Here is a 57,671-nt window from a genome sequence, read left to right on the forward strand (position 1 = left end):
TGCAAAGTATATTTATAACTATTTAATATGACAAAATATACTCAAGTATATATAATTATGCATCTTATATTTATTTCTTTATAGCTAAATACCTATTTAAATAATATAACAATTTTTTTTATTTTTCAATTTTTTTAAATTGAAATATTTATTTTATCATACATTTATATATAATATCATATAAATATTTTTAATATATAAATTAAGCAGGCAGTTAAATGAAAATCAATTTAGATAATTATGCATTAATATCATTAGAACAATTAAAAGCTTATAAAGAATTGATATCAAAAGACAGAATAGAAATTATCTCAAAAAATAAAAACGGTATTATAAATGTAATACCTTACAATAAAATAGATTATTTATTTGAAAACGAATTAAATATATTATTCGAAAAATCAGATTATTATATATATAAATCTTATTTGAAAATGATAGAGTTTTTTATAGATCCTGAAGAAATAAATAATAAGGATTATTTTTATTCTATCTTTACAAACTGCAAAGATGCAGATGAAGATATAGCATCCGAACAGGAAAAGATACTTGAAGAGATATTATCTATGCCGTATGCAGACAGAATAGAAAATATAAAAAGCCTGATATCCGAATTAGAAACTGAAGAAAATAAGGATAAGTTTACTTTAAAAAGCGCAAAAATTATAGGTGAAATATTAATAAAACTAGGACTTATGCATAGAATAAATGTTATAGGCAATATATCTGAAAATACTGAAAACGGATATGATGAAATAAAAAAATATAATATAAATTATGAAGAATTAATGAAAAGTGTTGCAGAAAGCGCTTTCATATTATTAAATAAGCGTTATGAAAAAGAAAATATGTTTAATGATACTATAGGATTTACAGGATGCAATATAATAGATCATAGCAACAGACTATTCATAAATACTATAGAATTTATGATATTCTACAATAAAAATATTAATATGGGAATCTTATCAAAAATAAGAGCCAAATGGAAAAATAAATATATGCCTTACTATACAAAAGTATCCAGAAAAAACAAATTTTTAAAAGATGTATCAAAACTGGATAATATATTTAAATTAGGCATAAGACAATTTGATTATATTGAAATAGTGAATATGTCAATTGCGGCATTACTGCATGATATTACTCTTACGGAAATTATAAATTATCTGCCTTTAAAAAATAAAAATAATAAAATATACTCCCATTCCATTAAATCATACAACTATTTAAAATATTCTATATCAAATAATCAGGATATTAATTTAGCTGTAGGACTTCATCATGAATATTACGGATACGGGCATGGAGTCGGCATTACTTTATGTGACGCTATCAGAGCCAAAAGACCTAATTTTGAATATCAGTATTTAATAAGTTTCGATTCCAAAGATATAATTAGCTGTACATCTTCCGTATATTATCCTGTAAAAATTTTAGAAATATTAGATTTATATGATTTTTTGAAATATAAGCATGATATCTGCTTTAATAAAATTGATACGAATACTGAAATAATAGATTATATGTATGATAATTTTCTCAAAGATGAGGTAAAGATAGATTATATAATATTTTCCATTTTTAGGAATTATCTGTCTGAAATAAAAGCGTCTTAATTATAAAAAATACAATCATCTTAAAATCATAATATTGACTTTAGATCTGAACCAATCCATTCTATTATCAATACTTTCAGTAGAATACTGCTTAAGCTTAAATACGGCAGATAAAATAATTATAAATCTTTTGTCCTTATAAGTTAAGCTTGAATATTCGTCTTTATTTAATTCTAAAATACTTCAGTCTCTTTTATCAAATAGTTTTACAGACTCAACAAAATTCAATAAAGATATTCCGAAAGATTCTAATTTATCATATAAAGCAGCTCCCATTCTTGTATTAACCAAAGCTGCAAATTCGAAACCAGATAAATTTCTAATTCTGCCCTCATGAGAAAGTCTCTCCAAAACAGCGGAGCTATTAGATTTTAAGATACCGTCTTCTAAAAATTCAAAAAACTCAAATTCGCCTTCTAATGATATTATTATTCCATTATATCCGCTACCAGAAATTATAACTTTGCTTGTACTCCCATAACAAAATAATCTATTGCATTCTTACTATAAGAAATCGGCAAGCTCCAAAAAATCATGTATTTTTTACAGCAATATATAAATCAATATTTCCGCTTACATTAAATCTGCTGAATTCACTAAAAGTATAATTTATATAATATTCCATATTTCTTTCATTAAGAAATATTTCAACTATTTTGTAATTGTCTGGCATATTCATTACTAATCCTTACTATATTGCCCGCTCCTAAGGTAAGTATTATATCTCCTTCTTTTTTTATTTTATCAAGCAAAGGCAATACTTCTTCTATATTTTTTATATATCGTACGCTGTTATTTTGTTTTCTTACAATATCACATATAATCTTACCGCTTATACCCGCTATGGGAGTTTCGCCTGCGGCATAAATATCAGTTATAATAACTTCATCAGAATCATTAAAAGCATATTCAAAATTATTTAAAAGCAATTCGGTTCTGCTGTATCTATGAGGCTGAAATACGGATATTATTCTTCTGTTTTTATAGGCATTTCTTACAGACGATAATGTAGCCTTTATTTCCGTAGGGTGATGAGCATAATCGTCAAATAGTATTATTTCTTTATCATAGAGTTTATTGAGTCTTCTGCCTACTCCCTCAAAAGTTTTAAGTCCTTCTTTTATTGTATTAATATCTATGCCTAAACGAATGCAGACTCCTATAGATGCTAATGAATTAAGCACATTATGCATTCCTATAAGAGGAACTGAAAACTCTCCCAAGCATTCTTTATTATGATAAGCTATAAAATATGTAATAAGCTCTTCGGTTCTTACAGAATCTATATCCGCATACAAATCATATTCTTTATTAAAACCGTAAGAATAATATTTTTTATTAAAGCTTTTAGATAAATCCCTTACAACATCATCTTCAAAGCATAAAAATGAACAGCCGTAAAAAGGAACTTTATTAATAAACTCTAAAAAAGCAACTCTTAAAGCCTCAACATTTCCGTAATAATCTAAATGATCATTATCAATATTTGTAACTATATTAATAACGGGGGAAAGTCTTAAAAAACTTCCGTCGCTTTCGTCTGCTTCGCATACCATATACTCGCTTTTCAGATCATTGCAGGAAGCATTGCTTTTTAAATTAAAATGATTTCCGCCTATAATACAAATGGGATTAAGATTGGCATACATCATTATCTGACTGATAAGAGATGTAGTTGTAGTTTTTCCATGAGAACCTGATACCGCTATGCCGTATCTTAACCGCATAATTTCAGCAAGCATTTCTCCTCTTGATATAACGGTTATCTTTTTTTTTCTTGCCTCAATAATCTCTTCATTAGTCATACTGATAGCTGACGAAGTTACAACAGCGGAGACATCATTTTCAATATTTCCTGCATTATGTCCGTAATAAACCTTTATTCCTGAAGATTCCAAAGATTCCGTTTTCGCAGTTTTAACTAAATCGCTGCCTGTAATAATAAAGCCTATTGCATTTAAAACACTGGCTATGGCACTCATTCCTATACCGCCTATTCCTATAAAATGTATTTTCTCTTTTATTTTCGCAAACATTATTTTCCCCGATTATTTAGTATTTAATACAGCAATTGATATTTTATTTATTATTTTTTTCCAGAGTTTTAATTATATCATCAACTATTGAGGATACGGATCTGAAGCTTAAATTCTTTTTAATATTTTCTCTCATAGTTTTTAATCTCTCGCTATTATTTAAATTATTAATAACAATATTTTCTAATTTTTCCTTATCCAAATCTGATTCTTCTATTAAATAAGCCATATCCTTATTAAGCAAATCCAAAGCATTAAAATACTGATGATTATCTGCAGCATAAGGAAACGGTATTAATAAAGAAGGAGCATTCACCACCAATATTTCGCTTATAGAACTGCTTCCCGCTCTTGATATTACAAAATCTGCTGCATGAAGCAAATTTGCCATATCTTTATAATAGCTATGAACAAAAACATTCTCAAGCTTAGCATTATTAACTTTAGATATTATATCCGAAGCCCATTTAGGACCTGCAAGCCATACTATATGCAGATTATTTACATGATTTTTTATATCTTTTATGCATTCGAAGAACAGCTCATTTAATTTTAATGCCCCCTGAGAGCCTCCCATAACAACTAAAAGCTTATCCTCTTCTTTTAATTTCATAACTGTTCTGGCGCTTTCTCTATGAACAATAAAAAAATCATTTCTGACAGGATTTCCAAAAACTTTTCCATCAGGCATAAACTCTAATGTTTTTGAAAAAGTCAGATACGCTCTTTCAGCATCTTTATAAAATATTCTATTAACTTTACCTGGTATGGAATTCTGCTCGCATAAAAATATTGGTATATTTTTTAATTTGGCGGTATAAAGCATTGGAAATGATACAAATCCTCCCATACCTATTATGCATCTGGGCTTATGCTTATTTATTATGCTTCCTGATTTAATTAAAGCGGGTATAAACTTTAATATAAATATTATTTTTTTTAGAAAATTTCCGGGAGAATTAATATTAATAGTATTAAAATCATAAGATTCCGGTATAAGAGGATAATCTCTTTGCGCCACTACAAGTCTGGGCTTATGTCCAAATTTTTTCAGATAATCATATATGGAAATAGCGGGAGTAATATGTCCTGCGGTACCGCCTCCGCATAAAATTATATTCATTGTTCTATCCTTTGAGTTATTTTTAATAAAACAGCCATCATTATCATATTTACCACCAATGCATTTCTCCCATAGCTGATAATAGGAAGGGTCATTCCAGTAGTCGGAAGTATAAGAGTTGCAACCATTATATTTAAATAAGCCTGTACGCTTATGAACATAGTAAAAGCAAATGAGAGGTTTTTTAAAAACAAATCATCAGTACGCAAAGATATTATAAATCCCCTAATAGTAAAAGATAAAAACAGCATAAGTATTATTAAATTGCCTATTAATCCGTATCTCTGAGATATTGATGCATATATAAAATCAGTTAAGGCTGCGGGTAAATGCGTGCTTACATCTCTTATATCCTCGTCTGGAATTCCTGTAATGCCTCCGTAATTAAATGATAATTTAGCTCTTCTAATCTGATAAATTTCCTCTTCAGGCTGATTCTGAGGAGATAAATAAGATAAAACTCGGCTTTTCATATAAGGAGTATTAAAAATAAATATAAAAAATAGTACGGCAAGAAAAATTCCTGAAATAAATATGGATCTTAATGGTATGCCTCCGTAAAAGAATATAGAAAAACCAACTATGGAAAATAAAAGCGCCGTGCCTGAATCAGGTTCTATTAAAATAAGTCCCGAAACTAATATTAATATTAATAGAGGAGGAAATAATCCTTTTTTTATATCTATTAATTTCTCCCCCTTTTTACTAAGCACACTTGCAAAATATATACTGCATGTTATTTTAGCTATCTCCGAAGGCTGTATGGTAATTCCGAAAGGAAGAAGAAGCCATCTTTTGGCATAACTTCCTGAAACTGTTATTCCGAAAAAATAAACCCATACAAGCAGTATCAGTGTAAAAAGAAGTATAATAGGAACCATCTTATCTAAAAAAGAAAAGAAGTCTGGAATAATAAGTATGAAAACAGTTAATATAAGCATAAATGATAATAATTTTAAATGATTAGAAAAATATGAAGTATTAGGCTCATGTATTGTCTGAGCTCCGTATATAGAAACCAGCCCAGCCACAAGAAGCGCCACATATATAATCAATAAATATTTATCAGGAAATAATTTTCTATTTAACATATTAATATAAATACTCTTCTTTTATAATATCTTATAAGCTAATGACATTTTTAATTCTATAAATGTTGTATTATTATAATAAGGAAGACCGACATGCAATCCTGCCGACGCCCCAATATTAAAAATTAAAGTTTCTTTTAAAAATTTAAAATTAAGTATAGAAGCTATGCCGAATTTATGAGATAAATGTTTTGAATTAATTAAATATGTAAGTCCGTAATATCCGCCTATATAAAATAAGCTAATCCTGCCTAAAAGAAAAAAATCATTAACTAATTCAAACTCGCTTTTTTCATGCAGTATTGAAGTTCTGGGATCATAGTAGTATTTTTTATCTCCGACATTCACATAAGACATATTAAGATTATTTATTAAAATAAAATTGTTAAACTTAAATATAAAATAAGGAGAAATATTTATTATATAACCGAAAGAATTTCCCTTTTTCATAGCATACAAATCATCAAAAGAATAGCCGACATCTTTGCTGTTAAACCCCGCATATCCGAAATTCATAATATTAAACATAAAATCGGCATACCCGCTTAACCTTATTCCGAAAAATGATAACGGCTTTATATCGGCAAATAAGCCTATCATATCCGATGATAATGAAAAGTTATTTTCTATGCCGAAATCAGCTTTCGTTTCTTTAAATAAAAAATCTGCGGAGTTTTTATAAAGATATAATCTGTAATATAGTCTTGTTTCAAAATTAAATTTTATATGATTAAATCCTCCCAAAGCGGCTTGCTCTATAAAAAGTTCATTGCTGTAAATACCATTATTTGTATCAACCGATAACCGCCTTTCATATATATCCATATTAAAAATAGTATTTATATCTGCAAAAACAATTTTTGAACATATAAATAATAATACTATAAAAATTTTCATTTTTTTCATTTAAATCTCAAATACATATATATACTTATGAAACTTTTTAATATGATACTTCATAAAATAAAAAAATCAAGATAAAAAATACCATTTTAAATAGATTGAAAAAAAATGTATATATGTTAATATTATCATAGAGTATATTATCAAGGTATATTTCATAATGTATAACAATATTATCAAGTCGATAATGGATAACAGAATAGGAGTTATAAAAAAAGACTCCACTTTATTAGAGCTTGCACTCTTTGCATCTAAATCTTCTAATAAAATATTGGCTGTTATTAACAATTCTGATAAAATAGTAGGTATCATTAATTATGATGAGCTTTTAGTAAATATCTTAAAAAATATAACTAAAAAAGATTCAAAAAATATACTTGATAAAGAAGTATCGCATTTTATGAATAAAAAACTCATAATAGCACATCCTGAAGATGATATAACATCAGCATTTGATACTATGAAAGAAAATAAAATAGATTATTTAATAGTAATAAATAATAATAATTATCCTATAGGAATTGTCAATATATACGACCTATTTGAAAATATAGTAAAAATAAGGGTAAGAAATATGAGTCTTGCCATTAATGATATAAAAAAAAAATCATCTATAGAAAAAGATAAAATAATAAAAAAATTGATGAAAGAAATTGACAGCCTTCATGCTCAGTCCACTATAGATACTCTCACAGGATTATTTAATGTCAGATATTTTAATAAAATAATAGAAAAAGAAGTTGAAAGAGCCAAGAGATACAAATACAGCATATCTATAATATTTATGGATATTGATCATTTTAAAGATATTAATGACATATACGGACATGACTGCGGAAATGTTGTGCTCAATGAAATAGGAAAACTTTTAAATAATAGTTCTGAAAATATTAATATGCTTAGAAAGAGCGATATTGCAATCCGTTACGGAGGTGAAGAGTTTATTGTTATATGTCCAAACACAAAAAAAGAGCAGGCTTATATAGTGGCTGAAAGAATAAGAAAAACCATAGAAAAAAAGAGATTTACTTACAGTTCAACTATCATAAATGTAACTGTAAGTATAGGCATAGCAGAACATAAAGGAACCTCTAAAAAACCTATAGCATATACCATTAAAAATGCGGACTCTGCAATGTATAAAGCCAAGCATCTTGGAAGAAATAAGGTAATAATTAATTAAGATATTTTAAGCCGTTAAGGGTATAAAGTATCACCCTGATAAAAGTCAACAGGGTGATACGGAGGTTTATGAAAAATTGTATTAATTTAACAATACTCCTAAATTATATATAAAATTATATAAAAGTCAATATTTTTTTAATATTATTATGAAATACTTGAGATAATATCATTAATTTCTGAAAATAAATGCGAGCCGTTTTTTAATTCATCTTTAACCTTATCTCTGGCATGTATTACTGAAGCATGATCTCTGTTAAAATCCAATCCTATTTCAGTAACAGATTTTTTAGAATATTCGCATGCCAAATATATTGCAACATGACGGGCTTTTGATATAAACTTAGTTCTATCCCTGCTTTCAAATAATGATGCTTCTATGCCGTAATAATCTGCAACTATTTTCTTTATTTCTCTTATAGTGGCATTTTTTAATCTAGGCTTATTTGTGAAATAGTCTTTAAATATTTCCAATTTTTCGCATTGCTCTATATCGGGAGTTATTTTCATTAAATCCCGTACGGATAAATAAGCCCTTATAGCGCCTTCTATCTTTCTTACATCGGTAGTTATATTCTCTGCCATATATTTCATAACTTCCTTGTCTATATCTGTATGCAAATCGGATAATTTTCTTTCTATTATGGCAAGCCTTGTTTCATACTGAGGCGGCTCTATTGAAAGTATAAGACTCTTTTCAAATCTGTTTTTTAATCTGGATTCAATATTTCTTAATTCTTTAGGAGGCTTATCGCTTACAAATACCATCTGTTTTGAAGAATTATCCAAAGCCTGAAATATCTCAAATAATTCTTTAGATGTCTCCTGAGCACTTTCCAGAAGCTGCAAATCATCTAATAAAAGCATATCTAAAGACTTATATTTTCTTTTAAAAATATCAGGTTTTTTATTTCTAAGTCCCAACACATACTCATCTCTGAATCCGCTTCCGTCTATATAAAGAACTTTGGCATTATTATTATTTTCAATATATGTATTGCCTATAGCCTGAAGTAAATGCGTCTTGCCTATTCCCACACTTCCGTATATATAAAGAGGATTATATTCTTTTCCGGGATTGGAAGACACATATTTTGCAGCCTCAAATACATATCTGTTATTATTACCCTGTATAAAGTTGTCAAATCTGAAATATTTATTTAAATTAGTTTTATTATTCGCAGATTCTTTTTTCGAAGCATCGGATATATTTTTATCTGAAATTATTTCTTTTTTTTCTTCAATTTCTTCAAAATATAAATGTTCGCTTACAAGCATAGAATCGACTTTTACATCTATGCATATATTTCTGCCCAATTTATCTTCAAAAAAATCTTTTATTCTTTTCAGAAAATCTTTTTTTATATGAGTAGCAGCAAAATCTCCCGAACATACTATACTGGCTCTGTCTTCCTCATCGCTTATTAATATGCTTCCTTTAAGGAGGGCAACGGCTGCAAACTCATTTTCTTCGTTTATAATATCTAAAAATTCATTCCAATATTTTTTTATATCTTCCATTTCACTATCTTTAATTAACTATTATTATATTTAAGCTATTCTATAATCGGTATTTTTATATTTAAGTTAAATTACTGTTAAAGTTATCATAATTATAAAAATTATTAATTTGAAGAAACCTTAAAAACAAACATGATAAGAAGAACCAATATTAATATTATTATAATTCCAAATATAAATATGCCCCATTTAATATATTTAACAATTTTATATACTGCGGTATTTTCATCAAAAAAAGTATTCTGAATGCCATGCAAAGCAGATATAATTAAAAGCAATATATCCTCGCCCAAGCCTGCCGCAGGTATTGCATCAGGAACTGCATCTATAGGAGAAATTGTATACAATAAAGCCAATACAAAAGGAATCCAAGAGACTATTGAATTTTTTTTCATACTTTTTTTATTATTAGCTATTTCAGGTTCTCTTTTATTACTATCAAAATCGTTCATAATAAACTCCGTAATTAAAAACTTCAAGTTATTTTAGAGTTTAACGCATTAATTAATATAATACAAGCTTATAAATTATTATTTGATTTCTTTATTATTGCTACCCTTAGCCATTAAATAAATAATTTTATTTAATGGCATGCAGTCGCTTTATTATTTTTTATTGCTGCTAATAAAAATTGTTCGCTTAAAGGTTATATCATTCTTTGAATTCCAGAAGTTTACAATTTTTATAATTTAAGCTTAATAACATTTAAAAATTATTATTTTTACATCTTGAGATTATATTATTATATTTAGAATCTTTAAACTCTATATGCGGTTTAGAACTCAGCATATGAATTGCCGTTATAAGAGAATAACTAATCCATGCTTTTTTTTCTGAAGGTTTTGACGACAATTCATTTTTTTTAAGAAGTTCATTCAAAGACTGAGCTATATCATCAATATGCTCTTCAAAGAAATCTTCGCATTCATCGCAGGTATCCATAGTGGCTTTGCCTTGTATTTCTTCTATTTTTTCTCCGCACCAAACACATTTTACAGACATTTATATACTCCATAAATAGTTTTTTATAATTAATATATAAGATTATATATTAATTAATTTTTTATAATCTTAAAATTAAACCTCATCATTTATTATAGTCATATGAACATGATCTTCCCATTTGCCGTTAATTTTTAAATATTTTTTTGCAAGCCCCTCATATTCAAATCCCAGTCTTTTAGCCAACCCTAATGAAGGCTTATTATGAGGCATAATATTGGCTTCTATTCTATGAAGTCTGAGTTCTTTAAATACTATTATTAATGCGGCATTCAAAGCCTCAGTCATATATCCTTTATGCTGCTGCGCCTCATCTAATTTATAGCCTACCGAAGCTGACAAAAAAGTACCTTTACAGATATTAACAAAACTAATCATTCCTATGATACTTTTTTTATCCTCTATCTTGAAAATCCAGAATTTAAGCATTCTTCCGTCTTTTATTTCTTCAATCTCATTTTTAATAATATTCTTATGTGTGCTTACCTTATAAAAAATATCTGGTCTCAGAGGATCAAAATCTTTAAAAAAATCCTTATTTCTGAAATAAAAATCGGTTATTTCGGAGGCTATATTTATATTAGGCTGAACTAAAAAAAGTCTGTCAGTTTTATAAGTCTTTTTAAGCATATAAGTTTCCGTCCCGTCAAACTATAATTTCAGAGTTCAAAATATTTAATCCCTCATGCCTAAGCAAATATTCTTTTCTGCATAATCCTCCTGCATAACCCGTTAATTTTTTATTTAAGCCTACAACCCTATGGCAAGGTATAATAATAGATATTTTATTTCTTCCCTCAGCTGTACCTACGGCTCTTGCTATGCTTCCTTTTTTATTTGAAATATTTTCAGCTATATCGGAATAAGTAAGAGTTTTTCCAAAAGGTATTTTAGAAGTTTCAATCCAAACATTATACTGAAAATCGGTTGCATATACAGCCAAAGGTATTGTAAATACTTTCAATTTTTTTGAAAAATAATTATCCAATTCTTTTTTTGCTTTTTTTATTAAAAGAGGCTCCTCATTTTTCATAATAATTTGATTGTCATTTAAATGAAATGCTAATGAAGTTATATATTTATAATCCTTATCTGCAGTTATTATTAAATCATTAATGGGGCTTTTATAAATATAGGCTTTATTATAATATTCTTTTTTTTCAAGCCTGATAATCTTCATAATCTAACCTTCTTAAGATTAATAAGAGGACAAGAAGCATATAAACTTTCAATAACATTATGATTAACGGCTGCAGATGCATACTCAAGAACATTTACGCTTACTAAATATTCCGCATCAATGGAAGCCACATATTCCGCCGTATCTTTAGCCGTAGAAAATATGCAGTTATCAAGAGAAACTCCGACAAAATCAAGTATCAGAGTTTCTTTATTTTCTCTTGCAGCATCAATAAACTCTTTATGCATATAGGAAAAGCCTGAATTGCCTTCATCGTCGGCATCAACTCCTTTTTGTACATATATGTAATCTCTTTTTTTTCTAAGACCGTTAACTATGGCAGAGCCGTAAGTTCTTGCAACACAATGTCTAGGCAGCAAAGTAATAATTTCCTCATCTCCAGTATCCTGATCCATAACTTTTATTTTTGAAAAATTTTTTTTATCATGAGTTGAAGCAAAAGATATATGATTAGACGGATGCCAATCCTGAGTTGCAATTATGGCATCATATTCTCCGTTCTTTATAAGATCATTTATTATAGATACAAGTTTGGAAGCTCCTTTTACCGCCATAGGACCGCCTTCCATATAATCATTTTGCATATCTACTATAGTTAATATCTTTATTCTGCTCATAACTTAAATCCGTAAACATTAATATTATGAAATCTTTTTAAGTCCTATACTTTCCTGTATGGTAATAAGCGCCTTTATTGTTTCTTTTATAAGATAGTCTATATCAACATGCAGCATATCGGCACCTTTATTTATGATAGTTCTATCAACTTTAGCTGCAAAAGCCTTATCTTTTAATTTTTTCTTAACAGATTTTACTTCCATGTCATCTAGGCTCTTTGAAGGTCTTACTAAGGCGCATGCTGTAATAAACCCTGCAAGCTCATCAACCGCATATAAAGTTTTTTCCATATTGCTTAAAGGCTCAATATCGGTACATATTCCATAGCCATGACTTTGAACGGCTCTTATAAAACTGCTAGGGAGTCCTTCTTTTTCTAATATTTCTTTAACTTTAATGCAATGCTCATCGGGATATTTTTCATAATCTATATCATGCAGAAATCCTACCATACCCCATTCATCTTCATCTTCTCCGTTTTTTTCAGCAAAATATCTCATAACAGCTTCCACCGATAATGCATGCTTAAATAATGAATGTTCTTTATTATATTTTTTAAATAGTTCAACAGCTTTATCTCTTTCTATACTAGCCATTTAAAAACCTCCAAGCATTGTTATAAGTATATATTATATTTTTCTATTTTTCAATATTTTTTATTATTATATATTTATAAATATCATAAAAAAGTTATAATAAAAACATATATAAAAACGATGATTATAAAAATATAACTTTATACGGAAAAAATATGAAAAAAATCATAATACTAACATTATTCATAAATATTATTACTCTATACTCAGCAGCAGAAAACGAAAATAAAATGATTAATGCTGTAAAAACAGGAGATATCAGAACTATACAAAATCTATTATCTCAAAATATAAATCCTAATATTAAAGATGAAAGAGGATACTATCTTATACATATAGCCGCTGAAAATAATCAGGCTTCTTCTATCAATGTACTAAAAAACTCGCCGTATACGGATTTAAATATATTATTGGAAGATAATGCAGAAATACAAAAAGATAATAAATATATAAATGCTTCATACTGCTCCGCTATGGATATTGCTGCTATTAATAATAATTATGAAAGCGTAAAATTACTGATGGATTTAGGAGCATGTATTAATTTTAAAATAAAAGAAAAACCAAGAAGCGAGTTTATAGCATCTCAATATGCAAACTCAAAAATACTTGAGCTTTATCTGAATAAAAACATATATCTTCTTATGAACAGCGAAGATGTTATATCATTAATAAAATATGCGGCTATAGGAAATAATAAAGAAAATATAAATTATTTGGTAAAAAATCTTGGAATAGATGTTGATACAAAAGATACTAATACAATGCTTCATTATGCGGTTGGAAACGGATCCGTTGAAGCGGCATACGAACTTATAAAATTAGGAGCCGATATTAATAATACAAATGCCGATTTCAAAACATCTTTGCATTATGCAGTAGAAAATAATTCTGATAAATTAATTGAAAGTGTCAATTTACTTTTATCTAAAAATGCCGATCCTAATATAAAAGATAAAGAAGGAAATACTGCATTGCATTTAGCCGTAATAAATTCAGGCAAATCAAGAAATGAATATATAGAAGTTATAAATCATATAATAAAATATAATGCCGATGTAAATACATTAAATAATAAAAATCAATCAGCTTTGAATATATCGGTTATTAATAATGATAATGAAATATCTGATATTTTAATAAATGCAAAATCAGAATTAAATAATATTCATAACGGATATGCCCCTATTCATACAGCTGTCAAAAATAATAATTTATCTTTAGCATCAAATCTGTTAAAAAATGGGGCTTATGTTAATATAAAAGATAAAAACGGATATACGCCGTTATATACGGCAGTAGAAAACGGCAATTTAGAGATATGCAGAATACTTATAAGAAGCAATGCATTAATAGATATTGATACAGTAAATTTGGCAAAAAAAACAAACAATAAAGAAATAAAAAAATTATTGGGACTTGAAACTCTGGATTAATAATTACAGTATTTAAGTTTTATTATAAATTATTTTTTTAATTTATATAAGCAAAAAGCCTGATTTATATCAGGCTTAATACTTCAATTAAAAAATATTCAATTATCTTTTAGCCATTTCATACTGCTTAGGAAACGGAATATCTATTCCTAAAGTCCTAGAAGCCTGTAATGCCCAATAAGGATTTCTTAATAGTTCTCTTCCGATATAAACTGCATCGGCGGCTCCGTTTCTAACTATCATATTAGCCATTTTAGGATCCGTTAAAAGCCCTCCTCCTATGCATGGAACCTTCATATATTGTTTTAATTCTCTGCAGAAAGGTATTTGATATCCTTCATAAGGAATAATTTTACCGTCGGCAGTAACAGCGCCTGTGCTGACATTAATAGAATCAAATAATCCCTCTTCTTCCAACGGTTTTAACATAAATACAAAATCTTTTACTGTGTTTCCGCCTTCTTTCCAATCATAAGATGATATTCTTATTTGTATAGGATAATCTTTTCCTAAAGCTTTTTTTCCTTGTCTCAAAATCTCTTCTAAAATTTTAGCTCTGTTTTTTCCGTATTCATCTGTTCTTTTATTTGATAAAGGAGATAAGAATGTTGAAATTAAATAGCCATGAGCGGCATGCACTTCTACCATATCAAAACCAGCTTTTTTGGCTCTTACAAAAGCTTTTACAAATGCATCAATAACTTTATCAATATCATCTTTAGTCATTTCAACAGGAGTTCTGTATTTGTCATTAAATGCTTCAGCTGTAGGTGCATAAATTTTATCAGTCTTTAAAGATTCGCATTTTCTGCCGCCATGATTAATCTGTATTCCTGCAGAGGCTCCGTTATCTTTAATAATTTTTGCTAATTTAGATAAGCCGTCAATATATTTATCGTCCCATATACCTAAATCATTGTCTGTAATGGAACTTACATAAGGAAGCACACCTGTAGCCTCAACAATAATTAATCCCGTTCCTCCTATGGCTCTTGCAGCATAATGCTGCAGGTACCAGTCATTAACAAATCCGTCTTCAGCGCTGTACATACACATCGGCGGCATTACCACACGGTTTTTTATTTCAATACTTCCTATTTTTAAAGGCGAAAAAAGATTGCTTTTTTCCTGCTTCATAAAATAACTCCTAAATATCTTATATAATAATATAGCAATATATTATATACCAATTTTAAATAATTTCAATTTCACATAAATTATATATACTATATAATTTATGCAAGCAGCATAATTATATTATTATCTGTCATCGTATTGCAGATTATTAAAATTAGTCTGAGTCTCATAAATATAATTTGTATCAAAACTATTGTGATAAAAATCAGTATGCATATTATTATTTGTATTATTTCTTATAATACTTTCTATGCTGCCTATAGATTCATCAATATTTCCTATGTACATTAAATCGGAAGCTGTTTTTCCGTCATAATTTCTTATAGTATAATCAGCACCTTTTAAAAGTAAAAATCTGTATGTACTGCCGTTATTATTTTTTGCAGCTTCATGCAAAGGAGTATCTCCGTTAATATTCTGAATATTTATATTAATAGGAGTTCTGCTTATAAGAGCTATTAAAGAATTAGTGTTTCCTATAGCCGCCGCTTTATGCAAAGGGGTATTTCCATATATATCTACAACTCTGTATGAATTGCTTCCGTAATTTAAAATAGTATTAACGGTTTCTGCATTTCCGTATTTTGCCGCATACATTAAAGCATTATCTCCTATAGCATCTTTTTTATATATATCTGCTCTGTATTTTAAAAGAGTATTTATAATATTGGTATTTCCTTCAAATATTGCATACTGCAAAGGGCTTGCATTGTATATATATGCATTTCCTGCGAACTCTATTTCCCTATCCCTTAAATCAGCATAAACTTCATTTGATTTTATATAAGAAGTTTCTATATTGATTATATTTGTATTATTCATTCTATAGCTTAAAAGCTCATAAACCATGTCTTCTTTATTAAGAGATATGGCATATATAAGCGGAGTAGCTGCCTCATCAAAAGGAGCATTCATATTAAAATTAGAATACATAATTATATTTCTTAAGGCATTGGTATCGCTGTTATAAATAGCCCTTAAAATAGACATATTTTCATCATAAGAATTTATATTATTATTTTCTGCATTATCAGTATTACTGTCTGAATTATCCGAATCAATATTGGATAAAACATATTCGGGGCTAATTCCGTAATTATCCGCTATATCTTTATCAGCGCCAAGTTTAATAAGCAGATTATAGGCATCGTTTTTTTGATGATATGCCGCATGATATAATGCTGTGCATCCGTCAGAATCTCTGTTATTAATATCCATATCAACATTTTTAATAAGAAAATTAATAGTATTCAAATTATTGAAAATAGCAGCATAATGAAGTCCGTTGATATTATTAGCGTATATTTTATCATAAACCAAATCTCTGTCTTTTACAAGAAGCATTCTTATAATATTTCCGTTTCCAAAAGCACAGGCATATAAAAATGCTCCTACTCCGTCATTATCTTCGGCTTTAATATCAGCGTTCTTATCAATAAGCTGCCTAACTATTTTAGCATTGCCTTTAAATATTGCATACATTAAAGGAGTAGCTCCTCCTATATTAATATTATCAATAACATCGGATACGCTGTTTTCAGGATAACATACATAAAAATTGTCAGGAAGCTTATACTCTATATTAACATCGCTGTACTCAAGCAATACTTTTACAGCTCTTTCATTGCCGCATTCAACGGCATATAAAAGCGGCGTAAATCCTATTTCATTTACGGCATTTAAATCCATTTTATATCTTAAAAGATTTTTTAAATGAGATTCATATTTATTTTCTTTTATAGCGTCAAATAATTCCTGCTCCTTTGAAGTAAGAGCAAATATATTAATACTGAAATTAATAATCAATATACTTACAAATAATATTTTTTTCATCATAAAAACATTTTCTCAGGTACAACAGCAGCATTATATAATAATATTTCATTTATAACAATATTTTATTTCAAAATATCCGAAGGTTTTAATCCCTCATTGCTTTTTATATCATTATCAGCTCCAAGTCTTAAAAGCAAATTATATGCCTCTTTTTTATCATTGGCTGCGGCATAATAAAGAGCAGTCCAGCCGTCATTATCCTGAGCATTTATATCTGCTTTTAACTGACTTACCAAATATTTAATATTTTCTATATTATCATAAACCACAGCCATATGAAGAGGCGTAGCATTATTTTTAGTTTTTGTATTTAAAAGACTTTCATTTTTAGATAAAATACTTCTCAGCATAGAACTGTTTCCAAAAGCGGATGCATATAAAAAAGTGCTCCAGCCCTCTTCATCAACAGCATTAACATCTGCACCCTTTTTTATAAGCATATCTACTATTTTACTGTTTCCTCCGCTTTTAAATATCGCATAAATAAGAGGCGTAGCTTTTCCTATATAAACCGCATCGGAAGAGTCATCTCCCAAATGAGTAAAATATCCGTCAGGCAATGTCTGCTCCAAATCTATACTATTGTTTGCAAGCAAAACATTAATAGAATTTATGCTGCTGTTTTTTATAGCTAAATGCAAAGCGCTTAATCCGTATCCGTCCTTAGCATTAATATCCGCCCCCCTATTAATAAGAGATCTGATGCTTCTGTAATCATCTTCCGTTACGGCTTTAAATAGTTTTGCATCAATATAGTTAATTTCATTATCTTCTTTTTCAATTTTCTGCGTCAATACGGTTTCAGGAAGAATATTATTATTGTCTCCTATATTTTTATCGGCTCCCAATATTAAAAGCAAATCATAAGCCTCTATGCTTTTTGAATTAGCGGCATGATAAAGGGCAGTCCAGCCGTCTATATCTCTGGCATTAATATCTATATTTGAATTCGTAAATAAATAATTTATAATTTCCGTATTATTATAACAGCCTGCTATATGAAGAGGCGTAACATTAAACTCTGTTTTACTTTCAATTAAAGCTCTGTCTTTCTCGGCAAGCAGAGACATAGTACATAAATCGGAAAAGGCTGCTGCATACATTGCGCTATTCCAAGTTTTAAAATCTTGGCTTGCGAGACTTGCTCCATTTTCTATTAAAATCTTTGTAATATCTCTTGTATTTTTATATATGGAATAAAGCAAAGGAGTAGCCCCTCCTAAATTATTAGAATAATCATTGGGAAGCTTTGTATTAATATCAAAATCTCCTCTCATTATAAGTTCTTTTATATATTCTGCATCATTATTATCTATAGCTTCATAAAAACTATAATCATATCCGTAAACAGATAAATAAAATAAAACAATTACAGCAAAAACTTTCTTCATAAATAAACGACTCTCAATTATTATAATCTATTATAAACTATAATAAACAATTTACAATAAAGTAAAAAACAGCAGAATATATAATTATTTTGCAGCGCTGTCGCGTAAATCATTAATGGTACTGTTAAGATCATATTCTTTTTTAGGCAATCCGACTGTAGGAAAGTCTGTAAGAGTAAACTCAATCCAAAACTCCTTATTCCAATAAATACCTTTAACGGAACCTGAAGTTATATCCGAAGGAAGCGTAGAAGGTCTTACCGCAAAAGTAGCCTGAATCTGCCAGCCGTCTAATTCATGCCAAACGCTTGCCTCTATAGAATCTAACTTAAATAAACTTTCTATTCTTTTTTCAGCATCAGAAAAATTAAATGAATTAATAATATCCCAAAAAGGATTAACCCAAAATTCATTTTCTTTTTCAGAGTAAGATTTTATATATCTATAGGTCTTTTCATTTGCACTGGTAGTTGATATTCTGAATTTCCATTGATCTAAAACCTGAAGTTCTATTCCGAAAGTGAATGCCGCTCTGTTATATCTATAGTTAATGAAATCATGCGTAAAAGAAAAACCAAAGTACAAATTAAAATCATTAATTATGCCGTCAAAAAACGGTTTTTTATTATTTTTTATTAAAATCCAATCCGTAATTTTTCCTAATGGTATAGGAAAATGAAAATATGAGTTTATGCGGTTAATAGTTAAATTTGTTCCCAATAAATTTCTTGATATGTCATAGGATATATAAGAGTGATTATATAAAAGTCTTACCGAAGCACCAGCTTCTGTGGTAAGCATTTTATTAGTTGAAAATTCACTGCGGTATGATTTAGTTTCCGCATTATATACAGGAATAAAATCGTAGCCTGTTGTTATGAATGTCTCCATATTAATATTTAAATCAGGCAGATAAAATAAACTGTATCCAGTTCCTCCCATAGAAAATCTAGTAGTAAAATTATGATTATTGAACTCTCCGAACTGGCTCCCTAAATAATCCGTATCAATATACTTTTCTTTAAATCTGTAGCTCAGATTATAAACCGTATTCCATCTGATAGTAGGTTCAAAATATTTAGTAAAATTATATGGAAGAATACTGTAAGGCAGAAACATAGAAAAACTCATTCCCGTACCTAAACCTAAATATGTATTATCTTTATCATAAATTAAATCCTCAGCAGTAGGAGATATGCTGTTCTGATATGAATATTCAATATTAACATTAGGCACAAATCTTAAAAATTCATTTGTAAAACTTCTTGATAAATCGCCGTATAAGTTCAGATAATCTCTTTCCGCAAGCTTATCGTTTAACTGAGTATTAAGCATAGGATTATCATAAAAGGCTATTCCTTCAGAAGTTTTATAATTTATAGTATGATTATAATCGGCTTTTAAATTATAGTTGATATTAACATTCGGAAAATAATACGATGTTTCATCTCCAAGCACAGAACTGTAGCTAGCTTCAATGGAGGGAAGAACAAGTTTATTAGGCTTAGGCATATAGTAGTTAAAATTAGTATTATTATCCACAGATATATTTCTCACCGCTTCCAAATTCCACTGCGCCCCTGCTTTTAAATTAACACCATATATATTATTATTAATATATATAGAGTTTTCAATATAACTTTCAGGATATGAATCTCCTATATCGCTTAAATTTCCTGTAATTGATGTAAAAAAAGTGAGTATGTCAAAACGCCCTCTCTGATTATAATAATCGGATCTGAAATATAAATCGCTATTTAAATTAAGCCTTCCTGTAATATAGCTACTGATATTCTCACTGCTGTATAATTGAATTGTATGATCATATTGAAACTTATATCTGGGTACAAACTTTCCGCCTTTGCCCGAACCGAAATAGTTAACATATCTTGTACCGTATCCTATACTTGAGGCAATATAAGAATCAAAAAGATAATACTGTCTTCCCAAAGCAAACATAGCATCTAATGCTAAATTCTGATACTGACTCGTATATCTGATTTCATCGCCTATCAAAAAACCAAGTTTTTGATAAGCATCAAATCTTATTTTATGCTGAACGCCGTATATATCAAATATTTTATAATTTTGTATATAAACGCCTTCTCTTAATGAAGTGCCGAAAGCCGATATAATACCTGTTCCGAAGTTGTTTTGCACAAATAATGGAAAATAAAATATTGGCTGTCTTCCCACCCTATATATGCTATTGAAAATCATCATTTTTTTGCTGTCCCAAAGATAGGCTCTGCTTGTAAGAAAATCATGGGCTATAGGTGTAAGCCTTGAAAAACTTACGCTGCTGTTTTCAGCAAAAAAATCCTGATCATTAAATTTTATTATGCGCCCTTCAACCGTAAAGCTCATAAATTTAGTACCGCCTCCAAATAGGATTCCTTTCTTATTCTCCCTATTAAACATGAACCATTCGCCGTTAAGAGTGCTTTCTCCTGCTTTTACTATTAAATTTCCTGAGGCAAAAACTTCTCCCGTTTTCAGACTATAAACAACTCTATCGGCTATTAATGTATTATTATATATTTTCATAGTAACATTTCCGTAAAGAGATATAAGCTCCTCCTGAGCATCTTCTATCTCATATCTTTCTGCAAAATCCGCTCCTATAAGCTCCACCTGTGCGCCGCCTCTGTTTATAGTTGTTCTTGCTATCTCTCTTATTTTATCATTATCCGATACAACTTCCTGCTTTATATTAACTTGTCTTTCAATAATTCTTGCCCTTAAAGAAGATTCTGTATCATAAGGATAAATTTCTATATTATTGACTCTTGCATACTCCCTGAGAATATGATAAGGAGTAAAATTTACTAAATTGATAAATGAAATTGGGTTTCTTCTGGCATCAAATCTGTTTATCTGCATTATAGCGCTTTCACCAGCGGAATTATCTGCATTTGTTTCCTGCGCATACAGACATACATTAAACATTAATGTAGATAAAAGCAAAATTAAGATCCGCATTACTTCCTCTAAAACTCAATCATAACTTTTTTAAGAAAATTTAATTTTAAAGAAATTGCGTTTTCCTACTTTTAAAATACCTTCTTTAGAAACAGGATAATTTATATCGCTTATTTTTTCATCATTAAGAGAAACACTTCCCTGAGAAACAAGTCTTTTTAAATTTGATTTGCTTTCAGAGGATATGCAAGCGCATAATATATTTAAAATATTATCATCTCTATTAACTGCCACCTCTTCAATATTATCAGGAATACCTTTTGAGCTGAATATTCTTTTGAACTCCTCCTGCGCATTATCAGCCTCTTTTTCGCCATGATATATTTTTACAATCTCTTTCGCCAATATTTCTTTTATATTTCTAGGATTCTCTCCGTTTTCCATAGACTTTACATAATTTTTAATATCTTCTATAGGTATGTCGGTAAGAAGCTCCATGTATTTAGATATTAAAGTATCAGGTATGCTCATAGCCTTGCCGTACATATCTTTAGCACTGTCATATATACCGATATAATTTCCAAGAGATTTACTCATTTTTTCAGCGCCGTCTAAACCTTCCAGCAAAGGAACAGTTATAACAGCTTGAGGAGATAAACCGTACTCTTTCATTAAAGTTCTTCCTACAAGCAAATTAAATTTCTGATCATTTCCTCCAAGCTCAACATCGCATTCTAAAGCAACGGAATCATAGCCCTGCGCCAAAGGATACATAAATTCCATCATGCTTATAGGCTGACCGTTTTTATATCTCTTAGAAAAATCATCTCTCTCTATCATCTGAGCTACAGTATACCTTGAAGTTAATCCCAACACATCAGCAAAACTCATTTTTTCAAGCCATTTTGAGTTAAACTCCACTATGGTTTTTTCACAATCCAAAATTTTAAAAACCTGCTGCTTATAAGTTTCAGCATTTTTTAAAACATCTTCTAAAGTTAATCTTGGTCTGGTCTTTGTTTTTCCTGAAGGATCTCCTATTCTGCCCGTAAAATCTCCTATAAGAAATACAACTTTATGACCTAATAATTGAAAATGCCTCATCTTTCTTAAAAGAACTGTGTGACCTAAATGTATATCTGGTGCCGTAGGGTCAAATCCTGCCTTTACAGTTAATCGTTTTCCGTTTCTTAATTTTTCTTTTATCTCTTCCAATCCTATAACTTCGCTTATACCACGAGTAATTAATTCTATAGATTCTTCCACACTGTATTGTTTATTTTCCATAATGATTAACCCTTTTGCTTTAAATAAAGCATATTATAATGCGATTAAATAATAATTTAAATTTCAATTAAAGTCAAATATAGATTTTTATTATAATTTTTTGTTTTGCATTTAAAAAATAAAAAAGTATGCAGTATCTGCGGCTTTTAAGCAAATTTTATAATAAGAATATATTGACTTTATTTAATTATATAATATATTTTTTGTAGAAAAAATTACAATGAGTATAAAATATGAGTGTTTTCAGTAAAAAATCTGATAATGCAAAACCATAGATAAAAACAATTAATATAATAACCATTTGATGGAACGGTTTAGGAAGCAGTTTGATGCTTGCACAAAACATAAAAAATTATGCGGTAAAGCAGGAATTGAAAAAGTTAATGTTGAAGCTAAATATTTAAGCAAAGCAGACTGATGCCGATTTTGCTTTATTAGGTATAATAATAGGTAAAATCGAAAGTAATGCAGGAGAAATAGGAAGTTATATTATAGCAGACGTATTAGCTGTAATTTTAATAATACCTAATTTTATAAAAACTCAAAGCGATGTAATAAATAATAATTAATTATATAGGAGAAATAAAACATGAAATTTGAAGAATTAGCTAGTCAAATAAAAATATTTGCTGACGGGGCTGATATAGAAACAATGAGAAAACAATACATAAATCCTTTTATAAAAGGATTTACATCTAACCCTTCTATAATGAAAAGAGACGGAGTAAAAAGCTATAAAGAATTTTCTCAAACACTTTTATCATTTATAAAAGACAAATCAATTTCTTTTGAAATATTCTCGGATAATATAGAGGACATGGAAAAAGAAGCTTTAGAAATAGCGGGCTGGGGAAAAAATGTATGCGTAAAAATACCGATTACAAATTCTAAAGGAGAATATACATCGGATCTTATTAAAAAATTATCTGAAAAAAATGTTAATATAAATGTAACGGCAATATTCACTATAGAACAGGTAAAAAAAGTAATTGATAATTTTTCTGAAGATACTCAAAATATTATATCTATATTTGCAGGAAGAATAGCCGATGCAGGAGTTGATCCTATGCCTATAATGAAAGAAGCTGTAGAATTGTCTAAAAAATATAATAATATAGAAATTTTATGGGCTTCTCCTAGAGAAGTATATAATGCTTTTCAAGCCAGAGACTGCAATGTGCATATTATTACATGTTCTTCCGATATGATAGAGAAATTATTTAAAATCGGCGCCAAATTAGAAGATATATCATTAGATACTGTAAAAATATTTGTGCAGGCAACTAAAGATTTAGGTTTTTCAGTATATGAATAAAATAGTTAAATAAAAAAGCATAGACATATAATTATTCTATGCTTTTATTTTTAAATAGCTTATATAAATAAATTAATTTAAAAACTTTTAATTTATATATACTTTATCATCATTTCTTTTGCAAAATTATTCAAACTAACATGTCTGTATTTAGCTGCAAGTACTAAATCTTCTATTCTTAACGCTTACTTTTTATTTATGCAGTAAATACATGGCCCTACAGAAAATATCATACCCTTCCGTACTCATGAACATTCATACCTATGCAATGATCCGTTATATAAGAAAATATTCTCTGTATTCATAAATTAATCCTTTTATAAAATACAATCAATATTATATTTTTATATTGTTTCCTATTTCGCATATAAATACGGCTGCAATCATACAAGCTCCGCCTATAATAAAATTTACTGTAATAGGATCTTTCATAAAAATAACTCCTCCCAATGCTCCAAAAAAAGATTCCAAGCTTAATATAATACCTGCCTTATTAAGATTTACATATTTCTGAGACACTGTCTGAAGCAGATAAGCCAGAGCTGTAGCTAATAAAGTTAAATAAATAAAAGAATATAAAGCTTCACTTGATATATTAGTATCAAAAGGAGTTGAAGTTACAGCTCCCAAGCAAATAGATATGATCCCCGCTTCAATGAGCTGCAATGCCGCCATTATAATGCCATCAACATATTCAAGCATTTTATCTATAAGCATTATATGTACAGCAAATACAAAAGCACAGAGCAATGCAAAAAAATCTCCTGCTTTTATGCTTTCAATTCCTTCAAAAGAACTCAATAAATACAGCCCTAAAAAGGCAATTAAAGCTGATATAAATGCAGAAATATTAGGAATCTTTTTATATAATCCCCAAGCAAGAAAAGGTATAAATATAATATAAGAGCCAGTAAAAAATGCTACTTTGGAAGCGGTGATAAATTTAGAACTCATAGTCTGTAAGAAAAAACCAAGAAATAATGCCGCACCTACAGGGATTGATAATATTATATCTTTCTTAGTTATATTCTTCATTCTCTTAAAAAATATAACAGCTATAAAAATGCCTCCTGCTAAATTTCTAAATCCCACAAGATAAAAAGGTTCTATTTCTTTAACAACAACCTTAACTGCCACAAAACTATAGCCCCAAATTAATACCGTTAAAAATATTCCTATAGTACCTAATTTTTCTTTATTAATCATAGTCATAAAACCTAAAATTATATTATCAGCGGAAAATAATATAATATTTAAATAAAAATGTCAAAATAGATTTAATTATGCAGCTGTTTTTAAGATTTTAATTTATTATTAAATAAATCGGAAATACTGCCGAATCCGTTTTCTTTTGCCGTATTATATTCTTTCTCAAGCAAATTTTTATCTAAACCGTTTATTTCATAATATTTTATCAGCTGTTCGCATATTTCAAAATATCCCTTTGAATATGAAATATATAAAGCGCTATGACCATTTAAATTCTTTTCTTTTACGGAAGCATTATTTTCTAATAAATATCTTACTATTTCATCTCTTCCGTTATCTGCAGCTATCATCAATGCCGTTTCTCCGGATTTGCTTTTATTATCTACAATATTAGGATAAAGCCCTAAAATATATTTAACAATATCAATATATCCTTTAGCGCATGCAAACATAAAAGAATTCCAGCCGTTAATATCAGTTATTTCTATATCCGCACCTTTTTCTATAAGATATTTAACAGATTTTAAATTGTCATAGATAACAGCCCACATTAAAAGAGTAATAAAACCGTCTGGACTATCCAATGACATTCCGTTAATTAAAAGAAACTCTGCTACATCTATATTTCCTGCAATAACTGCATGAACTAAAGCATTTCTATCCATACTGTCAAACGCTTTAGTATCTGCATTATTATCAAGCAGTGTTTTAACTATCTCAATATTTCCTATATAACATGCATACATTAAAGGAGTAACATCATTATCGTCAGATTTGTTAATGTCGGCTTTATATTTAATAAGTAAATTTATAATCTCTTTATTTTCTATCTCTATGGCGGAAATCAAAGCTGATTTTCCATTATCTGCAACACCGTCTGCAGAAACCTTATTCATTAAAAAATAATTAACTATACTTGTATGACCTACTGAAGCAGCAGCAGCCAATGCTTTAGGAGCTTTTTCTCTGGAATTATCAAAGAAATATCTGACAATATCTAAATGACCGTTATAAGCTGCAGATATAAAAGCCGTTGAAAAAACATTATGCCTGCTTGCTCCCAACTTAGAATGTATATAATGAACCAAAGATAAATTACCGCTTATAGCTGCTATTGTAAGCGAATATTTAGGTATCTCTATATTGTCATTTGTATTAAGTATATATTCAACTATATCAATATTGCCGCTTGATATGGCATAGGCTAATACAGTCTCATCATATATATCGTAATCATCAAGATTGGCATTATTATCCACTAAAAATTTCACCGCTTCAAAATTGGATTTCTGACATGAATACATTAAAGGAGTAATATTTATATCTGTCTTAGCATTAACATCAGCTCCATTCTCTACAAGAATCTTTATAATATCAAAATAATCTTCAGAACATGCATAATGAAGAGGTGTTTCATTATTGCAGTTTACGGCATTAATATCCGCTCCGTTTTCTATTAGTATTTGTACTATATCAGTATGACCATTTGCACAGGCATTCATAAGAGGAGTTATGCGCAATTGATCCGATTTATTTGCATCGGCGCCTGCTTTTAAAAGCAGTTTTACTATATCATTATGCCCCGATTTAGAAGCATGTGTTAATGGAGTAAGACCAAGTATATTACTTAAATTTACATCTATATCTTTATTTTTTAATAATATTTCCAAAGCCAGTATATTGTTATTCGCAGAAGCTTCATGCAGCTCAATTTCAATTTCTCTCATAATCAATAATCCTCATATAAATAATTTAATATAAAAGAATAAATAGTCAAATATATTTTTGCATATTTAATAATTTCAGGCTATGCAGTTTATAATAATTTAACAATATTTAAAAAAAATATAAATAATAAAAATATTATTTAAATAAAATTATTTATAGTAATTACTGAAGTATTATAAAAGCTATTGTAGCTATAGAGCAATATAAAGCGGTGCCTACTATATCGCATACAGATGTAAGCATAGGAGCACCGCTAATAGCAGGATCTATATTAAATTTAGTTAAAATAAAAGGAAGACAAAGACCTATAATACTTCCTATAAATACTATGCTGAACATAGATACTGCAACTATAGCAGCTATATCAAATCCTCCGCGTATTACACCCAATATATAAACTCCAGCAGCCATACTCAATCCTAATATAAAGGATACGCAAACCTCTTTTGAAAGCATATAAAACCAATCTTTTAATGCTACATCTCCTATAGCAAATGATCTTATAACCAAAGTGGCTGACTGACTTCCCGCATTGCCTCCGCTTCCTATAAGCAAAGGCAAAAATACTACTAATACTATATTTTTCTGAAGCGTATTTTGAAATATGCTTATAACTCCGCCTGAAAATATATTAATAAATACAAGTATCAAAAGCCATAGTATTCTCTGCTTATAAAGCGTTAATATAGGCGTAATTTTTAAATTATCATCAAACTGAATACCGCTTGAAGTTATGCCTGCCATTTTATGAAAATCATCTGTATACTCTTCTTCTGCAATATCAAGTATATCATCAACTGTAACAATACCAATCATGCAATGTCTGTCATCTACAACTGCAAGAGAATGCAGATTATATTTTTTTATAACTTCTATAGCGTTTTCCTGCTCTTCATAAACAGATATATAAGGACAATTATTTGTTAGACTCGATATAAGAGTATTTTTATCAGTAAAGAATAATTTTCTTAATCCAATAGACCCTATTAATGTTCTTCTTGCATCTATAACATATACGGTGGTATAGGTTTCGGATTTTTCCATATTGCTTCTTATATACTCAAAAGCTTCTCCAACCGTCCAATCGGGTTTTATGCTTATATACTCGGGCGTCATCAAGCGACCTATACTTCCTTCAGGATATGCCAAAAGCCATGAAGCTATTTCTCTATCCTCTCTATCTAAAAGCTTCAGTATATTTGATGACATGTCTTCAGGAATAGATTCTAAAAAGTATGTTCTGTCATCAGGATTCATATTCTCTAAAATCTCTTTGACATCATCTTCAGACATATTCTCTATTATTCTCTGCTGATCTATAGGAATGAGTTCTGGAAACACATTGAAATAATATTCTTTAGGAAGTATACTAAAAACTTTACATTTATCCTCATTTTTTAATGAGGTAATCAAATCGGCTGTTTCAACTTCCTGCCACAAAGGAAGTATATCCCTAAGCGACTCCCATTCTTTTTCTTCTATCAAATCCTCAATTTCAGGCTGCAAAAGTTCTTTAAGCATATTCAGCTCCGTTTATATTTCGTTATCAATATCAAAAATTTATTTTTTACTAATATCTGCTGCCCGCTAAATAAACGCCTAATTGAACACCTAAATCAAAAGAGTGTATACCGTATCTTGAATAATAAGGCGTTTTATAATTCATAGCAAAATCATAGTTAAAATATAATCCTAATGCGGCGGCGGCAAAACTGCTTAAATTATATTTAAAATCTATGGTAAACTTTAAATATGGTATAACAGCCTTTTCAAATGATCTTTTTATCTCTTCACTGTTTAATTTAGAATTATTATCACCGTCTTGAATATTAGCCGCTAAAGGTATTTTTACTCCCGCACCTAAGCCTAAAGATAGCACTAAAAATGTCACTCTAAAAATGGCTCCTGTATTTAAAGTATCAAATATATAAGAAACTGCTTTTTTATCCTGAGTATTTATATATCTGTAAGAACTTCTGTAATAGCCTATATCGGCTAATACATCAAATCCCAGCAATCCTCCGAAATCATAAAAATAACCTGGCTGAAGCAGCACACCGAAATCAAAAGAACTTCCGTTTTTTAATATATTTAATTTATTTCCTTCTAAGCCTCTTATATCAGAAAATGAGAAGCTTCCTGTAAGAGGAACAAACAATGCGGCTCCTCCTCCATGCTGAGCATATAAACCGAAACTGAAAAATGCCGCAAAAAATAATGACGCTGTAATTTTTTTCATATTCTTCCCGCTTAAAAATATTTTAATATTATGATATAAAAAAATAATATAATGTCAAATATTTATATGATTTATATTTAATTAATCTCTATAGTAAGTCCGTCATAAGCAGGATACATATTGGAAGGCAATTCTCTTTCTAAATGTCTATGCAAAACATCATGCGTCATATGCGTAAAATAAGCTTTTTTTACTGAAAGTCTGTCCGCTATATTTACAGACTCCTGCAAAGATAAATGCGTATAATGAGGTCTGTATCTCAAAGCATTCAAAACTAGAATTTCAGTTCCCTCCAAAAGTTTTAAGCTCTCTTTGCTTATGAAGCTCGCATCGGTTATATATGTAAAATTATTAAATCTATATCCCAATATATGAAGCATACCATGTTCTACGGGAATGGGAATAACTTTCATATCATCAAATATCATTTCATTTTCAATATAATGAAAAATAACCTGAGGAAGCCCACCTCCTATTTGAACGGGATTGAAAAAATAATCATATTTATCTCTTAAATTATCCATAGTATATTTATTGCCGTAGCAGTTTACAGGCTTATGCATTATAAAATTTAATGATCTTAAATCCACTATGCCTGAACTATGATCGGCATGGGCATGCGTATAAAATACAGATTCTATACTGCAGGCTTTTTCTCTCAGCATTTGCTGTCTGAAATCAGCCGAAGTATCTACTACATAATTTTTACTATTATGATTTATCAATACTGAAGAGCGTGTCCTTTTATCTCTCTTATCCTTGCTTACGCATACTTTACATCTGCATCCTATCATCGGAACACCGTCGGAAGTACCTGTGCCTAAAAAAGTTATCTTCATTTTATATACCTCCTCAAATATGGATATATATTTATTATATATTTTATAAGTTTAATATCAATATAATACTTATATATATTTAAGAATATAATTTTTTAATTATTAAAAAATTAATATTATATTTTTTTTATGAATCTCTCAGCCAAAAGTTCTGCATTTATATCTTCTATGCATTTATGGCTATTGGGGCAATTCTTTCTCTTATAGCATCTTGCGCAGTACAAATTTTCAACTCTTATAATTTCAGAATTATCCGTCAAAGGTCCAACACGAATTTCGCTTGTAGGTCCGAATATTGCTATAAGAGGTTTATGAAAAGCGCATCCCGTATGCATAGGAAAAGAGTCAACTGTAATCATTCCTATAGAATTTTTTATTAAATATGCCAACTCCGTTAAATTAAAAAGCCCTGAAGTATTTAAAACATTTTCAAATCCTTCGGATATTTCCATACATTCTTTATCATAATCGGAAACAGCCGAAATTATAATCTGCATATCTTTTAATTTATGTATCTCTTTAATTATTTCTCTTGACTTGCCTACTGATAAATCTTTTGTATCCCATCTTGAAAAGGGAGAAAAAACTATATATTCTTCTTCTATGCGGAAATCTCTATTAATATTATGCTTTATATAATCTGTTTTTTTTCTGAAATCGTCTTCTATAGTTTCAGGTAAAAAATAATCTAAATCCGTTCCGTCATCAGGACAATTAATAAATTTTAAAAAAGATATTAATCCTGCTACGGCATTTATATCCTTATAATAATTACTCTTAATGCCAAGCCATTTGCCCTTTGCATATTTTTCTTTTGCATGACATAAATATAAAAATATGATGCTCCTTTCAAGTCCCTGCAGATCCATTGCTATATCATAATACTCTTTTCTAACCTCTTTTATATGAGAAAAAAATTCTTTTATTGTAGAAAAAAATAATGAAGGAGATTTAAATATTTCTCTTTCGTATTTATATATATCTATAACATACAATTTATTTATATAAGGATTATTTTCCAATATACCTAAAGCTCTTTTATCTGTAACAATATCTATAATGCATTCAGGCCTCCATTTTTTTAAAGCCCTTATAACGGGAGTGATATGAAGCACATCGCCGAGAGAGGTCTGTTTTATTAAAAGTATTTTCATTATATACGCCTATTAATAATAACTTAAAATAATATATATATTTTTTATAATTATCAATAAAAAATGATGCACAGCATATTAATATTATCTATTTTCCTTAAAAAAATGCTCCTCAACTCTTATGCAAATCTCATGATATACTGCCTCATGATACTCCTGAGTTATATATGTCTCTTCAGCAGGAGCTTTAACTGCAATATCCGCCATCTCTGCAAGCTTTCCTCCGTTTTGATTAGTAAAAGAGACAATTTTTATACCCATAGCTTTAGCAAGTTTAGCGGCATAAATAATATTCTTAGCGTTTCCAGATGTGCTTATTGCAAAGAAAATATCTCCTCTGTCACCGAAACCCAATAACTGCTGAGCAAATACCAAATAAGGTTCTTTATCGTTAAGATATGCGCTTGAAAGTCCCAGATGAGATGTTAAAGCAACGGCTCTTAATGGAGATTCCAAATTATCGGCTATATATTTACCATCTTCAATTTTTAAAAGCTCTTTTCTTATATTTTCATTTATAGGACGTTTTTTTAAAAAACTTTTTAAAAGTTCGCCTGCTATATGCTCGCTGTCGCAGGCGCTTCCTCCGTTTCCCGCTATTAAAACTTTATTTCCCCTTTCATAGGTATTTATAGTTTCATTTATAACTTTTTCAATCTCTTTCTTTACTACTTCTAATTTAGGAAATCTGTTAATCAATTCTTTCACAGTTTATAATTCTCCTTTAAAGATAATTTTCATAAAAAACTTTTATTATTCCACAGCGCCGTATTCGTTCAGAAATGATATTAAAGTATCAGCTTTTTTATAATTTTCTTTTACATAGGCAAGAGCAGTTCTTCCTTTATTATCCCTTGAATTAATATCAATTCCATTATCACATAAAAGTTTTGCAATTGGAATCATATTTTCGCTTTTATCTGCGGACATAAAAAGCATTATTAAGGCATTATATCCGTCATTATTAGCCGCATTAATATTTACTTTATAATCAATTAAAGTCTGAAGAATATCATAATACAATCTATATGAAGATATATGCAAAGCGGTTTCTCCGTAACTGTTTGAGGCATTTACATCAGCACCGCTTTTTAATAATATTTTAACTATATCATTATATCCGCCCGAAGCAGCCATCGTTAATGCCGTATACCCCATTTTATCATATATGTTAACATCGGCATTTGAATTAACAAGAAGTCTTACAATAGCGCTGTATCCATGATGAGAAGCAAGCATAAGTCCCGTAACTCCGTCCTCTGAAACAGCATTGACATTAACATTTTTATTAATAAATGAAACCACATCTTCATACTCGCCTTCCTCGCATGACTTTAAAAATTTAGCTTCATTATCAGTTAAAGAATAAGATACATTAAAAAATAATGCAACAATAAAAATAGTATAAATTAAACTTTTCATAAATAACCTATTTCCTATATTATACATATATAAATAAGATAAAAACTATATTTGTAAAAAATTTTTTATAAAAATAAAATATAAAATTATTATACTTTTTAATTATAGATATTTATAATACATAAATATTTGATATATTTTATTAATAATTATAATTTTTAAATATCAGAAAGACAAATATAAAAATTGTGAGCGTCTGGCAAGTTCACTTGACAGAGCCTTAGAGCGAACAATTTTTATTAGCAATAATAAAAAATTATTATTTTTAAATAAACTGCTATTGACATTGGAGCGTACTCTAATGCTATAATTAAGCAAAATAAGGAGGAAGTATTTTTATGACAATATCGGAAGTAAGTAAAAAAACGGGACTGTCAAATGACACATTAAGATATTATGAGAAAATAGGAATAATACCCGAAGTGCAAAGAAGCCGAAACGGAATAAGAAATTATACGGATTATGATTTAGGCTGGATAGAGTTTTCTAAATGTATGAGAAATGCGGGTTTATCTATAGAAGCTATAATAGAATATATTAAATTATACAACAAAGGAGATTCTGCCTTAGAAGCCAGAAAGCAGCTATTAATAAGTCAAAGAGATAAAATGCAGGAAAAATTAAATAATTTTCAATATGCTATAGATAAATTAAATAAAAAAATAGAAAATTATGAAAATAAAATGCTGATATATGAAAAAGATATGCTTAAAACTAAAAATAATTGAGCGTTGATATTATGAAAATAAAAAAATATTTTTTCAGCTTATTAATTTTTTCATTACGGCATGCAGATATATTTACGGAAATAATGCCTCATATATGAATATTTTAAATATTTCTGTAAAATTAAAAATAAAAGACAAAGAATATAAATTAATATTATATGATAATCAAACGGCAAAAGATTTTTTATATATGCTTCCTATGACTATATATATGAATGATTTAAATGGAAATGAAAAATATTATAATTTAAATAAAAATCTTAATACAAAAACTGAAAATATAGGAAATATAAAAACTGGTGATTTTTTATTGTATGGAAGCAACTGCATAGTATTATTTTATGAAAGCTTCAGAACTTCCTATAATTATACAAGACTGGGATATATAGAAAATATAGAAAGACTAAAAGAAGTTCCTGCAAGCAGGGACATTGAAATAACTTTCAGCATAAATTAAAAAATAAAAATTATTGACTTCTGGCAAGTTTACTTGACAGAGAATTATAAGCGTACAATTTTTATTAAGAGCAATAGGAGCAGAAATGAAAAAAGTAAAATTAAACAACGGCTTAGAAATGCCAATATTAGGTTTCGGAGTATATCAAATACCTGATTATGAGGAATGCAAAAAATCAGTATTAAATGCCATTGAGGCAGGATACAGATTAATTGATACGGCATCTGCATATTTTAATGAAAAAGCTGTCGGAGATGCAATAAAAGAAAGTAAAATTGACAGAAAAGAACTATTTATTACAACAAAATTATGGATATCAGATTCTGGATATGAAAACACTAAAAAGGCTTTTGAAATATCAATGAATAAATTAGGCTTGGACTATTTAGATTTATATTTGATACATCAGCCTTTCGGAAATTATTATGGTTCTTGGAGAGCTATGGAAGATTTATATAATGAAAATAAAATAAAAGCCATAGGAGTATGCAATTTTTATCCTGACAGATTATTAGATTTAATTATGCATAATAAAATAGCTCCTATGATAAATCAGATAGAAACTCATCCATTTTTCCAAAGAGAAGAGGACAATAAATTTATGAAAGAGCATAATATTCAAATACAGTCTTGGGGACCTTTTGCAGAAGGCAGAAACAACATATTTACTAATGAAACTTTGGTAAAAATAGCAAAAAAGCATAGTAAAACTGCAGCACAGATTATACTGAATTGGCTTATAAAAAGAGATATTGTTGTTATACCTAAAAGCGTTCATAAAGAAAGGATTATAGAAAATATCAATGTATTTGATTTTGAATTGGATAATGATGATATGAAAGAAATTTCTAAGCTGGATAATAAACAAAGTTTATTTCTATCTCATACCGATATTGAAACGGTAAAGTATTTATGCAGTTATAAAATTTAATATTTTTATAATTATATATTTATTTTTTAATTTAAAATGATAAGTATTTTAATAAGGTATGCAAATTAATGAAAAAGGAAAAATAATGAAAAAAATATTTTTGGGTTTATTATTTATTTCTGTTATTGATTTTATATCGGTATTTTTATTAAATAAAAAAGCGGAGGCAAATATTAATATGGAGAATAGCAGCAAAGTATTTTTTAATTTTAATACTAAAACTGTAAAATTGAACAGCGGATATGAAATACCTTTAAATGGAATAGGAACATATAGTTTGCTTAATGAAGTTTGCTATAATTCCATACTATTTGCATTGCAAAATGGTATAAGATTAATTGATACAGCTTATATATACCGCAATGAAGAAGAAATAGGAAAAGCCGTAAAAGATTCTAAAGTTGATAGAAAAGATATATTTATCACTACAAAACTATATCCTAATCAATACAATAATGCAGAAAATGCTATAAATGAAGCATTAAAAAAATTAGATGTAGAATATATTGATTTAATGCTTCTTCATCACCCTGGCAATAATGATGTAAAGGCATATAAGGCTATGGAGAAAGCTGTTAAAGAAGGAAAAATCCGTTCAATAGGATTATCTAATTGGTATATAAAAGAACTGAAAAAATTTTTAACGCAGATAGAGATTATGCCAGCATTAGTGCAAAATGAAATACACCCGTACTATCAGGATACTGAAGTTATTGACTATATTCAAAGCTTAGGCATAGCGGTTGAAGGCTGGTATCCTTTAGGAGGAAGAGGCTATCAAAGAGAGCTTTTAAATGACAGAGTATTAAAAGATATTGCTCAAAAATATAATAAATCAGTTGCTCAAATAATATTGAGATGGAATTTGCAAAGAGAAGTAATTGTAATACCAGGTTCAAGCAACAGAGAACATATAATTGAAAATACGGAGATATACAATTTTAAATTGAGTGATGATGATATGCAAAAAATAGCAAAATTAAACCGCAATGAAAAACATGACTGGTATTAAAAAAAATTTTTAGCTGTAAATCAGCAGTAATTAAAATATAAGCGTACAATTTTTATTAGGAGTAATAGGAGCAAAAATGAAAGTATTAATCTCATTCATCAAATACTAAAAAAGCCGCTGATCTTATAGGAAAAGTTTTAAAAGATGAATTTCAAAATGCTGAAACAGACTTTTTTAATGCAGAGCCTGAAAAACCGTATTCATCAAATTATAATAAAGTATTAAGATGAAGCTAAAAGAGATATAAACAGTAATCATAAGCCGAAACTAAAAAATAATATAGCAAGTATAGATAGCTATGATGCTGTATTTATAGGAAGCCCAAATTGGCACAATACTATACCTCCTCCTCTAAATACATTTTTAAATAATAAATAAGCACTGTAAATATATCTACAGCGCATATGTAAATTAATTAATTAATTATATCTTATTTAAAACATTTCTGATATTCGCCTATATCTAATTTATCGAGAGAGGCTCCGTATATGCAATAAGTTTTTTCTACCTTTAATCCGAAATCTTTAAAGCTTAAAGTAATAGGAGAAAGAAACGCATTCATATCATACTCAAGAGAATCGTAAAGAGATTTTTCTCCTCCCGCAGTGGTAATAATCTGAAATGTCTTATTCTCTAAACATTTCTTTTCGCTGCTATGATATAAATATCCCAAAACGCAATCTTCCCACTCTTTTAATAAGCTTGGAGTAGAAAACCAAAACAATGGAAACTGGAAAATAATCTTATCGGCTTCTTTTAATAATTCTATCTCCTCTTTTATATTTTCTTTTGTTATTTTACCATCTTTATAAATTTCATTTAAATTATGAATCTTTACATTATCAAAATCTTTTACGGATTCTATAAGCTTTCTGTTAACCTCTGAATCATTCCAATATGTGTGCGAAAAAACTACTAATATTTTCATCAATATAGTCTCCTGTATTATTTATTTTAGCATGCAGTATATCATTCAATTAAAAATTAGTCAAGTTTTACTTACAATTTAGAGTTTAGTCTCTGAAGATAATAGCTCATAAATATAAATAGTCCCATTACAGATATATAATCAGTAAAGAATAATATTATAGGCTCTTCATAATTAAAAAAAGAAAACTCTGTCATCAAAAATATTTTATTATATAAGCCTCTTTTTATAAATGAAATTATTCCGTATAATGAAATTAATAAAGCTGTTATTATAGATATTGGTTTTTTAATATTAATAAATTTTTTACTCATATTTATAAACATTCCCCAATGCATTCCGATATGAGCAGACATAAATATAAAAGCCCAAGAAGAAGAAATTATATGAAGTCTTCTTGTAAATGCTCCGCTGTTATGAATATTAAGAAAACCTAATACTCTTTGAGAAAATAATATTCCGCTTATCATAAGACCTGCCATACATAAAAAAAGCATAGTATTGATAAATGTATTTAAAGCTCTGTTAAAATTGTATTTTCCTTTAGGCAGATTTTTATACCAATTAAAATTAAGTATATGATGAAGTATAAAAAATATAAAAAGCAGAAAACCCAAATATTCATGCATAGCATCGCCTGTAAAATGATACGCCATTAAAATGAAAAAAAGTACAGTCATTATTATATCTACAAGTATTTTTATTATTTTTTTCATATATGAGTTTTCTCCTTTTTTATATAATTAAATAATTCAGTAATTTTGATAATCTGATTTTCTAATACAAAACTTTATTTTTTGTTTTTTTACTTCTATGTATTCTCATAATTTAAAATTTTATTTATAAAATATTTATTTTTTCAAGCCAGCTTTTTATATTATTTTCAGAACCATTTACTCTTGAACCGTATATACCTAAACCTTCAAGCATTATATAATTGGGAGATAATGAAGCTATATCATCTATACTTATACCTAATCCGCCTCCTCCATGCGTGCATAAAGGAGCTATTTTTTTACCGCTGAAATTATGAGTAGATAATAACTGCTTTACTGCTATCGGGATAGTGTTTCCCCAAAGAGGATAGCATAGTATAACAGTATCATAGCTTTCTAAATTATTAATATTAGAACTCAGTTTTGGAAGACTATCTCTTTTTAATTCTTCTCTATACTCAGCAACTAAATCACTGTAAGTTTTAGGATATTCTTCAAGCCTTTTTATTTCAAATATATCTGCATTCGTAAAATGCTTAATCATATCTGCAGCTCTTTTTGTATTTCCGCCCCAAAAAAAATATACTATTAAAGTTTTGGCATTTAAACTCTGAAAGAATAAAAAGCCTGAAAGAATATAAGTTAATAAAAATATTTTTGTTATTTTTTTCATTTATATATATATTCCTTATCATATACTTATTTTAATTTGCAATTTCAAAGCTTACTTTTGTATCTCCTATGGATTCAAAAATCTCTATGCCTGAAATTACTCTGCCTATTTTCTGCATATAAAATCTCTCGCTGTTTTGCTTATACATTATTACAAAGCTTTTTCTCGGAGGATAATATATTATATCTCCGACTTCATATCCTGTATTTTTTACATTTTTGTCCTTTAATTTCAAAAAAAGACGAAGTCAATAATAATACATATATTAATATTTTTTTCATATTAAAAATAATCCTTTAATAATTTTTTATTTTTATACTATGCATAAACTTACAATATACCCGTATTTTGAAGCCAATTTTTTATATTGTTCTCAGAGCCTGAAACTCTTCCTCCTGATAAGCTTAAACTTTCCAGTATATTAGAGTCTTTGCATAATGAAGTTATATCTCTGATGCTTCTTCCAAGTCCGCCTCCTCCATGTGTGCATAAAGGAGCTATTTTTTTACCGCTGAAGTTATGAGTTAATAATAATTGCTTTACAGCCTGAGGAATTGTACCCCACCAATTAGGATAGCATAATATAATAGTATCATAATTTGCTAAATTATTTATATCAGTGCTAAGATTCGGCAGAATATTATTATTCAACTCGGTTCTTGCTTTATTTAAAGTATCATTATAAGAACTAGGATAGCTTTCAGAGGTTTTTATTTCAAATATATCAGCCTGAGTCATATTTTTTATTATGTCGGCGGCTTTTTTAGTATTTCCGCCCCAAGAAAAATATACTATTAAAGTTTTTGAAGAAGTCTGGGCATTTAAACTTCCAATCATCAATGTTATTGATGCAAATAAGAATATTAATATTTTTTCCATTTTTAATTTCTCCTATTTATATTATAAAAAATTACTCGCTTATATACTCTATTAAATAAATTTAACAGAGGCTCGTAATTTTTTATTACTTACTTATTTATATTATAAAAAATTGTTCGCTTATTTTTTTGTGAATGATAAATCATTCACAAGCTCATAATTTTTTATTGTATAGAGTTAATTACAGCTAGAGCATTTAAAGTTCTAGGATATCCTATATAAGGTATGCATTGCGTTACAGCTTCTATAAGCATATTTTTATCATTTCCTACTGCTATATTTGCATTAGCATGGGCAGCAGCCTGAGGTTCTGCACCGCCTAAAGATATTATCATTATGAAAGTTAAAAGCTCTCTAACCTGCATATTAAGTCCGTTTCTTGTATAAAAATCCCCGAAGCAATTAGCCGATAAAAAGTTCTGAATATGCTTTTGATTTAGAGGTGCATTATTATGGGCATCTAATATTCTTTGTCCGAAAGTATTAGTTTGTACTTCCAATCCTTTATAAAATCTGGTTTCTTCTGTAACAGTAGATTGAGACTCTACAGGAAGAGATATATTTCTTTCTTTGAATACCTTATTAGCTTCTTCTAATGCAGCAAAAACTCTTGGAAATCCCACATAAGGAGCACATTGATATAGCGCCTCTTTTATTTCAATAGGACTAACTCCTACATTCAAAGCTGTTTCTACATGATTTTTTATCATATCAGTGCCATAAGAAGCTGTTAAAGAAACTAAGCTTACTAATTCTCTTAATTTAGGATCTAAAGAACCATGATTATAAACTTCGCCGTATAGAAAATTATTCAATATATTTTCTAAGTCTGTATCATCTGCTTTAGTTACAGATGCATCCCGCTTTAATAAGTCATTATATTTATTTTTTGCTTTTTCCGTCATATTTAAATTTACTCCTTTGTTTTGAATATTCTTATAGCCGTCTGCGCATGAAAATACAAAAATACTGCATGCTATCATAATAAAGTTTTTAATATATTTTATCATTTTATGTCTCCTTTTAATATTATTCTGCAAGCTCTATAGTCATATTGAAATCTCCTTTTATATCAGATATTTTTGATACATCAGAAGCATTTTCAAATTTTCCTAAATATATTAAGTTATTTGAGTATCTGAAGTTTTTATAAAAAATCGCTATATTACCCCAAGGAGCATAATAAGTTATATCTCCTGCTTTAGGATTTATTCCATCTGGTTCATTTTGAGTATTTAGTTTTTTACTTAAATAAAATATTTTTTCTGTGCTGTTATAATCTTCCGCTTTAATATTTAAAGGAAGAAGTGATAAAAAATCATTTCCCGCTTTTGAATCATTTATTAAAGCATAAATCTCATTTCTGTTAAAAGTTAATTTTATCCTTGTGTTTTGAGTAAAAGCATTCATCGTAAATATAATAAATAATATAAAAACTGTAATAATATTTTTCATAAATTAATTATCCTATTTTTTATTATTGATTTGTATAGCTGTAATATTCTTCATCTGTAACATGTTCAAGCCAAGTAACATTATTACCATTAGAATCTCCTGTTATAGCAATATGCTTCATATAAGAATCATAAGAAGCACCATGCCAATGTTTTATATTTTTAGGACAATATAAAATATCGCCTGCCCTGAACTCCTGTATAGGCTTTCCTTCTTCCTGAGTAAGCCCTATTCCTTCCAATACTATTAAATGCTGTCCTAAAGGGTGAGTATGCCATGCGCTTCTTGCACCTGCCTGAAAGGTTACATAAGCTACGCTGAATTTTGAAGTTTCATTTGCTGATATTATGCTTTCAACTTCAACAGATCCTGTAAAATAATCTGATGAACCTGTTGATTTATTTCCTTCGCCGTTTCTAATTAAAACGGTATTTGAAGGCGAAGCAGGATAAACATAAGAATTATTTCCTGATTTTGAACTGCATGATAATGCTGTAATAGAAATAATCAAAATGGATAATATTAATAAAATACTTCTCATTTTTTCTCCTTTTTTGTATTTGCTTAAAAATTGTTTTTAATTATATCATTAGAGCTAACTCCAATGTCAATAGTAAAAATATAATTTTTTTATTTTGATTTATTAATCCTGCTTTGAAGTTATGCCGTTAAATTCATTTTCAGATTTATTAATTTATATATATTGTATTTTTTAGTTTTTTCTATACAATATTTTATAAATAATATATCATCGGCGGCATTATGATATGAAAAGAATAGGAATCTATATAGATTTAGAAAATATATCTCATTTAAGCTATGAAGTCAATTTTGAATCAATGATTAATAATATATTTTCATTTTATAAAAATAATCTAAAGGATAAAGAAATATTTTATTCGGTAAAAAAAGCTTATGGGGATGCAAAATCCATAAAAAAATATTCTAAAAAATTAAGAGATTTGCATACTGATATCATTTATTCTGTGCCTATAAATAAAGCTAAAAATATGTCTGATATGAAATCATCAATAGACGCTTTTGAAGATTTTATAATATATAAAAAAATAGATATTGCTGTATTTGTAACAAGAGATGTTGATTACAGCATTATTATGGACAAATTAAAACGGTATGGAGCAATAACAGCTGTAGTTACAATATTCAACAATACTAAAAGAGATATATTTAAAAACTCCTGCAGTCATATATTTAAAATAGAGGATTATAAAACTGCCGACAAGCAGGAAAAAGAAATAAAAAAAGAAAACTCTATAAATAAGAATGAATTTTTAAATTTCTTTTATAACAGAGTATTAGAATCTTATAATGCAGGAGAAAATACTGAAGCTTTAAAAATATCTATTTCCGATATTTTAAGCAAAATAGATGAAGACTTTAATCTTGAAAAAGGAAAAAATGCTGTAGAGCAAACTCAGTTCAAAAAAATTAAAAATGTTATTAAATTTTTAAATAACAATGAAATAGAAACAAAAATTTATAATGATAATATTTATATAAATGACATTAATAAATTTAAAAGTATTATGTCTGAAATTTTAGGATTAAATAAATCTGAAATAAGCGAAAAAAATTTCATATTATCATTTAAAGAAATACTATGCGGCTATGAAGAAAACTTTATCATACCATTATCTAATACTATGAATGAAATCAATAAAAAATTTAAAATAGGAAATAATTCAAGTGCAGTAAAAAACACAAAATTTAAAAAACCTGGCAAGTTTATCGATTATCTTTTAAAAAAAGAACTTCCTATTGAATTAAATAATAAAGGCAATAGTTTTATTATGAAAAATAAAAACAGCGTATTAGAAATACTGGAAAATATATCTAATGAATAATAATATTAAAAAAGGAAATAAAAATATGATTGTTATAACGGTTATTGGAATGGGATTAATGGGAGGGTCTTTAATTAAAGCTCTGAAAGCAAGCAGTCAAAATTATAATATATATGCTCTGGATACAAATAAAGAGAATATAGAAGCCGCTTTGAAAGATAAATATATAGAAAAAGGTTATTATAATTATGATAATATAGAAGAATGCATAAATATATCAGATATTATTATGATATGCACTATTCCTTCCATAGCAATAGATATTATAAATAAATACAAGCATTTAATAGATAATAATAAAATACTATCGGATTTCTGCGGAGTAAAAACGGATATTTTCAATAATACAAAAGAAAAAAAATATATAGGCATTCATACTATGACAGGAAAAGAAAAGGGAGGATATATTAATTCTTCAGAAACCCTATTTAGAAATTCTAATGCCGTTATAATAAATAATGAAAATGCTGATAAAAATGATATAGAAATAATAAAAAAATTAGCTTATGATATAGGCTGCTCAAAAATAACTATGGCAACGGCGCAAAAACATGATGAAATGATAGCATTCACAAGTCAGCTTATGCATATAATAGCATGCAGTATTGTCAATCATGATAGTTTTTTATCTTCTGCAGGTTTTGAAGGAAACAGTTTGATAGATCATACAAGAGTGGGCACAATAGATGCCGATATGTGGAGCGAACTTTTTTTATATAATAATGAATATTTATATATAAGCCTTGAAAAATATATAAAATGTATGCATGATTTTCAAAAAGCATTAAAAGACAAAAATGTAAATGTATTAAAGAATCTGATGAACAGCTCTAATAATAAAAAAAAAGAGTGGAATAAAATTAAGCTTTAATTAAGATTAATTATATGCCTCAGAAAAAGAGGCATATAAAATGAACGCTTTCTTTAAATATAGAACCATAAACATAATAATATGTAAAAAATCATTATCATTTGACATTATATATAATATTGCTATAATGAAGCAACTATAATAAAAAAATAAATTAAGTATAGGTAAGCATAAAAAACATGAAAATAATAAAGCTGTTAAAAAGAATTAATAGAGAAAAAGAACTTGATATTTCAGTTTATAAAAATAAATATATAGAAAATAAAAAAGATAAGCTTAGATTTGAAAAGATGCTTCAGAAATCTGTTTCAATGGGTCTTGTAATAAAAAAATCTAATACTCTGAAACTTACAAATGAAGGAAAAATATATTTAGATAAAGAATTAAAAAAATCATCTGAAAAAGAAACAAGTATCTCTAAAAATAAAAAAAATGAAACAAAAAAGCAAAAGCCTCAGATAAAAATAGATATTAACAATGCTAAAAAGGATGCCGAGATAATAGCAAAATCATATAATGCACCTGTAGAGTTTTCAAAAAAATGTTTGTATGAAGCTAAACTTTTGCCTGACAGCATAGAAAATGCAGAACTTGAATTTGACAGAATAGATTTAAGAGATATAAGAACCGTAACAATTGACGGATCGGATTCAAAAGACTTTGATGATGCTATAAGCGTAGAAAAATTAAATGATGGATATAAATTAGGAGTACATATTGCAGATGTAAGCCATTTTGTGGCTATTGGAAGCGCATTAGACATAGAGGCAAGAAAGAGAGGAAACAGCATATATCTTATAGATACTGTTTATCCTATGCTTCCGCATGAACTTTCAAACGGTATATGTTCTCTTAATGAGAATGTAAGCAGATTTACAATGACGGTATTTATTATAATAGACAATAAAGGAAATGTAAAAGAAAGTAGTTTTCATAAAAGCGTTATAAAGTCAAGCAGAAGATTAACTTATGATTATGCAGAGGATATTTTAGACGGCATAGAACAAGACGAAGATTGGCTTAGAGAATTATTAACAAATGCAGATGATGTAAAAAAAATACTTCTTCAAAAAAGAATAGAAAACGGAAGCATAGAGTTTAATCTTAATGAAACACAGATAATATTAGATAAAGGCGGAAACCCTAAAGACTTTTTTATAGGAGAAAGAAAAGAAACCCATAAAATAATAGAAGAATTTATGCTTCTTGCAAACTGCGAAGCGGCTAAAAGATTAAAAAATATAAAAGGCTCTATTTACAGAGTGCATGACAGTCCTGATAAGGAAAAGCTAGACACTTTTATAAAAATAGCATTTAACAGAGGATACAGAATTGCAAAAGATTCTGAAGGCAATTTAGATTTTCATTCATTTATAGAATCCATAATGGGAAAACCTGACGAAAAATTACTTCTTACACTGCTGCTCAGATCAATGAAGCAAGCCGTATATGACATTCATAATATAGGACATTTCGGACTTGGTTTTGAATATTATACTCACTTTACATCTCCTATAAGAAGATATACAGACCTGCTTACACATAGGCTCTTAAAACTTTCATTAGAGGGAATAAATAATTTAAAACCATCTGTTTTGCAATTTTATACAAACTCTGCAAAACATTGCTCGCAAACAGAAAGAACGGCAATTGAATGCGAAAGAAGCTTAGCAAAAGTAAAGGCTGCAAGATTTATGAAAGACAAAGTTGGAAACGAATATAACGGAATAATAAGCGGAGTTACAAATTTCGGAATATTCGTTGAGATAGAAGACAGAGGAATAGAAGGCTTAATAAGATATGCCGCTTTAAAGTCGCATTATCATTATGATGAAAATGAACAGGCGGCATACAGCGAAGAAGATGCCAAATGGTACACATTAGGAGACAGAATAAAAATAACGGTTTATAAAGTTGATGTTAAAGAATTATTTATTGATTTCATACCTGCAGATGAATTCGATAATGCATTTAACAATAGGGATATAATAGACGGAAGAGATTTTTTAAAAAAGAAGAAAAATAAAAAAGAAGTATATTCAAAAAAATCTAAACCGCATAAAAATAAAAAGAGAATCTCAAAAGACAAAAAAGAAAGAAAAAAATCTAAAAAGAGAAGATAATATTTAATCAATAATAAAAGGCTTTCTTAATTCAATAAAGGAAGCCTTTTTATTTATATTATAATTATAAAATATATATTACTCAGTACTTAGTAATATAATAATAAATGCAATAAAAAAAGCTTCTCATATCAGTATGAAAAGCCTTTTTGTTTATTATAAATTTTATTATGGTATAACATAACCTGCTTCTTCTTCGCCGTACATATCCCTGTATTGAACTCTGACATTAAGAGCCCTGAATTGTCCCGACTGAGATAAATTTCTGAAACTGTTATAATATATAAAGTATCTTCCGAAATTAATATTTTTAATTCTATTAAGTTCGGCTGAATAGTCTATAGATAAATCGGCATTTACGGTATATCCATAGGTGTTTTTAGTAATCAAATCTAAGAAATAATTAGATTTATTTGCTCCGATATAAACCTGATTAATAGATACGGCATTGTTTTCAGCAAAACTTGCGATATCATTAAAATTCATCATATCAAATACTCTGTCATCGGGGCTGCTTACAGAAAAATGTATAATAGCTGTTTTCTTGAAACTGTTTCCTGCAAGTCTTATAGCATCATAAAAAGCGTCATCTAAAGATGATATTCCGCCTGTAAATCTGAAGTTATTTGCATTTTCAAGTATTCTTAAATTTCTGGCATCATAATCGGAAGCTTTATAAACATGATCATTATAATGAATAACTAAAACCTCATCATTATTAGTTAATTTCATAGTAAAGTTGCTAATCTCCTCTTTCATTCTATTTTCATAAGGCTTAGCGGCGGCGCTGTCTTCTATAAGATATATGAATCTGTATTCATGCAATTGAGGAGCATCATAAAAACCAACTTTATAATCAACACTTGAATTTTCTCTGACAAAAAAATTATCGGCAGTAAGTCCCGCTACAGGATTTGCAAGTCTGTCCCTAACGGTAACGGAAGCCACAACTAAAGGAAATCTATTTAAATATTCTCTGTCCACAAACACATCTAAATTAGCATAATACTCTTCTTTTCTTATATAAACATCTACTCTTCCAGATATAAAATCCGTAAGATATATATCGCCGTTATCTGCTTCCGATACCGAAGTTGGAGTAACTGTATATCTTTCCGAATTATTAAATATTGTAAAAGAATCAGTATCTACATCATAATAAAAAACTTTACTTCCGTCAGCTATATAAATATTTCCGTCTTTGGAAAATGATATTCCTCTAGGCTCATTAAATAAATTATGACTTATAGTTTTAATATAATTTCCGCTTAAATCAAATTGCTGCACTCTTTTATTTCCCATATCAGCAACATATATATAACTGTCATTAACCGATATTCCTGCAGGCGAAAAGAACTCTCCGTTATTTTCTCCAAGCTTTCCAAATGTATATAAAAAATTTCCGTCAATATCAAATACTGCAATTCTGTTATTACCCGAATCGGAAACATATAAATTTCCGTCTCTATCAGCCGCCACAGACGAAGGTCCTATAAGCTGACCATTATCTACGCCTGAAACGCCTATATTTGTAATATAATTATGATTAGAATCGTATTTTAATATTTTATCTTTTTTAGTATTTGCTATATATATATTTCCGTTCATGTCAATATCAAATCCTCTCGGATTTTCAAGCCTCTCATAAGGATAAACTTTAGCTGCAAACTGAAAAAGTTTTCTCCACCAGCTTGTCTGAACAACATCAAGTCTTTTTCCATATGAAATTGTGCTGATTAAATTTCCGTTTATATCAAATTTCTTAAGCGAAGAATCGCTGTAGTCTAATACATATAAATTTCCGTCAGACATAACTTTTATTTGTATAGGCTGATTTATATTTTTCAAAAAATTAGCATTTGTAGAAAAAGCCTTTAAATATATAAAATTACTGAATATATCTTTTTTATCTTCTTTAGAACTAACCGAATCATACTTGTTAATTTTTGAAAGTATTATAGGATCTTCATATCCCATTCTTGCAATATTGAGCCATTCATTAATAGCCAAAGACATATATCCCGCTTTATATAAAGACTTGCTGTACCAATATCTTATAAACTTATCGGTAGGATTTGTATTAAGAGAGTTTCTGAAACTGGCAATAGAAGCATCATAACGTTCCTGATTATAATAATGAACACCCCTTAACAGTTCTCTGTAGGAGTCATAAGTTTCTGTGTTTACATAATACGGAGTTTTATTGAAAGTGTATGAAAACGGTACAGCCGTTAAAAATAACACTATAACCGCTAGAAGTTTTATTCTCATAAATCCTCTTTATATAGTTTTTGATATTTTTTCTTTATAATAATGACAAAAGCCCGCTATCGGGATTGAACCGATGACCCTCACCTTACCATGGTGATGCTCTACCTTCTGAGCTAAGCGGGCAATTTTGTAAAATATTATAAAATTACAGAATAAAAAAGTCAAGCAAACATATAAATATTTTATTATGTTAACCCTACTTTATATACCCTATAATATTTTTAACATAATTTTTTGTCTCTTCAATATTAGGAATTCTCTGCAATTTATCAACCAAACCAGGTCCTGCATTATAAGCCGACAAAGATAAATCTAATCTTCCGTTATATCTGTTAAGCATCTGAGATAAATATCGGCTTCCCGCCATGATATTAGTATAAGGATCTTTAAGCATCTCTTTATCTTTTACTCCCAAATCGGCGCCAGTCTGAGACATTATCTGCATCAATCCAATAGCTCCTTTATGACTGACCGCATTTGGCATATAATTTGATTCCTGTTTTATAACAGCCTTAATCAAATTCTCGGGCAAAGAATATTTTTCAGCAGCTTCTTTAATTATATCATCATACTTAGAGGGAAAACTTTCAGCTGAAGATTTCTTATATGCATTAACAGCCTTAGCAAAATTATTTGTATTTTCCTCATAAACTCCTAAAGATATTTTTCCTTTGAATGAATCGGAAGAAGGATCACTATTAATAATTTTACCATTATTGAATTTTTTATTAGTATCATTAATAACCGAATCTTTTGAATTACCAGCTTCATTAATATCAAGCGATTTATTCTCTGCAATAGCCTCATTCAAATGTTCTGAAAAAGGCTTTGAAGGAAATGAAGCATTAACAGGAGCAAATCCTAATTTATTAAAAGTTTCCTGAATCTCGCTTATTCTGGATTTTATTCTTTGTACAGATTCTATCATAAATATAACCTCTTAAATATTATTAATATGTATTAACTGAAGCATAATCTTTCTTCCATTCATCTAATTCAGCCTGTTCTTCTTTATTTATTAATTTCTTATATTCCAATAATTTCTTTTCTTTTAAAATCTCAACAGCTCTTCTTTGTCTTGAAGCTTCTTGTAAAATTTCCTGCCTCTTTCTAAGCTCTATGCCTATTTCAGACATATTATTTTCATGTATAGCTACTTGAGCATTTAATGCATTTATATATTCTCCCAAATAAATACTCATTGAAAGCATATCTTCATTATTTTCTATGCCGTCTACATATCTTATTCCGTCATCTATTTTTAATAAGCAATTATCTTTTCCGTCTCTTTCTTTATTATATTCGGCAGAAACTTCAGCCACTTCAGCCTGTCTTTGTTTTTCTATATTTTTTCTAAGTTTATATAAAGGCTCCAAATTAAAACTAAATCTCTTCATAAATATTACCATACAATAATTTTAATTTATCTATAATATTACCATATCATTATTAGAATATTCCACATTATCGGAAATACTGCTTCTATCTTCCGCTTTTTTTACATCTCCGCTATTTAGCAAATCTTCTTCTATCTCTTCCTGAGAATAAAACATAGATAAAAGATTCTCTTTGCTGTCTGCAAAACTTGAAACTTCATATATATCCTGCTGCAAATATCTATCCATCATAGGCTTATAATCAATAGCTCTGTCAACTTCAGGCATACTGCCTTTAGCATAACCTCCTATCATTATAAGTTCTTTGGCTTCATTATAATCGGCGCTCATCTTTAAAAATTCTCTGGCTGCTTTTTTATGCATATTAGAAACCACTTCATTCATAATCCTAGATATGCTTTTATTGACATCTATAGCAGGGAAATGTCCCCTATTAGCTAAATCTCTAGACAGCACTATATGACCGTCCAATATACCTCTGACAGCATCTGTTATAGGTTCGTCCAAATCATCGCCTTCAACCAATACATTATAGAATGCCGTAATAGTGCCTTTAGATGATGTACCTGTACGCTCCAATAATTTAGCAAGTTCGGAAAATACGCTTGGAGTATAGCCTCTTGTAGTAGGTGGCTCGCCTCTTGAAAGTCCGATTTCTCTCTGCGCTAAAGCAAAACGGGTTACGGAATCAACCATAAACATAACATTTTTTCCCTTATCTCTAAAGTATTCGGCTATTGCTGTTGCAGTATAAGCAGCTCTTACCCTAAGCAAAGGGGCATCATCGCTTGCAGCTACAACCAGTACGCTTCTTTTTAATCCCTCTTCTCCAAGGTCTCTTTCTATAAAATCCTTTACCTCTCTTCTCCTCTCTCCTATTAATGCTATAACATTTATATCGGCATTAGTATTTCTTGCTATCATAGATAAAAGAGTGGATTTTCCTACACCTGTACCGCTCATTATAGCCATACGCTGACCTTGTCCCACAGTAAGAAGTCCGTCTATTGTCCTTACTCCAGTCTGTATATGTTTTTTTATTCTAGGTCTGTTCATAGGGTTTACAGAATCATTAAAAACTGATATTGGAGTTTCATAAAAATTATGTCCTCCTCCTGAAAGTGGTTTTCCTCTGGCGTCCAATACGGAACCTAATATCTCATCGCAGCACATAACAGATAAAGGTCTTTCAAAAGAATAAACCATATTACCGAAAGTTATTCCGTTTACAGGTCCGAAAGCGGAGAGAAGAACATCTTGATTTCTAAAACCTATAGCTTCGGCATCAAGATAAGTTTCATCATTCATATATATACGGCACATATCTCCAAGTTTGCAGAAAGGTCCCTCGCTTATAATTAATGAGCCTATAACTTCTTTAACTTTTCCATACGATTTTAATAAAGCCACATCATCAACAATTTTTTTGTATTTATCAAATGTTTTTTTAACTTCTTTAATAAAATCTATATTATTATCTTTTAACATTGCATAAACCCATCATTAATATAAAAAATTAAATATCAGAAACCTTTTATAGGCTCAACTTCTTTAATAGCAGTCTCTATTTCATTTAACTGAGTATTGATTCTAGCATCAATATCTCCGAAGTCGGTTTCTATCATACAGCCGCCTACATCAACATTAGGATCCTCAAGAACGGTTACACCCTCTATTTTATCAAGCATTTGATAGAACTCATCTTTATGCCTAGCGGATACCTCTAAATCATCAATATTAACTCTGATAGTAATTTTCGTTCTGCCTTTAATCCTTCTTAAAGCCTCTTGAATATTCCTTATAACTATGCCTTTATCTCTCTCTGTAAGCATTTTTACAACACGTTTGGCTATAAGTACGGCAACTTCAATTACCTGAGCTTCTGCGGCATCTATTATTTCATTTCTTTTATTAATAGTTTCTGCAAGTATTCTCTTCATTTTTTCAGTTAATTTCACCAAATCATTATTACTGTCGGAAAAAGACTTTTCAAAACCTTCGTCATATCCTTTGGCATAACCCTCTTTATATGCTGCATCCTTTATAGATTCTGATTCATTTTGTATTTTTTCTTTTTCGACATTAGCGTCTTGTATTATTCTTGAAGCATCAACTTTTGCCTGTTCTGAAATAACATGCGCTTCATTTTGTTTTGATTTAAATATTTCAAAAGCCTGAGTTTTGGCATCTTCAATAATTCTATCCGCCTCATCAATAGCTTTTCTTCTCATATCTCTTAAATCTTCTTCCCATTGAGCTCTTAGCCCTGCAATCTCTGCTTCTATTTCTTCAATGGAAGGTCCTTTATATTCTTCCTGCGACTCTTCATAATCCAATTCCTCTTGTGATTTGTGATGCGGAACAGCAATATTTACCTTTTGAGTAAGTTCAACAATACTTTTGGATTTAAAAACCTTTTCTGGCATAATTAACTCCCAATTATTCTTAAATCTTTAATAAAGATTTTATTATAAAAAATCAAACAACCATCTCATCTTCGCCTGCACGGGCAACAACAATATCGCCTTGCTCTTCAAGTTTGCGTATAATATTAACAATTTTCTGCTGAGCTTCTTCAACATCTTTAAGACGAACAGGTCCCATAAAGTCCATATCTTCTTTAAGCAATGCCGCAGCGCGTTTCGACATATTTCTGTAAACCTTATCCTGAGCATCTGTATCAACGCTTTTAAGCGCCTTAGCTAAATCGCTTGAATCAACTTCACGAAGAACCTTCTGTATAGCTCTATCATCAAGCAAAACAATATCTTCAAATACAAACATACGCTTCTTAATTTCTTCTGCAAGTTCCGGATCATCTTCTTCCAAACTCTCAATAATACTTTTCTCTGTGGATCTATCAACACTGTTAATAATTTCCACTATAGAATCAATACCTCCCGCAGAAGTAAAGTCTTCGCTTGCAAGAGTTGAAAGTTTTCTTTCAAGCACTCTTTCAACTTCTCTTAAAACCTCAGGAGATGTTCTGTCCATTATGGCAATTCTTTTAGCAACATCGGGCTGAATTTCTGTAGGCAGAGCTCCCAATATGCTGGCGGCTTTCTGAGCCTCCAAATAAGCCAAAATAAGCGCAATAGTCTGAGGGTGTTCGCCTTGTATGAAATTAAGCAGATGAGCGGGATCTGTACGGCGTATAAAATCAAAAGGTCTTACCTGAAGAGAAGATGTAAGTCTGTTTATTATGTCGCCCGCTTTCTGACTTCCAACAGATCTTTCAAGCAAATCTCTTGCATAATCTATACCGCCTTGAGTTATAAAATCCTGAGCTATCATCATCTCTTGAAACTCTCTGAATACTGCATCCTTATCGGCAGCCTCTATATTCTCAAGTCTGGCAATATCAAATGTTATCTGCTCTATTTCCTCCTCTCTTAAATGCTTAAATATATCGCTTGAAGTTTCCATTCCTAAAGATACTAAAAATATAGCAACTTTCTGACGGCCGCTTAATACCCGTTGTTGTTTACTTTTTTCTTTATCTGCAGGCATAATTATCTCCTAATTTTTTAATTTATAACTCAATTTTTTATTTGCCGTTTTTAACTCTTATCATCAGCCATCCAAGTACGGAGCAGCTGTGCAACATCCTCAGGTCTTTCATGGCTTACTCTCATAACCTCATCCATAAGTTTCTTGCGGGCGGCATCTTCCAAGCTCATCTCGCTTATAGGCTCCTCATTTGCATTCATCATAGCCTGTCTGCGCATTTCCATTTGCTTACGCTCAAGCTCTTCCTCTCTAAGTCTTCTTCTTCTGGCAAGCTCTTTCTGTATGGCTCTTATCGCCAATGCCAAAACGAATAATATAAGCAGAGAAATCATTGTTATTATTAATGTCTTTCTTATAAATCTGTCGCGCATAAGCCTAGCATCTTCTGCATCAAATCTATCCCAATGGTCAAACTGAATATGCGTTACGCTCACCTGATCTCCTCTTTTCAAATCGTATCCTATAGCCGCCTGCACCAAAGACATAACATTTCTTATCTCTTCAGCTGTAACAGGGTGATATTCTCTTACATAACTGCTTCCATTGGTTATTATAGGGTCTCCGTTTGGATCATAAGCCTTAGTCCATCTTCCGTCTAAAGCTACTGCAGCGGATATTTTTCCTATTTGATAGCTTCCTTTTTTAATAGCCTCGTATCTTTTGCTTAATTCATAATTATCCTGAGAATCGGTTTTGGTATATGTCTGCCATCTGTCGCTTTTATCCTTATATCCCGGAGGAACATTTTCTTCAGCTCCAGCAGCGCCCTGAGGTATAAATTGCTGTCCTTTCCAATCTTCAGTTACGGTGCGGCTTGATACCTGAACTTTATTAGTAATCTGACTGTCATCATAAGGAGTTGTAGGATCATCTTCTTTAAGTATTATCGGGAGAACTAAATTATTTGTTATGCTGATGTCATCCCATACAAGTTCTAATGCTATTGTTGTTTCCACTCTGTTTGTATATATTCTTCCTAATGTCTGTCTTATTTTATTTTCTATCTTTTTTCTTTCTCTGTCAACTATTTTTAACTCTTCCTGAGCAACTTTTAATTTTAAGTTAGCAGCTTCATCTGTAAAATCTGTCAATACATATCCTGTACTGTCGGTAATTGTTACAAATTCGGGTTTCAATTTATCAACTCCCATAGCTATTAACTGCTGCAAGCCTCTGACTGTTTTAGGGTCTCTTAAAATATCCTCTTTAAAAGGCCGAGCTCTTATAACCACAGATGCAGTAACTGGAGAATCTATATCTGTTAAATATTCTTTCTTAGGAAAAGCTAAATCAACTGTAGCCTCCTGCACAAAATCTAATTTTGTTAAAAGCTGAGTAATAGCTTTAGTTAAGGATCTTCTTTTATTTATATCAAGCTCAGCATCTGTAATACCTATACGAGGTGCATTAAATAATTCCCAGCCATCAACTTCCGTAGGCATTCTTCCTTCTTTTACCAATTCTAATTCTGCTTTTGCTTTATCAGCTTCACTGTTTAATGTAATAAAGCCGTTTCTATATTGGTATCTTATATTATTAGCGTCTAAAACCGCTATAACATTTCTTGCATCTTCCTGAGTCAGTGCCTGCTGAAACAATAATGTGCCTGTTTTTTTTGATGTAAGCATTATTGTAGCAACTATTGCGCCTAGTCCTATTACTAAAATACCTATTAATATAGATTTTTGCAATGCCGTTGTTTTAGAAAAAATATTTTTTATCTGACTTATTAATTTATTTATAAAGTCCTGCATTAGAAACCACCTAATAAAAGTTATCTTTAAAATTTATCGGATATAGTTATGTTTACTTTATAAAAAAATTATGTTTATTTATTAATTTACATAACTATTTTTTATTTTTATGAATATTAGTTTACATAATTATTTTTGTCAACAAGCAGACATAATATTTTTTAAATTTATAAAGGACTTTTTAATATTTTTTTTATAAAATTAAAGACAATATATAGGCAATGATACTATTTAACATTTTTTATGAAATTTTCAACCAAATTCAAAGCAAATGAGACGCTTTGCTCTCTTATTTCGTCTCTGCTTCCTAAAAATATGTTTTTATAAGCTTTAACATATCCCTGAGCACAGATACATATCCATACAAGTCCTACAGGTTTTTCTACGCTTCCTCCCATAGGTCCTGCTATTCCGCTTATTGATACAGATATATCGCTTTTCATTATTTTCCTGCTGTTTTCAGACATTTCTATAACGCATTCTTTGCTGACGGCTCCGAAGTTTTTCAAAGTTTCTTCTCTCACATTTATAATTCTATTTTTAACTTCATTTGAATAAGTTACAAAAGAGCCTCCGAAACATTCAGACGAGCCCGATACAGATGTTATATAAGCAGAGAACAAACCTCCAGTGCATGATTCTGCAGATGTTATTTTAAGATTCCTAGAAATTAAAAGCCTGACAACTTCTTTAGATTTTTCTTTTAATTTACTGTTATTCATAAAAACACTCTTAAAATATTTATAATAATTATATATAAAAATAATATAAAATAATTTCAAAACTATATATTTTAATTAACTTTTATAAAAACTTTTTATTTCATCGGAAACCGCTTCAATATCTGAAGCTGTTATCCTTCTATGCTCTTCTCTTCTAAACCATGTAAGCTGTCTTTTAGCAAAATTTCTAGTTCGTTTTTTTATAAGCTCAACAGTATTTTCCAAGCTCATAGAATTATTAATCAGATAATCATAAATCTCTTTATAGCCTATAGCCTGCATAGATGTATGGCTGCTGTTAATACCCATATCTATAAGTTTTTTCACCTCATTAAGCAATCCGTTTTCAAACATTAAATCAACTCTTTTATTAATATTATTATAAAGAGTCTCTCTTTCAATATCGATTATATAACTTAAATAATCCAAATCAACGGGAGGCTTCCGCTGTTTTTTTAATTCGGAGATTTTTTTTCCAGTGATATAATAAACCTCAAGCGCTCTTACAACTCTTCTTATATTAAATCTATCTATATTGCCTGCAGCTTCCTCATCAATATTTATAAGCTCAAAATATAAACTTTCAAGTCCGTATTTATCCGCTCTATCATAAAGCTCTTTTCTGATTTTTTTAGAAGCTTCCTGATTATCATTATCTTCATAAAAAATACCATACTTTACGGCATCTATATAAAAACCTGTGCCCCCAACCCCGAATATAGGAGTATTATCCGTATTATTAATTACATCTTTAAATATATCAAGATAATACTTTATATTAAAATCAGTATTGGGATCAAGTATGCTGACCATCTTATAATTATATTTATTTATCTCTTCTATAGAGGGCTTTGCAGAACCTATATCCATATATCTGTAAACCTGCATTGAATCTATGGATATTATGGCTGCATTATTAAAATATTTATCTATTAACTCATGTACGAAACGGCTTTTACCAGAAGCTGTGGCTCCTGATATAAATACTATTTTTTTCACTTTATTTATTCATCTTTTTTCTTGGAAGCCCTTTTTTTACTTATAGATTTATCATCATCTTCAGAATAATCATCATAATCGTATTCCAAATCATCCATATCTGAAGCCTCATATTCAGAATCTTCCTCATATTCCTGAGAATCATAATGAGAAATATATTCATTTTCATCATAAGAATATTCGTAATGCTTAAAAGGTGCTTCTTCATCTATAGTCATATCAACACCTTTTTCATATTCATACTTAATTTTTCCGTCAAGTATATTTTTCATAACAGTAGGTATATATTTTCCTCCCCTATATTTAGTTTCACCTTTAAGAATAACAGCGCCGTTTTTGGCTAATTCCATCATCGCTTTGCTTAATTCATAACGATTGCCTTTATATTCTATAAGTTTCTCTAACGGTATTATACCCATATCAATAAACTCCATATATTTTAATTTTATAATTTTAAATTGACAGCTTCCTCTAATTTTTTATAAGCTTCTTCAATATCATCATTTTCTATAATAGTGTCAAACTGATCTTTATATTCTAATTCTCTTTTGGCATTCCAAAGTCTTAATTTAATACTCTCTTCCGTTTCTGTACCCCTATCCTCAAGCCTTTTTTTCAGAATTTCCATAGACGGAGGACTTATAAATATATAATTGGCATCTATACCATTATTTTTTATATATAAAGCTCCTTGAATATCTATATCAAGTATTAATATTTTATTCTCATCATCAGCTTTTTCTAATTCTTTAAAAGAAGTTCCGTAATAATTATCATGAACTAAAGCCCATTCTATAAACTCTCCGTCTGATATCATCTGCTCAAACTTTTCTTTATCCACAAAGTAATAATCTCTGCCGTCAATCTCTCCAACTCTTTTATCTCTTGTAGTATAAGAAACGCTGAAAGAGGCATTATTATGATTGTCCATATATTTTTTTATTAATGTAGTCTTGCCTGCAGCTGAAGGAGCTGTAATAACAATGATATTACTCATAATGCACCAAATATAGAATTGCATACTATTATACAATATTGATAAAAATATTTCAAGTTTTAATATATAAAAATTAAATAAAAAATATATCAGCTTAAATATTATTTAACTATAAAAACCTGCAGTTTGTTAATTAAAAAAAATTTATTTCCGCATAAAGAAGTTATATTAATTGATATTTATTTGTTTTGATGTATAATAATTTAAGCTAAAAAGAACAAGGAGTAAATTATGTCGGATATCAGAGTTCGTTTCGCTCCATCTCCAACAGGTTTTTTACATATAGGAAATGCCAGAACAGCATTATTTAACTGGCTTTACGCAAAAGCTGTAAAAGGAAAATTAATTCTGAGAATTGAAGACACGGATCAGGAAAGAAGCACTAAAGAAGCGGTTGACATGGCTATAAAATCATTAAAATGGCTTGGTATAGATTGGGACGAAGGTCCTGAAGCAGACGGAGATTACGGTCCGTATTTTCAATCTGAAAGACTAGATATATATAAAAAATATACAGAAAAACTTATGGATGAGGGAAAAGCATATTATTGTTTTTGTACTTCGGAGGAATTGGAA

57 protein-coding genes, 1 tRNA gene and 1 pseudogene (1 of these 59 only partly in view) are annotated in these 57,671 nt (G+C 29.1%); 13 read left to right on the plus strand and 46 right to left on the minus strand.

What is annotated here, in order from left to right:
* Positions 1–218: 218 nt before the first annotated feature.
* On the plus strand, positions 219–1,619 hold the full coding sequence (locus QZ306_RS07305) for a hypothetical protein (RefSeq protein ID WP_295162599.1): 1,401 nt from the start codon (positions 219–221) through the stop codon (positions 1,617–1,619).
* A gap of 183 nt (positions 1,620–1,802) precedes the next feature.
* Here the strand turns inward: QZ306_RS07305 and QZ306_RS07310 are convergent, their stop codons facing one another.
* From QZ306_RS07310 to QZ306_RS07335, 6 genes are all read right to left on the minus strand, one after another.
* Entirely contained in the window at positions 1,803–1,970 is a 168-nt protein-coding gene (locus QZ306_RS07310) for a hypothetical protein (RefSeq protein ID WP_295162601.1), read from the minus strand.
* A gap of 181 nt (positions 1,971–2,151) precedes the next feature.
* Positions 2,152–2,292, minus strand: coding sequence for a hypothetical protein (locus QZ306_RS07315; RefSeq protein ID WP_295162603.1), 141 nt, complete (start codon positions 2,290–2,292; stop codon positions 2,152–2,154).
* Positions 2,267–3,655 carry a UDP-N-acetylmuramate--L-alanine ligase gene (gene murC / locus QZ306_RS07320; protein WP_295162605.1) on the minus strand — a complete coding sequence of 463 codons (1,389 nt, stop codon included), beginning with the start codon at positions 3,653–3,655 and terminating at the stop codon, positions 2,267–2,269. The genes QZ306_RS07315 and murC overlap by 26 nt, the downstream gene beginning before the upstream one ends.
* 43 nt (positions 3,656–3,698) lie before the next feature.
* A complete protein-coding gene (locus tag QZ306_RS07325) occupies positions 3,699–4,778 on the minus strand; it encodes a UDP-N-acetylglucosamine--N-acetylmuramyl-(pentapeptide) pyrophosphoryl-undecaprenol N-acetylglucosamine transferase (RefSeq protein ID WP_295162606.1) in 1,080 nt (359 codons plus the stop codon).
* A complete protein-coding gene (locus QZ306_RS07330) occupies positions 4,775–5,869 on the minus strand; it encodes an FtsW/RodA/SpoVE family cell cycle protein (protein WP_295162608.1) in 1,095 nt (364 codons plus the stop codon). The genes QZ306_RS07325 and QZ306_RS07330 overlap by 4 nt, the downstream gene beginning before the upstream one ends.
* 21 nt (positions 5,870–5,890) lie before the next feature.
* Positions 5,891–6,775, minus strand: coding sequence for a toxin A (locus QZ306_RS07335; protein WP_295162610.1), 885 nt, complete (start codon positions 6,773–6,775; stop codon positions 5,891–5,893).
* 184 nt (positions 6,776–6,959) lie between these two features.
* On the opposite strand from QZ306_RS07335, the gene QZ306_RS07340 reads away from it, so the two are divergent.
* Positions 6,960–7,955 (plus strand): diguanylate cyclase, encoded by a 996-nt coding sequence (locus tag QZ306_RS07340; RefSeq protein ID WP_295162612.1) that lies wholly within the window; start codon positions 6,960–6,962, stop codon positions 7,953–7,955.
* Between the two features lie 146 nt (positions 7,956–8,101).
* Here the strand turns inward: QZ306_RS07340 and dnaA are convergent, their stop codons facing one another.
* The 7 genes from dnaA to QZ306_RS07375 form a co-directional block, all read right to left on the minus strand.
* The gene (gene dnaA / locus QZ306_RS07345; protein ID WP_295162614.1) at positions 8,102–9,475 is read right to left on the minus strand and encodes a chromosomal replication initiator protein DnaA; all 1,374 of its coding nucleotides are present in this window, start codon (positions 9,473–9,475) and stop codon (positions 8,102–8,104) included.
* A 104-nt stretch (positions 9,476–9,579) separates the two neighbouring features.
* Positions 9,580–9,927 (minus strand): YkvA family protein, encoded by a 348-nt coding sequence (locus tag QZ306_RS07350; RefSeq protein WP_295162616.1) that lies wholly within the window; start codon positions 9,925–9,927, stop codon positions 9,580–9,582.
* A gap of 253 nt (positions 9,928–10,180) precedes the next feature.
* The gene (locus QZ306_RS07355; RefSeq protein ID WP_295162618.1) at positions 10,181–10,477 is read right to left on the minus strand and encodes a hypothetical protein; all 297 of its coding nucleotides are present in this window, start codon (positions 10,475–10,477) and stop codon (positions 10,181–10,183) included.
* A gap of 75 nt (positions 10,478–10,552) precedes the next feature.
* Positions 10,553–11,107, minus strand: coding sequence for a GNAT family N-acetyltransferase (locus QZ306_RS07360; protein ID WP_295162620.1), 555 nt, complete (start codon positions 11,105–11,107; stop codon positions 10,553–10,555).
* Between the two features lie 16 nt (positions 11,108–11,123).
* The gene (locus QZ306_RS07365) at positions 11,124–11,657 is read right to left on the minus strand and encodes a methylated-DNA--[protein]-cysteine S-methyltransferase (protein WP_295162622.1); all 534 of its coding nucleotides are present in this window, start codon (positions 11,655–11,657) and stop codon (positions 11,124–11,126) included.
* Positions 11,654–12,295: an isochorismatase family protein gene (locus QZ306_RS07370; protein WP_295162624.1), complete on the minus strand. Its 642-nt coding sequence runs from the start codon at positions 12,293–12,295 to the stop codon at positions 11,654–11,656. The genes QZ306_RS07365 and QZ306_RS07370 overlap by 4 nt, the downstream gene beginning before the upstream one ends.
* Positions 12,296–12,319: 24 nt before the next feature.
* A complete protein-coding gene (locus QZ306_RS07375; RefSeq protein ID WP_295162626.1) occupies positions 12,320–12,892 on the minus strand; it encodes an HD domain-containing protein in 573 nt (190 codons plus the stop codon).
* Positions 12,893–13,047: 155 nt separating this feature from the next.
* Between QZ306_RS07375 and QZ306_RS07380 the strand changes: the two genes are divergently transcribed.
* The gene (locus QZ306_RS07380) at positions 13,048–14,328 is read left to right on the plus strand and encodes an ankyrin repeat domain-containing protein (RefSeq protein WP_295162628.1); all 1,281 of its coding nucleotides are present in this window, start codon (positions 13,048–13,050) and stop codon (positions 14,326–14,328) included.
* 102 nt (positions 14,329–14,430) lie between these two features.
* On the opposite strand, the gene QZ306_RS07385 is transcribed toward QZ306_RS07380, so the two are convergent.
* The 5 genes from QZ306_RS07385 to tyrS all read right to left on the minus strand — a co-directional run bounded on the left by QZ306_RS07385 (position 14,431) and on the right by tyrS (position 22,901).
* A complete protein-coding gene (locus QZ306_RS07385; protein ID WP_295162630.1) occupies positions 14,431–15,465 on the minus strand; it encodes an NADH:flavin oxidoreductase/NADH oxidase in 1,035 nt (344 codons plus the stop codon).
* A 123-nt stretch (positions 15,466–15,588) separates the two neighbouring features.
* Positions 15,589–17,301, minus strand: a complete 1,713-nt coding sequence (locus QZ306_RS07390) for an ankyrin repeat domain-containing protein (RefSeq protein WP_295162632.1) — start codon at positions 17,299–17,301, stop codon at positions 15,589–15,591.
* Between the two features lie 62 nt (positions 17,302–17,363).
* Positions 17,364–18,692 carry an ankyrin repeat domain-containing protein gene (locus QZ306_RS07395; RefSeq protein WP_295162634.1) on the minus strand — a complete coding sequence of 443 codons (1,329 nt, stop codon included), beginning with the start codon at positions 18,690–18,692 and terminating at the stop codon, positions 17,364–17,366.
* An 84-nt stretch (positions 18,693–18,776) separates the two neighbouring features.
* Positions 18,777–21,674 carry an LPS-assembly protein LptD gene (locus tag QZ306_RS07400; protein ID WP_295162635.1) on the minus strand — a complete coding sequence of 966 codons (2,898 nt, stop codon included), beginning with the start codon at positions 21,672–21,674 and terminating at the stop codon, positions 18,777–18,779.
* A 30-nt stretch (positions 21,675–21,704) separates the two neighbouring features.
* Positions 21,705–22,901 carry a tyrosine--tRNA ligase gene (gene tyrS / locus QZ306_RS07405; protein ID WP_295162637.1) on the minus strand — a complete coding sequence of 399 codons (1,197 nt, stop codon included), beginning with the start codon at positions 22,899–22,901 and terminating at the stop codon, positions 21,705–21,707.
* Positions 22,902–23,490: 589 nt separating this feature from the next.
* Here tyrS and QZ306_RS07410 point away from each other — a divergent pair.
* A complete protein-coding gene (locus QZ306_RS07410) occupies positions 23,491–24,216 on the plus strand; it encodes a transaldolase (RefSeq protein WP_295162639.1) in 726 nt (241 codons plus the stop codon).
* A gap of 336 nt (positions 24,217–24,552) precedes the next feature.
* On the opposite strand, the gene QZ306_RS07415 is transcribed toward QZ306_RS07410, so the two are convergent.
* The 8 genes from QZ306_RS07415 to QZ306_RS07450 form a co-directional block, all read right to left on the minus strand.
* Positions 24,553–25,422 carry a DMT family transporter gene (locus tag QZ306_RS07415; RefSeq protein WP_295162641.1) on the minus strand — a complete coding sequence of 290 codons (870 nt, stop codon included), beginning with the start codon at positions 25,420–25,422 and terminating at the stop codon, positions 24,553–24,555.
* A gap of 89 nt (positions 25,423–25,511) precedes the next feature.
* Positions 25,512–27,152, minus strand: coding sequence for an ankyrin repeat domain-containing protein (locus tag QZ306_RS07420; protein ID WP_295162643.1), 1,641 nt, complete (start codon positions 27,150–27,152; stop codon positions 25,512–25,514).
* Positions 27,153–27,315: 163 nt separating this feature from the next.
* On the minus strand, positions 27,316–28,674 hold the full coding sequence (mgtE, locus tag QZ306_RS07425) for a magnesium transporter (RefSeq protein ID WP_295162645.1): 1,359 nt from the start codon (positions 28,672–28,674) through the stop codon (positions 27,316–27,318).
* Positions 28,675–28,723: 49 nt separating this feature from the next.
* Positions 28,724–29,392: a hypothetical protein gene (locus QZ306_RS07430; protein ID WP_295162647.1), complete on the minus strand. Its 669-nt coding sequence runs from the start codon at positions 29,390–29,392 to the stop codon at positions 28,724–28,726.
* A gap of 77 nt (positions 29,393–29,469) precedes the next feature.
* Positions 29,470–30,231, minus strand: a complete 762-nt coding sequence (locus tag QZ306_RS07435; protein ID WP_295162648.1) for an MBL fold metallo-hydrolase — start codon at positions 30,229–30,231, stop codon at positions 29,470–29,472.
* 116 nt (positions 30,232–30,347) lie between these two features.
* The gene (locus tag QZ306_RS07440) at positions 30,348–31,385 is read right to left on the minus strand and encodes a glycosyltransferase family 9 protein (RefSeq protein ID WP_295162650.1); all 1,038 of its coding nucleotides are present in this window, start codon (positions 31,383–31,385) and stop codon (positions 30,348–30,350) included.
* A gap of 84 nt (positions 31,386–31,469) precedes the next feature.
* Positions 31,470–32,093 carry an SIS domain-containing protein gene (locus QZ306_RS07445; RefSeq protein ID WP_295162652.1) on the minus strand — a complete coding sequence of 208 codons (624 nt, stop codon included), beginning with the start codon at positions 32,091–32,093 and terminating at the stop codon, positions 31,470–31,472.
* Between the two features lie 45 nt (positions 32,094–32,138).
* Complete coding sequence (locus QZ306_RS07450) at positions 32,139–32,807, minus strand: ankyrin repeat domain-containing protein (RefSeq protein ID WP_295162653.1); 669 nt, start codon at positions 32,805–32,807, stop codon at positions 32,139–32,141.
* A 338-nt stretch (positions 32,808–33,145) separates the two neighbouring features.
* Between QZ306_RS07450 and QZ306_RS07455 the strand changes: the two genes are divergently transcribed.
* The 5 genes and pseudogenes from QZ306_RS07455 to QZ306_RS10660 form a co-directional block, all read left to right on the plus strand.
* Positions 33,146–33,535: a MerR family transcriptional regulator gene (locus tag QZ306_RS07455; protein WP_295162655.1), complete on the plus strand. Its 390-nt coding sequence runs from the start codon at positions 33,146–33,148 to the stop codon at positions 33,533–33,535.
* A gap of 94 nt (positions 33,536–33,629) precedes the next feature.
* On the plus strand, positions 33,630–33,992 hold the full coding sequence (locus QZ306_RS07460) for a cyclophilin-like fold protein (protein WP_295162657.1): 363 nt from the start codon (positions 33,630–33,632) through the stop codon (positions 33,990–33,992).
* Positions 33,993–34,077: 85 nt separating this feature from the next.
* Positions 34,078–34,923, plus strand: a complete 846-nt coding sequence (locus QZ306_RS07465; protein WP_295162658.1) for an aldo/keto reductase — start codon at positions 34,078–34,080, stop codon at positions 34,921–34,923.
* Between the two features lie 85 nt (positions 34,924–35,008).
* Positions 35,009–35,935, plus strand: a complete 927-nt coding sequence (locus tag QZ306_RS07470; RefSeq protein WP_295162660.1) for an aldo/keto reductase — start codon at positions 35,009–35,011, stop codon at positions 35,933–35,935.
* 125 nt (positions 35,936–36,060) lie between these two features.
* Positions 36,061–36,307 (plus strand): annotated as a pseudogene (locus tag QZ306_RS10660) (NAD(P)H-dependent oxidoreductase); the annotation flags it as partial.
* A 58-nt stretch (positions 36,308–36,365) separates the two neighbouring features.
* On the opposite strand, the gene QZ306_RS07475 reads toward QZ306_RS10660, so the two are convergent.
* The 8 genes from QZ306_RS07475 to QZ306_RS07510 form a co-directional block, all read right to left on the minus strand.
* Positions 36,366–36,863, minus strand: coding sequence for an NAD(P)H-dependent oxidoreductase (locus QZ306_RS07475; protein WP_295162662.1), 498 nt, complete (start codon positions 36,861–36,863; stop codon positions 36,366–36,368).
* Between the two features lie 71 nt (positions 36,864–36,934).
* On the minus strand, positions 36,935–37,579 hold the full coding sequence (locus QZ306_RS07480) for a DUF4405 domain-containing protein (RefSeq protein ID WP_295162664.1): 645 nt from the start codon (positions 37,577–37,579) through the stop codon (positions 36,935–36,937).
* Positions 37,580–37,703: 124 nt separating this feature from the next.
* Entirely contained in the window at positions 37,704–38,252 is a 549-nt protein-coding gene (locus tag QZ306_RS07485; protein WP_295162666.1) for a flavodoxin, read from the minus strand.
* Positions 38,253–38,283: 31 nt separating this feature from the next.
* Complete coding sequence (locus QZ306_RS07490) at positions 38,284–38,487, minus strand: cyclophilin-like fold protein (protein WP_295162667.1); 204 nt, start codon at positions 38,485–38,487, stop codon at positions 38,284–38,286.
* A gap of 95 nt (positions 38,488–38,582) precedes the next feature.
* Positions 38,583–39,131, minus strand: coding sequence for a flavodoxin (locus QZ306_RS07495; RefSeq protein WP_295162669.1), 549 nt, complete (start codon positions 39,129–39,131; stop codon positions 38,583–38,585).
* A 164-nt stretch (positions 39,132–39,295) separates the two neighbouring features.
* Positions 39,296–40,141 (minus strand): carboxymuconolactone decarboxylase family protein, encoded by an 846-nt coding sequence (locus tag QZ306_RS07500; RefSeq protein WP_295162671.1) that lies wholly within the window; start codon positions 40,139–40,141, stop codon positions 39,296–39,298.
* 19 nt (positions 40,142–40,160) lie between these two features.
* The gene (locus tag QZ306_RS07505; RefSeq protein ID WP_295162672.1) at positions 40,161–40,586 is read right to left on the minus strand and encodes a cyclophilin-like fold protein; all 426 of its coding nucleotides are present in this window, start codon (positions 40,584–40,586) and stop codon (positions 40,161–40,163) included.
* A 22-nt stretch (positions 40,587–40,608) separates the two neighbouring features.
* Complete coding sequence (locus QZ306_RS07510; RefSeq protein ID WP_295162674.1) at positions 40,609–41,127, minus strand: cupin domain-containing protein; 519 nt, start codon at positions 41,125–41,127, stop codon at positions 40,609–40,611.
* A gap of 226 nt (positions 41,128–41,353) precedes the next feature.
* Between QZ306_RS07510 and QZ306_RS07515 the strand changes: the two genes are divergently transcribed.
* The 3 genes from QZ306_RS07515 to QZ306_RS07525 all read left to right on the plus strand — a co-directional run bounded on the left by QZ306_RS07515 (position 41,354) and on the right by QZ306_RS07525 (position 45,445).
* The gene (locus QZ306_RS07515; protein WP_295162675.1) at positions 41,354–42,451 is read left to right on the plus strand and encodes an NYN domain-containing protein; all 1,098 of its coding nucleotides are present in this window, start codon (positions 41,354–41,356) and stop codon (positions 42,449–42,451) included.
* 25 nt (positions 42,452–42,476) lie between these two features.
* Positions 42,477–43,322 (plus strand): prephenate dehydrogenase, encoded by an 846-nt coding sequence (locus QZ306_RS07520; protein ID WP_295162719.1) that lies wholly within the window; start codon positions 42,477–42,479, stop codon positions 43,320–43,322.
* A 179-nt stretch (positions 43,323–43,501) separates the two neighbouring features.
* Complete coding sequence (locus QZ306_RS07525) at positions 43,502–45,445, plus strand: ribonuclease R family protein (RefSeq protein WP_295162677.1); 1,944 nt, start codon at positions 43,502–43,504, stop codon at positions 45,443–45,445.
* 168 nt (positions 45,446–45,613) lie between these two features.
* Here the strand turns inward: QZ306_RS07525 and QZ306_RS07530 are convergent, their stop codons facing one another.
* From QZ306_RS07530 to gmk, 12 genes are all read right to left on the minus strand, one after another.
* Positions 45,614–47,716, minus strand: coding sequence for a 6-bladed beta-propeller (locus QZ306_RS07530; protein ID WP_295162679.1), 2,103 nt, complete (start codon positions 47,714–47,716; stop codon positions 45,614–45,616).
* A gap of 50 nt (positions 47,717–47,766) precedes the next feature.
* A tRNA-Thr gene (locus QZ306_RS07535) sits at positions 47,767–47,839 on the minus strand.
* A gap of 73 nt (positions 47,840–47,912) precedes the next feature.
* Positions 47,913–48,644 (minus strand): lytic transglycosylase domain-containing protein, encoded by a 732-nt coding sequence (locus QZ306_RS07540; protein WP_295162681.1) that lies wholly within the window; start codon positions 48,642–48,644, stop codon positions 47,913–47,915.
* A gap of 22 nt (positions 48,645–48,666) precedes the next feature.
* Positions 48,667–49,113 carry a flagellar FliJ family protein gene (locus tag QZ306_RS07545; protein ID WP_295162684.1) on the minus strand — a complete coding sequence of 149 codons (447 nt, stop codon included), beginning with the start codon at positions 49,111–49,113 and terminating at the stop codon, positions 48,667–48,669.
* Between the two features lie 30 nt (positions 49,114–49,143).
* Positions 49,144–50,601: a FliI/YscN family ATPase gene (locus QZ306_RS07550; RefSeq protein WP_295162685.1), complete on the minus strand. Its 1,458-nt coding sequence runs from the start codon at positions 50,599–50,601 to the stop codon at positions 49,144–49,146.
* 35 nt (positions 50,602–50,636) lie between these two features.
* A complete protein-coding gene (gene fliH, locus QZ306_RS07555) occupies positions 50,637–51,539 on the minus strand; it encodes a flagellar assembly protein FliH (RefSeq protein WP_295162686.1) in 903 nt (300 codons plus the stop codon).
* A gap of 52 nt (positions 51,540–51,591) precedes the next feature.
* Complete coding sequence (fliG, locus tag QZ306_RS07560) at positions 51,592–52,623, minus strand: flagellar motor switch protein FliG (protein WP_295162688.1); 1,032 nt, start codon at positions 52,621–52,623, stop codon at positions 51,592–51,594.
* Positions 52,624–52,673: 50 nt separating this feature from the next.
* Entirely contained in the window at positions 52,674–54,377 is a 1,704-nt protein-coding gene (fliF, locus tag QZ306_RS07565; protein ID WP_295162690.1) for a flagellar basal-body MS-ring/collar protein FliF, read from the minus strand.
* A 227-nt stretch (positions 54,378–54,604) separates the two neighbouring features.
* Positions 54,605–55,099, minus strand: a complete 495-nt coding sequence (locus QZ306_RS07570) for a CinA family protein (RefSeq protein WP_295162692.1) — start codon at positions 55,097–55,099, stop codon at positions 54,605–54,607.
* Between the two features lie 75 nt (positions 55,100–55,174).
* Positions 55,175–56,098 (minus strand): tRNA (adenosine(37)-N6)-dimethylallyltransferase MiaA, encoded by a 924-nt coding sequence (miaA, locus tag QZ306_RS07575; RefSeq protein ID WP_295162694.1) that lies wholly within the window; start codon positions 56,096–56,098, stop codon positions 55,175–55,177.
* Between the two features lie 5 nt (positions 56,099–56,103).
* A complete protein-coding gene (locus QZ306_RS07580) occupies positions 56,104–56,517 on the minus strand; it encodes a hypothetical protein (protein ID WP_295162695.1) in 414 nt (137 codons plus the stop codon).
* Positions 56,518–56,543: 26 nt separating this feature from the next.
* On the minus strand, positions 56,544–57,095 hold the full coding sequence (gene gmk, locus QZ306_RS07585) for a guanylate kinase (RefSeq protein WP_295162697.1): 552 nt from the start codon (positions 57,093–57,095) through the stop codon (positions 56,544–56,546).
* 231 nt (positions 57,096–57,326) lie between these two features.
* Between gmk and gltX the strand changes: the two genes are divergently transcribed.
* Positions 57,327–57,671, plus strand: the beginning of a protein-coding gene (gene gltX, locus QZ306_RS07590) for a glutamate--tRNA ligase (protein WP_295162699.1). The gene runs 1,101 nt beyond the window's last position; only the first 345 of its 1,446 coding nucleotides appear in the window; the start codon lies at positions 57,327–57,329; its stop codon lies off the right edge, out of view.

The organism is uncultured Brachyspira sp. (assembly GCF_910588665.1).
Classification (GTDB): domain Bacteria; phylum Spirochaetota; class Brachyspiria; order Brachyspirales; family Brachyspiraceae; genus Brachyspira.

What these genes read in the sequence shown, in the direction of transcription:
- QZ306_RS07515 (WP_295162675.1), top strand. Translation starts at nt 41,354, where the DNA reads ATGAAAAGAATAGGAATCTATATAGATTTAGAAAATATATCTCATTTA.
- QZ306_RS07485 (WP_295162666.1), bottom strand. Translation starts at nt 38,252, where the DNA reads ATGAAAAAAATAACAAAAATATTTTTATTAACTTATATTCTTTCAGGC.
- QZ306_RS07450 (WP_295162653.1), bottom strand. Translation starts at nt 32,807, where the DNA reads ATGAAAAGTTTAATTTATACTATTTTTATTGTTGCATTATTTTTTAAT.
- QZ306_RS07435 (WP_295162648.1), bottom strand. Translation starts at nt 30,231, where the DNA reads ATGAAGATAACTTTTTTAGGCACAGGTACTTCCGACGGTGTTCCGATG.
- QZ306_RS07495 (WP_295162669.1), bottom strand. Translation starts at nt 39,131, where the DNA reads ATGGAAAAAATATTAATATTCTTATTTGCATCAATAACATTGATGATT.
- QZ306_RS07530 (WP_295162679.1), bottom strand. Translation starts at nt 47,716, where the DNA reads ATGAGAATAAAACTTCTAGCGGTTATAGTGTTATTTTTAACGGCTGTA.
- QZ306_RS07520 (WP_295162719.1), top strand. Translation starts at nt 42,477, where the DNA reads ATGATTGTTATAACGGTTATTGGAATGGGATTAATGGGAGGGTCTTTA.
- QZ306_RS07430 (WP_295162647.1), bottom strand. Translation starts at nt 29,392, where the DNA reads ATGAAAAAAATTACAGCGTCATTATTTTTTGCGGCATTTTTCAGTTTC.
- QZ306_RS07335 (WP_295162610.1), bottom strand. Translation starts at nt 6,775, where the DNA reads ATGAAAAAAATGAAAATTTTTATAGTATTATTATTTATATGTTCAAAA.
- murC (WP_295162605.1), bottom strand. Translation starts at nt 3,655, where the DNA reads ATGTTTGCGAAAATAAAAGAGAAAATACATTTTATAGGAATAGGCGGT.
- QZ306_RS07505 (WP_295162672.1), bottom strand. Translation starts at nt 40,586, where the DNA reads ATGAAAAATATTATTACAGTTTTTATATTATTTATTATATTTACGATG.
- QZ306_RS07390 (WP_295162632.1), bottom strand. Translation starts at nt 17,301, where the DNA reads ATGATGAAAAAAATATTATTTGTAAGTATATTGATTATTAATTTCAGT.
- fliG (WP_295162688.1), bottom strand. Translation starts at nt 52,623, where the DNA reads ATGCCTGCAGATAAAGAAAAAAGTAAACAACAACGGGTATTAAGCGGC.
- QZ306_RS07400 (WP_295162635.1), bottom strand. Translation starts at nt 21,674, where the DNA reads ATGCGGATCTTAATTTTGCTTTTATCTACATTAATGTTTAATGTATGT.
- QZ306_RS07540 (WP_295162681.1), bottom strand. Translation starts at nt 48,644, where the DNA reads ATGATAGAATCTGTACAAAGAATAAAATCCAGAATAAGCGAGATTCAG.
- QZ306_RS07360 (WP_295162620.1), bottom strand. Translation starts at nt 11,107, where the DNA reads ATGCTTAAAAAGACTTATAAAACTGACAGACTTTTTTTAGTTCAGCCT.
- QZ306_RS07465 (WP_295162658.1), top strand. Translation starts at nt 34,078, where the DNA reads ATGAAAAAAGTAAAATTAAACAACGGCTTAGAAATGCCAATATTAGGT.
- QZ306_RS07525 (WP_295162677.1), top strand. Translation starts at nt 43,502, where the DNA reads ATGAAAATAATAAAGCTGTTAAAAAGAATTAATAGAGAAAAAGAACTT.
- QZ306_RS07350 (WP_295162616.1), bottom strand. Translation starts at nt 9,927, where the DNA reads ATGAACGATTTTGATAGTAATAAAAGAGAACCTGAAATAGCTAATAAT.
- QZ306_RS07475 (WP_295162662.1), bottom strand. Translation starts at nt 36,863, where the DNA reads ATGAAAATATTAGTAGTTTTTTCGCACACATATTGGAATGATTCAGAG.
- QZ306_RS07470 (WP_295162660.1), top strand. Translation starts at nt 35,009, where the DNA reads ATGAAAAAAATATTTTTGGGTTTATTATTTATTTCTGTTATTGATTTT.
- QZ306_RS07455 (WP_295162655.1), top strand. Translation starts at nt 33,146, where the DNA reads ATGACAATATCGGAAGTAAGTAAAAAAACGGGACTGTCAAATGACACA.
- QZ306_RS07340 (WP_295162612.1), top strand. Translation starts at nt 6,960, where the DNA reads ATGGATAACAGAATAGGAGTTATAAAAAAAGACTCCACTTTATTAGAG.
- QZ306_RS07330 (WP_295162608.1), bottom strand. Translation starts at nt 5,869, where the DNA reads ATGTTAAATAGAAAATTATTTCCTGATAAATATTTATTGATTATATAT.
- QZ306_RS07365 (WP_295162622.1), bottom strand. Translation starts at nt 11,657, where the DNA reads ATGAAGATTATCAGGCTTGAAAAAAAAGAATATTATAATAAAGCCTAT.
- mgtE (WP_295162645.1), bottom strand. Translation starts at nt 28,674, where the DNA reads ATGCTTAAAGAACTTTTGCAGCCTGAAATTGAGGATTTGATAGAAGAA.
- QZ306_RS07375 (WP_295162626.1), bottom strand. Translation starts at nt 12,892, where the DNA reads ATGGCTAGTATAGAAAGAGATAAAGCTGTTGAACTATTTAAAAAATAT.
- QZ306_RS07325 (WP_295162606.1), bottom strand. Translation starts at nt 4,778, where the DNA reads ATGAATATAATTTTATGCGGAGGCGGTACCGCAGGACATATTACTCCC.
- tyrS (WP_295162637.1), bottom strand. Translation starts at nt 22,901, where the DNA reads ATGGAAAATAAACAATACAGTGTGGAAGAATCTATAGAATTAATTACT.
- QZ306_RS07440 (WP_295162650.1), bottom strand. Translation starts at nt 31,385, where the DNA reads ATGAAAATACTTTTAATAAAACAGACCTCTCTCGGCGATGTGCTTCAT.
- QZ306_RS07305 (WP_295162599.1), top strand. Translation starts at nt 219, where the DNA reads ATGAAAATCAATTTAGATAATTATGCATTAATATCATTAGAACAATTA.
- QZ306_RS07380 (WP_295162628.1), top strand. Translation starts at nt 13,048, where the DNA reads ATGAAAAAAATCATAATACTAACATTATTCATAAATATTATTACTCTA.
- QZ306_RS07370 (WP_295162624.1), bottom strand. Translation starts at nt 12,295, where the DNA reads ATGAGCAGAATAAAGATATTAACTATAGTAGATATGCAAAATGATTAT.
- QZ306_RS07315 (WP_295162603.1), bottom strand. Translation starts at nt 2,292, where the DNA reads ATGCCAGACAATTACAAAATAGTTGAAATATTTCTTAATGAAAGAAAT.
- QZ306_RS07480 (WP_295162664.1), bottom strand. Translation starts at nt 37,579, where the DNA reads ATGAAAAAAATAATAAAAATACTTGTAGATATAATAATGACTGTACTT.
- gmk (WP_295162697.1), bottom strand. Translation starts at nt 57,095, where the DNA reads ATGAGTAATATCATTGTTATTACAGCTCCTTCAGCTGCAGGCAAGACT.
- QZ306_RS07580 (WP_295162695.1), bottom strand. Translation starts at nt 56,517, where the DNA reads ATGGGTATAATACCGTTAGAGAAACTTATAGAATATAAAGGCAATCGT.
- QZ306_RS07420 (WP_295162643.1), bottom strand. Translation starts at nt 27,152, where the DNA reads ATGAGAGAAATTGAAATTGAGCTGCATGAAGCTTCTGCGAATAACAAT.
- QZ306_RS07415 (WP_295162641.1), bottom strand. Translation starts at nt 25,422, where the DNA reads ATGATTAATAAAGAAAAATTAGGTACTATAGGAATATTTTTAACGGTA.
- fliH (WP_295162686.1), bottom strand. Translation starts at nt 51,539, where the DNA reads ATGCCAGAAAAGGTTTTTAAATCCAAAAGTATTGTTGAACTTACTCAA.
- QZ306_RS07545 (WP_295162684.1), bottom strand. Translation starts at nt 49,113, where the DNA reads ATGAAGAGATTTAGTTTTAATTTGGAGCCTTTATATAAACTTAGAAAA.
- QZ306_RS07355 (WP_295162618.1), bottom strand. Translation starts at nt 10,477, where the DNA reads ATGTCTGTAAAATGTGTTTGGTGCGGAGAAAAAATAGAAGAAATACAA.
- QZ306_RS07385 (WP_295162630.1), bottom strand. Translation starts at nt 15,465, where the DNA reads ATGAAGCAGGAAAAAAGCAATCTTTTTTCGCCTTTAAAAATAGGAAGT.
- QZ306_RS07500 (WP_295162671.1), bottom strand. Translation starts at nt 40,141, where the DNA reads ATGATAAAATATATTAAAAACTTTATTATGATAGCATGCAGTATTTTT.
- QZ306_RS07510 (WP_295162674.1), bottom strand. Translation starts at nt 41,127, where the DNA reads ATGAGAAGTATTTTATTAATATTATCCATTTTGATTATTTCTATTACA.
- QZ306_RS07550 (WP_295162685.1), bottom strand. Translation starts at nt 50,601, where the DNA reads ATGTTAAAAGATAATAATATAGATTTTATTAAAGAAGTTAAAAAAACA.
- QZ306_RS07395 (WP_295162634.1), bottom strand. Translation starts at nt 18,692, where the DNA reads ATGAAGAAAGTTTTTGCTGTAATTGTTTTATTTTATTTATCTGTTTAC.
- dnaA (WP_295162614.1), bottom strand. Translation starts at nt 9,475, where the DNA reads ATGGAAGATATAAAAAAATATTGGAATGAATTTTTAGATATTATAAAC.
- QZ306_RS07570 (WP_295162692.1), bottom strand. Translation starts at nt 55,099, where the DNA reads ATGAATAACAGTAAATTAAAAGAAAAATCTAAAGAAGTTGTCAGGCTT.
- QZ306_RS07460 (WP_295162657.1), top strand. Translation starts at nt 33,630, where the DNA reads ATGAATATTTTAAATATTTCTGTAAAATTAAAAATAAAAGACAAAGAA.
- QZ306_RS07410 (WP_295162639.1), top strand. Translation starts at nt 23,491, where the DNA reads ATGAAATTTGAAGAATTAGCTAGTCAAATAAAAATATTTGCTGACGGG.
- fliF (WP_295162690.1), bottom strand. Translation starts at nt 54,377, where the DNA reads ATGCAGGACTTTATAAATAAATTAATAAGTCAGATAAAAAATATTTTT.